The sequence below is a fragment of the Klebsiella sp. CN_Kp073 genome (assembly GCF_040065495.2).
GTDB lineage: Bacteria > Pseudomonadota > Gammaproteobacteria > Enterobacterales > Enterobacteriaceae > Klebsiella > Klebsiella aerogenes.
The window spans coordinates 1-57,671 of sequence record NZ_JBEAIT020000002.1; the positions used below are offsets into that span (position 1 = coordinate 1).

At 46.5% G+C, this 57,671-nt stretch carries 49 protein-coding genes and 10 pseudogenes (1 of these 59 running past the window's edge); 21 read left to right on the forward strand and 38 right to left on the reverse strand.

Going from position 1 to position 57,671, the window contains the following annotated elements; translation table 11 throughout:
• Window positions 1-1,011: a RepB family plasmid replication initiator protein gene (locus ABLV66_RS25430; protein ID WP_348876326.1), complete on the forward strand. Its 1,011-nt coding sequence runs from the start codon at window positions 1-3 to the stop codon at window positions 1,009-1,011.
• A gap of 230 nt (window positions 1,012-1,241) precedes the next feature.
• Here ABLV66_RS25430 and ABLV66_RS25435 read toward each other — a convergent pair whose 3' ends face one another.
• The 9 genes from ABLV66_RS25435 to ABLV66_RS25475 all read right to left on the reverse strand — a co-directional run bounded on the left by ABLV66_RS25435 (window position 1,242) and on the right by ABLV66_RS25475 (window position 10,142).
• Window positions 1,242-2,033, reverse strand: coding sequence for a tyrosine-type recombinase/integrase (locus ABLV66_RS25435; protein ID WP_348876327.1), 792 nt, complete (start codon window positions 2,031-2,033; stop codon window positions 1,242-1,244).
• A 503-nt stretch (window positions 2,034-2,536) separates the two neighbouring features.
• Window positions 2,537-3,658, reverse strand: a complete 1,122-nt coding sequence (locus tag ABLV66_RS25440; protein ID WP_348876328.1) for a hypothetical protein — start codon at window positions 3,656-3,658, stop codon at window positions 2,537-2,539.
• Window positions 3,659-3,671: 13 nt separating this feature from the next.
• Window positions 3,672-6,209, reverse strand: coding sequence for a fimbria/pilus outer membrane usher protein (locus tag ABLV66_RS25445; RefSeq protein ID WP_348876329.1), 2,538 nt, complete (start codon window positions 6,207-6,209; stop codon window positions 3,672-3,674).
• Between the two features lie 14 nt (window positions 6,210-6,223).
• Window positions 6,224-6,967, reverse strand: coding sequence for a fimbrial biogenesis chaperone (locus ABLV66_RS25450; RefSeq protein WP_348876330.1), 744 nt, complete (start codon window positions 6,965-6,967; stop codon window positions 6,224-6,226).
• Window positions 6,946-7,614, reverse strand: coding sequence for a fimbrial biogenesis chaperone (locus ABLV66_RS25455; protein WP_348876331.1), 669 nt, complete (start codon window positions 7,612-7,614; stop codon window positions 6,946-6,948). Before ABLV66_RS25455 ends, ABLV66_RS25450 begins: the two co-directional genes overlap by 22 nt.
• Window positions 7,615-7,616: 2 nt before the next feature.
• Window positions 7,617-8,186, reverse strand: a complete 570-nt coding sequence (locus tag ABLV66_RS25460) for a fimbrial protein (RefSeq protein ID WP_410789516.1) — start codon at window positions 8,184-8,186, stop codon at window positions 7,617-7,619.
• A complete protein-coding gene (locus ABLV66_RS25465) occupies window positions 8,170-8,883 on the reverse strand; it encodes a fimbrial biogenesis chaperone (RefSeq protein ID WP_348876332.1) in 714 nt (237 codons plus the stop codon). Before ABLV66_RS25465 ends, ABLV66_RS25460 begins: the two co-directional genes overlap by 17 nt.
• A gap of 54 nt (window positions 8,884-8,937) precedes the next feature.
• Window positions 8,938-9,477: a fimbrial protein gene (locus ABLV66_RS25470; protein WP_046883877.1), complete on the reverse strand. Its 540-nt coding sequence runs from the start codon at window positions 9,475-9,477 to the stop codon at window positions 8,938-8,940.
• Window positions 9,478-9,566: 89 nt separating this feature from the next.
• Window positions 9,567-10,142, reverse strand: a complete 576-nt coding sequence (locus ABLV66_RS25475; RefSeq protein WP_348876333.1) for a helix-turn-helix transcriptional regulator — start codon at window positions 10,140-10,142, stop codon at window positions 9,567-9,569.
• A gap of 532 nt (window positions 10,143-10,674) precedes the next feature.
• Between ABLV66_RS25475 and ABLV66_RS25480 the strand changes: the two genes are divergently transcribed.
• Both ABLV66_RS25480 and ABLV66_RS25485 read left to right on the forward strand, forming a co-directional pair.
• Window positions 10,675-11,349 carry a winged helix-turn-helix domain-containing protein gene (locus tag ABLV66_RS25480; RefSeq protein ID WP_348876334.1) on the forward strand — a complete coding sequence of 225 codons (675 nt, stop codon included), beginning with the start codon at window positions 10,675-10,677 and terminating at the stop codon, window positions 11,347-11,349.
• Window positions 11,342-11,818 carry a hypothetical protein gene (locus ABLV66_RS25485; protein ID WP_348876335.1) on the forward strand — a complete coding sequence of 159 codons (477 nt, stop codon included), beginning with the start codon at window positions 11,342-11,344 and terminating at the stop codon, window positions 11,816-11,818. Before ABLV66_RS25480 ends, ABLV66_RS25485 begins: the two co-directional genes overlap by 8 nt.
• Before the next feature lie 239 nt (window positions 11,819-12,057).
• Here the strand turns inward: ABLV66_RS25485 and ABLV66_RS25490 are convergent.
• Window positions 12,058-12,177, reverse strand: a pseudogene (locus ABLV66_RS25490) (integrase core domain-containing protein); the annotation flags it as partial.
• A gap of 137 nt (window positions 12,178-12,314) precedes the next feature.
• Window positions 12,315-12,901 (reverse strand): annotated as a pseudogene (locus ABLV66_RS25495) (ArsA-related P-loop ATPase); the annotation flags it as partial.
• On the opposite strand from ABLV66_RS25495, the pseudogene ABLV66_RS25500 reads away from it, so the two are divergent.
• Window positions 12,889-13,565: pseudogene (locus tag ABLV66_RS25500) on the forward strand (fimbrial adhesin EcpD family protein); the annotation flags it as partial. The pseudogenes ABLV66_RS25495 and ABLV66_RS25500 sit on opposite strands and share 13 nt — an antisense overlap.
• Window positions 13,534-14,228, forward strand: a pseudogene (locus ABLV66_RS25505) (fimbria/pilus periplasmic chaperone). The pseudogenes ABLV66_RS25500 and ABLV66_RS25505, both read left to right, overlap by 32 nt.
• 194 nt (window positions 14,229-14,422) lie before the next feature.
• Here the strand turns inward: ABLV66_RS25505 and pqqA are convergent.
• Together pqqA and ABLV66_RS25515 are read right to left on the reverse strand one after the other, a co-directional pair.
• Window positions 14,423-14,500 (reverse strand): pyrroloquinoline quinone precursor peptide PqqA, encoded by a 78-nt coding sequence (pqqA, locus tag ABLV66_RS25510; RefSeq protein ID WP_348876337.1) that lies wholly within the window; start codon window positions 14,498-14,500, stop codon window positions 14,423-14,425.
• Window positions 14,501-14,768: 268 nt separating this feature from the next.
• Entirely contained in the window at window positions 14,769-16,184 is a 1,416-nt protein-coding gene (locus ABLV66_RS25515; RefSeq protein ID WP_348876336.1) for a glucose/sorbosone family PQQ-dependent dehydrogenase, read from the reverse strand.
• Between the two features lie 617 nt (window positions 16,185-16,801).
• On the opposite strand from ABLV66_RS25515, the gene ABLV66_RS25520 reads away from it, so the two are divergent.
• Window positions 16,802-18,199, forward strand: coding sequence for an ISNCY family transposase (locus ABLV66_RS25520; protein WP_348876406.1), 1,398 nt, complete (start codon window positions 16,802-16,804; stop codon window positions 18,197-18,199).
• 259 nt (window positions 18,200-18,458) lie between these two features.
• Here the strand turns inward: ABLV66_RS25520 and ABLV66_RS25525 are convergent, their stop codons facing one another.
• Window positions 18,459-18,773, reverse strand: coding sequence for a DUF4928 family protein (locus tag ABLV66_RS25525; protein WP_348876383.1), 315 nt, complete (start codon window positions 18,771-18,773; stop codon window positions 18,459-18,461).
• Between the two features lie 21 nt (window positions 18,774-18,794).
• Window positions 18,795-19,550 (reverse strand): IclR family transcriptional regulator, encoded by a 756-nt coding sequence (locus ABLV66_RS25530; protein WP_348876384.1) that lies wholly within the window; start codon window positions 19,548-19,550, stop codon window positions 18,795-18,797.
• Between the two features lie 243 nt (window positions 19,551-19,793).
• Here ABLV66_RS25530 and ABLV66_RS25535 point away from each other — a divergent pair, with 243 nt between their 5' ends.
• The 6 genes and pseudogenes from ABLV66_RS25535 to ABLV66_RS25560 form a co-directional block, all read left to right on the forward strand.
• A complete protein-coding gene (locus ABLV66_RS25535; RefSeq protein WP_348876382.1) occupies window positions 19,794-20,693 on the forward strand; it encodes a dihydrodipicolinate synthase family protein in 900 nt (299 codons plus the stop codon).
• Window positions 20,694-20,714: 21 nt separating this feature from the next.
• Entirely contained in the window at window positions 20,715-22,232 is a 1,518-nt protein-coding gene (locus ABLV66_RS25540) for a D-arabinonate dehydratase (protein WP_348876381.1), read from the forward strand.
• Between the two features lie 63 nt (window positions 22,233-22,295).
• A complete protein-coding gene (locus tag ABLV66_RS25545) occupies window positions 22,296-23,606 on the forward strand; it encodes an MFS transporter (RefSeq protein ID WP_348876380.1) in 1,311 nt (436 codons plus the stop codon).
• Window positions 23,607-23,659: 53 nt separating this feature from the next.
• Entirely contained in the window at window positions 23,660-24,562 is a 903-nt protein-coding gene (locus tag ABLV66_RS25550) for a 2-dehydro-3-deoxygalactonokinase (protein WP_348876379.1), read from the forward strand.
• Window positions 24,549-25,181 (forward strand): 2-dehydro-3-deoxy-6-phosphogalactonate aldolase, encoded by a 633-nt coding sequence (locus tag ABLV66_RS25555; RefSeq protein WP_348876378.1) that lies wholly within the window; start codon window positions 24,549-24,551, stop codon window positions 25,179-25,181. The genes ABLV66_RS25550 and ABLV66_RS25555 overlap by 14 nt, the downstream gene beginning before the upstream one ends.
• Window positions 25,182-25,501: 320 nt before the next feature.
• Window positions 25,502-25,696 (forward strand): annotated as a pseudogene (locus ABLV66_RS25560) (RNA-guided endonuclease TnpB family protein); the annotation flags it as partial.
• Window positions 25,697-25,699: 3 nt separating this feature from the next.
• Here the strand turns inward: ABLV66_RS25560 and ABLV66_RS25565 are convergent.
• The 6 genes and pseudogenes from ABLV66_RS25565 to ABLV66_RS25590 all read right to left on the reverse strand — a co-directional run.
• Window positions 25,700-25,849, reverse strand: a pseudogene (locus ABLV66_RS25565) (thioredoxin domain-containing protein); the annotation flags it as partial.
• A 12-nt stretch (window positions 25,850-25,861) separates the two neighbouring features.
• Window positions 25,862-27,151, reverse strand: a complete 1,290-nt coding sequence (gene arsB, locus ABLV66_RS25570; RefSeq protein WP_348876377.1) for an arsenite efflux transporter membrane subunit ArsB — start codon at window positions 27,149-27,151, stop codon at window positions 25,862-25,864.
• Between the two features lie 48 nt (window positions 27,152-27,199).
• A complete protein-coding gene (gene arsA / locus ABLV66_RS25575) occupies window positions 27,200-28,951 on the reverse strand; it encodes an arsenite efflux transporter ATPase subunit ArsA (RefSeq protein ID WP_348876376.1) in 1,752 nt (583 codons plus the stop codon).
• Between the two features lie 17 nt (window positions 28,952-28,968).
• On the reverse strand, window positions 28,969-29,331 hold the full coding sequence (arsD, locus tag ABLV66_RS25580; RefSeq protein ID WP_348876374.1) for an arsenite efflux transporter metallochaperone ArsD: 363 nt from the start codon (window positions 29,329-29,331) through the stop codon (window positions 28,969-28,971).
• Between the two features lie 47 nt (window positions 29,332-29,378).
• Entirely contained in the window at window positions 29,379-29,732 is a 354-nt protein-coding gene (gene arsR / locus ABLV66_RS25585) for an As(III)-sensing metalloregulatory transcriptional repressor ArsR (protein ID WP_348876372.1), read from the reverse strand.
• Window positions 29,733-30,008: 276 nt separating this feature from the next.
• Window positions 30,009-30,176 (reverse strand): annotated as a pseudogene (locus ABLV66_RS25590) (SOS response-associated peptidase); the annotation flags it as partial.
• Window positions 30,177-31,026: 850 nt separating this feature from the next.
• Here ABLV66_RS25590 and ABLV66_RS25595 point away from each other — a divergent pair.
• Together ABLV66_RS25595 and ABLV66_RS25600 are read left to right on the forward strand one after the other, a co-directional pair.
• Window positions 31,027-31,401: pseudogene (locus tag ABLV66_RS25595) on the forward strand (transposase); the annotation flags it as partial.
• A gap of 249 nt (window positions 31,402-31,650) precedes the next feature.
• Complete coding sequence (locus ABLV66_RS25600; RefSeq protein WP_348876407.1) at window positions 31,651-32,898, forward strand: MFS transporter; 1,248 nt, start codon at window positions 31,651-31,653, stop codon at window positions 32,896-32,898.
• Between the two features lie 180 nt (window positions 32,899-33,078).
• Here the strand turns inward: ABLV66_RS25600 and ABLV66_RS25605 are convergent, their stop codons facing one another.
• The 4 genes from ABLV66_RS25605 to ABLV66_RS25620 form a co-directional block, all read right to left on the reverse strand.
• Window positions 33,079-33,681 (reverse strand): tyrosine-type recombinase/integrase, encoded by a 603-nt coding sequence (locus ABLV66_RS25605; protein WP_348876369.1) that lies wholly within the window; start codon window positions 33,679-33,681, stop codon window positions 33,079-33,081.
• Window positions 33,682-33,893: 212 nt separating this feature from the next.
• Window positions 33,894-34,802, reverse strand: a complete 909-nt coding sequence (gene lpxP / locus ABLV66_RS25610; protein ID WP_348876367.1) for a kdo(2)-lipid IV(A) palmitoleoyltransferase — start codon at window positions 34,800-34,802, stop codon at window positions 33,894-33,896.
• Window positions 34,803-35,004: 202 nt separating this feature from the next.
• Window positions 35,005-35,277, reverse strand: a complete 273-nt coding sequence (locus ABLV66_RS25615) for a hypothetical protein (protein WP_170833537.1) — start codon at window positions 35,275-35,277, stop codon at window positions 35,005-35,007.
• 79 nt (window positions 35,278-35,356) lie between these two features.
• On the reverse strand, window positions 35,357-35,593 hold the full coding sequence (locus tag ABLV66_RS25620; protein ID WP_218189857.1) for a YnfU family zinc-binding protein: 237 nt from the start codon (window positions 35,591-35,593) through the stop codon (window positions 35,357-35,359).
• 93 nt (window positions 35,594-35,686) lie between these two features.
• Between ABLV66_RS25620 and ABLV66_RS25625 the strand changes: the two genes are divergently transcribed.
• Window positions 35,687-35,920 (forward strand): YnaE/YdfK family cold shock protein, encoded by a 234-nt coding sequence (locus tag ABLV66_RS25625; protein WP_042893886.1) that lies wholly within the window; start codon window positions 35,687-35,689, stop codon window positions 35,918-35,920.
• Window positions 35,921-35,939: 19 nt separating this feature from the next.
• On the opposite strand, the gene ABLV66_RS25630 is transcribed toward ABLV66_RS25625, so the two are convergent.
• The 3 genes from ABLV66_RS25630 to cspF form a co-directional block, all read right to left on the reverse strand.
• Window positions 35,940-44,522, reverse strand: coding sequence for a glycoside hydrolase family 94 protein (locus tag ABLV66_RS25630; protein ID WP_348876366.1), 8,583 nt, complete (start codon window positions 44,520-44,522; stop codon window positions 35,940-35,942).
• Window positions 44,523-44,677: 155 nt separating this feature from the next.
• A complete protein-coding gene (locus ABLV66_RS25635) occupies window positions 44,678-44,848 on the reverse strand; it encodes a YnfU family zinc-binding protein (RefSeq protein ID WP_306308615.1) in 171 nt (56 codons plus the stop codon).
• Window positions 44,849-44,923: 75 nt separating this feature from the next.
• On the reverse strand, window positions 44,924-45,136 hold the full coding sequence (gene cspF, locus ABLV66_RS25640; RefSeq protein WP_071822061.1) for a cold shock-like protein CspF: 213 nt from the start codon (window positions 45,134-45,136) through the stop codon (window positions 44,924-44,926).
• Window positions 45,137-45,433: 297 nt separating this feature from the next.
• Between cspF and ABLV66_RS25645 the strand changes: the two genes are divergently transcribed.
• From ABLV66_RS25645 to ABLV66_RS25665, 5 genes and pseudogenes are all read left to right on the forward strand, one after another.
• Window positions 45,434-45,652, forward strand: a complete 219-nt coding sequence (locus ABLV66_RS25645) for a cold shock domain-containing protein (protein ID WP_348876365.1) — start codon at window positions 45,434-45,436, stop codon at window positions 45,650-45,652.
• A gap of 267 nt (window positions 45,653-45,919) precedes the next feature.
• Window positions 45,920-46,147, forward strand: a complete 228-nt coding sequence (locus ABLV66_RS25650) for a hypothetical protein (RefSeq protein WP_348876364.1) — start codon at window positions 45,920-45,922, stop codon at window positions 46,145-46,147.
• A 563-nt stretch (window positions 46,148-46,710) separates the two neighbouring features.
• Entirely contained in the window at window positions 46,711-47,115 is a 405-nt protein-coding gene (locus ABLV66_RS25655; RefSeq protein ID WP_348876370.1) for an H-NS family histone-like protein, read from the forward strand.
• A 50-nt stretch (window positions 47,116-47,165) separates the two neighbouring features.
• Window positions 47,166-47,327: pseudogene (locus ABLV66_RS25660) on the forward strand (arsenical resistance protein ArsH); the annotation flags it as partial.
• Window positions 47,328-47,598: 271 nt separating this feature from the next.
• Window positions 47,599-48,846: an MFS transporter gene (locus ABLV66_RS25665; RefSeq protein WP_348876407.1), complete on the forward strand. Its 1,248-nt coding sequence runs from the start codon at window positions 47,599-47,601 to the stop codon at window positions 48,844-48,846.
• A 685-nt stretch (window positions 48,847-49,531) separates the two neighbouring features.
• On the opposite strand, the gene ABLV66_RS25670 is transcribed toward ABLV66_RS25665, so the two are convergent.
• Window positions 49,532-50,074 carry a YjaZ family protein gene (locus ABLV66_RS25670; protein ID WP_348876293.1) on the reverse strand — a complete coding sequence of 181 codons (543 nt, stop codon included), beginning with the start codon at window positions 50,072-50,074 and terminating at the stop codon, window positions 49,532-49,534.
• Between the two features lie 650 nt (window positions 50,075-50,724).
• Here ABLV66_RS25670 and ABLV66_RS25675 point away from each other — a divergent pair.
• Complete coding sequence (locus ABLV66_RS25675; protein ID WP_512174250.1) at window positions 50,725-50,964, forward strand: hypothetical protein; 240 nt, start codon at window positions 50,725-50,727, stop codon at window positions 50,962-50,964.
• A 1,092-nt stretch (window positions 50,965-52,056) separates the two neighbouring features.
• Here ABLV66_RS25675 and ABLV66_RS25680 read toward each other — a convergent pair.
• From ABLV66_RS25680 to traI, 9 genes and pseudogenes are all read right to left on the reverse strand, one after another.
• Window positions 52,057-52,473 carry a helix-turn-helix domain-containing protein gene (locus tag ABLV66_RS25680; protein ID WP_348876296.1) on the reverse strand — a complete coding sequence of 139 codons (417 nt, stop codon included), beginning with the start codon at window positions 52,471-52,473 and terminating at the stop codon, window positions 52,057-52,059.
• A complete protein-coding gene (locus ABLV66_RS25685) occupies window positions 52,470-52,781 on the reverse strand; it encodes a type II toxin-antitoxin system HigB family toxin (RefSeq protein WP_045379379.1) in 312 nt (103 codons plus the stop codon). Before ABLV66_RS25685 ends, ABLV66_RS25680 begins: the two co-directional genes overlap by 4 nt.
• Window positions 52,782-52,978: 197 nt before the next feature.
• A pseudogene (locus ABLV66_RS25690) lies at window positions 52,979-53,295 on the reverse strand (helix-turn-helix domain-containing protein).
• 144 nt (window positions 53,296-53,439) lie between these two features.
• On the reverse strand, window positions 53,440-54,318 hold the full coding sequence (gene repA / locus ABLV66_RS25695; RefSeq protein WP_348876297.1) for a plasmid replication initiator RepA: 879 nt from the start codon (window positions 54,316-54,318) through the stop codon (window positions 53,440-53,442).
• Between the two features lie 205 nt (window positions 54,319-54,523).
• A complete protein-coding gene (locus tag ABLV66_RS25700; protein ID WP_348876298.1) occupies window positions 54,524-55,060 on the reverse strand; it encodes a phospholipase D family nuclease in 537 nt (178 codons plus the stop codon).
• A 3-nt stretch (window positions 55,061-55,063) separates the two neighbouring features.
• The gene (locus tag ABLV66_RS25705) at window positions 55,064-55,852 is read right to left on the reverse strand and encodes a DsbA family protein (protein WP_348876299.1); all 789 of its coding nucleotides are present in this window, start codon (window positions 55,850-55,852) and stop codon (window positions 55,064-55,066) included.
• A gap of 118 nt (window positions 55,853-55,970) precedes the next feature.
• Window positions 55,971-56,546 carry a fertility inhibition protein FinO gene (locus ABLV66_RS25710; RefSeq protein WP_348876300.1) on the reverse strand — a complete coding sequence of 192 codons (576 nt, stop codon included), beginning with the start codon at window positions 56,544-56,546 and terminating at the stop codon, window positions 55,971-55,973.
• Between the two features lie 77 nt (window positions 56,547-56,623).
• On the reverse strand, window positions 56,624-57,346 hold the full coding sequence (gene traX / locus ABLV66_RS25715) for a type-F conjugative transfer system pilin acetylase TraX (protein WP_125995395.1): 723 nt from the start codon (window positions 57,344-57,346) through the stop codon (window positions 56,624-56,626).
• An 80-nt stretch (window positions 57,347-57,426) separates the two neighbouring features.
• Window positions 57,427-57,671 carry the final stretch of a conjugative transfer relaxase/helicase TraI gene (traI, locus tag ABLV66_RS25720; RefSeq protein WP_348876301.1) on the reverse strand. 5,014 nt of this gene lie beyond the right edge of the window, so the window shows 245 of its 5,259 coding nt (coding positions 5,015-5,259); its start codon lies off the right edge, out of view; it ends in the stop codon at window positions 57,427-57,429.

Genomic DNA, 57,671 nt, shown 5'->3' on the forward strand with positions numbered 1-57,671 from the left:
ATGGCTAACGAAAATAATGAGTTACCTCTTAATCTGCAGGAGATAGATAAGACGACTGGCGAAGTTGTTAAGCTGGATGTCAACAGTGCCAGTACGGTACAGCCTGTGGCGCTCATGCGGCTGGGTCTGTTCGTTCCCACGCTTAAATCCACCTCCAGGAGCAAGACTAACCGTAAAAACGTCACAGATGCCACTGAGGAGCTTGTACAGCTCTCGATCGCCAGGAGCGAAGGGTACAACGACGTGAAGATCACAGGATCGCGTCTGGACATGGATACGGATTTTAAAGTCTGGCTCGGGATCATCCGATCGATGTCAGAGTATGGCGTGAAAAAGGACACACTGGAACTCTCATTTGTCGAGTTTGTGAAAATGTGTGGATTCGATTCCCGCCGCTCCAACAGGAAAATGCGTGATCGCATCAGCAATTCGTTATTTAAACTGGCATCGGTCACGCTTAAATTCCAGAGTGAGACAAAGGGCTGGACGACGCACCTGGTACAGTCTGCTTTCTACGATATCAACGAAGATATCGTGGAGATCAAGGCCGAGCCCAAACTGTTTGAGCTGTACCATATGGACCGGCGGGTACTGTTACGCCTTAAAGCCATTGATGCCCTGCAGCGTAAGGAATCTGCTCAGGCGCTGTATACCTATATCGAAAGTCTTCCGCAGAACCCGGCACCCATCTCCATGAAACGAATGCGGGACCGGCTCAATCTGACCTCAAATGTCTATACGCAGAACCATACCGTGCGTAAGGCCATGGAGCAGCTCAGGGATATCGGTTATCTGGATTACACCGAATTCAAACGTGGTCGCTCCACATACTTCAGTGTGCATTACCGCAATCCGAAGCTTATCAGTGGCACGGTGAGGGCGCCGAGGAAGGAAGAGCCGGAGACGGCGCCGGAGCAGAACTACGATGAGGTGATTAAGGCACTGAAAGCGGCGGGAATCGATCCTAAAAAACTGGCCGAAGCCCTCAACAGTTCGAAATCAGAAGATTGACTGCGATATGTAGAATCTTCACTGTAGTGTGTTACATTTCTCTCTCTTGACTGTGACGTGCGTAATACATACCACAGTCAATATCCTCTCCTGAACTAATACCTCCATGCAGCTGTTAAATTTACTGCCATATGCATAAATTCACTATGACATGTAAATATTGACTGTAGCATGCGGCTCCGGACGAAAGACGCCCCCTGAATTGACTGTGGCATGTGAGCATGCATACCTCAGTCAATATTCTTACCGCGGATTAAATCTGTAAATGCTTCCCCCGGATTTAAGACCTGCGGAGGGAGTGAACGCAGGATCTCTGCCGCATCCCGGCCGTCTCCGGTGTACGGTACGGCCAGCGTGGCTGCCACGTCCAGAGCAAACACCCGGGGATACACCTCCATGGAGCGTGGATCCTTATGACCGGCCAGGACCTGGATAACCTTCCTGGGCTGGCGGTGATAGAGCATGTGCATGATATAGCTGTGCCGGAAGGTATGCGGTGTCACCGGTATGGAAAAATATCCCCCGTCTTCTCCAGCCCGTTTCACGGCCTGCTTCAGCCAGTTACGTATAGTTTCATCCGTGACTGCCCACAGTGGCTCCCGCCGGCGGGGACGAGTGGTCACCATCCAGCTCTGCATCTGCCGCACAAAATTCATATCCGTCAGCGGAACCAGCCGCACCTCATCTTTTGGCGGGCGGCCGCGACGGGCCCGTACCTTTACTGACAACACCCAGACAAAAGGTCGAAGACCGTCGAGATCAAATGACTCCGACGTCAGGGTTCTGGCTTCTCCTATATGAATGCCGGTGTTCCACATGGTCGCAAACAACATATGGTGTTGCTGATCGGGTATAAAAAAGAGAAGGGCGCTTACTTCTGGTGTCAGCAGGTAAGCTGGCGTGGCGCCGGTGGAGGTGGCCATCCGGCGTAGTGCCACCGCGGTGGCAAAATCCACCCCTGGTGCGATCGGCAGCAGGGAGACGCGTTCTGGTGAATTCTGCAGGGAAATGATGTTGTTCATCAGCTATTTTTCACGTAGCGCACGCACTGTTTATGAATACAGTTATTCTGGCCTGAATGGTCCGATCCTGCCATCACAATAAATCGCAGCGCGCGGATCCTGCTGTTGTCTTATCCCGCATTATTGCGGGTTAAACCAAACACGTAAAGGATCCTTTTGCTGCTCAAATACTCCATGAAGCCAGTCATAACGTGGGCTGAGGGCTGTTTTACGGTTTTTGGGAGAATTGGGGTAATGCCAGGACAGACAGGATCGAACCAGAAAGGGAAGGGTGTAGATAAGAAGAGGATGCGTTACATGAATTCTGGTCGGTACACCCCGGTAATATTAAATTTTTTATAAAGTGAGTGTTTACAATGGAAATAATAAAAAAGATGTGCGGAGATTATGAAATATGTGGTATGACATTTTCATTTCCGGTGCCTTAAAATGGCACCGGAAACATAAATAATAATAGGGTATAATCTGAATTGTATTTATGCTGGTAATCTAGTTGATAAATATCAACTGAACACAATACTCAGTTCAGTACTGGCGTTTATACCTCCGACAGGAAGATCTGCTCCCCCTGAACAGAGACGCCAGGTTATTGTGTTATTCGCATCAACACCCGGGTCAGTCGAAAGAAGTGTGGCCAGCTTAATTGGAACCTGAGCAAAACTAAGAGAAGAAGGATGAGAAGTACATTCCCCACTTCCAGTCAGCCCCTTACCAATTTCTCCAGTAATATATCCCCCTCCTTCAGTTAAAGCTAATTGTGTAAAATCTCCGTTATAATATCCAGTGTTAGCCCTGAAGGAGGCATTAATGTTAACTGTAACGGGGTCTAACCCTTGTTTACAACTTATAGTAAAAGGGGATGTAACGGAAGCTAACTCAGTGTTTGGTCTGGCATCATAAAGAATTTCGCCAAAATTAATATTTGTCTGCGTATTAACACTACATTGTACACCAATTATTCTGACTGAGATTTCTGATAGTAAAAGTTGGGTTAAGTGGTCTGGTCCTGTATCTGATTCATAGCCTGACATGGGGTTAATGATAGTACGTATTAATGCTGACATATCTCTACTAAGTTTATGTACAGTTGATGACGGTATTTGATTACCTGTTGCGTAGATTATCCAGTCACCGCTAAGATTCATTTCCTTATTTTTACCAAGAACAGGATATACATTAGATAATCTAGTACACCATCCTGTTGCTAACTCCCATGGTGTGCCGTTTTGATCTGTCACTTTAGTCTCAGGATAGCCTAATGTACCTGAAAAAATGTGATTAGATGCACTGGCTGGATCATTTCTGACTGGTCCATAATATAACTGTCCACTTACACGGGCTCTTGGTACGAGATAAACTCCAGTTGTAATATTATAACCAACAAAACCTTCAGGCAGAGTTTCGAATTTTGCTGACTCAACACAAGAACCGCCAGAATATAATGGGCCAAGGCCATAATAATAAGAGTGTGAGGTATTTCCATGTGTACCAGTGACACTCAAATTAAAAGGATATCCGGACCATACAATCCCCTTTCCTGGACCAACTAGGATGGTTACCGCATAACCAGGCAAGTGCGAAAATGCAATTATACTAATTAATAAATACATAAATCTCAATAACATTATTTGATTCCTTTTAGTTGCAGGTCAGTGAAAGACTAATAATATTGCTTTTTATGCTATCTTTTAGATTATAATTAGCCTGGCACGATTGGATTGTATCATTACCCCAGCGAATAATTAATGTTCCGCGCGTTGCAAGCCCGCTAATATATGCCTGGCCTTTATCACCTACAATAAACATAGCATCTTCATCGTTGTTGTCCTTGAGAACTGAAACAGTGGAGCCAAATGGGATATACTTACCGTGCTTATCAAATAAAGTAAAAATAGCCTGGTAACCAGATCTGGTTTTAAACTCTGCACGAATAATAGAGTCCTTAACAGGGTATACATTCACTGTATTTTTATAGATCTCAACATTTTCTGGCAAAGTTGTAGGGTCTAATGATATGCTATTCTTCTGGAAATCAGCAAGATAAGGTACTACCGCGTAACCAGAGGAATCGGTATTGACATTACCATTAATTACTCTTGTATTTATAGCTTCAGGAGCGTGCACCAGCGCAACTGAACTTCCCAGCGCCTGGGAAAGTGTGATACCGCCTGAATGAGCAACAATTCCTCCATTCAAACCAATATTAAGTGAGCGCCATTCAGAGCTTTGACTATAACCTAGACTACCCAATCCCTTGCTTCCCTGATAACTTAAATTGAGACCGCTGATTGAATGATCATTATTACTATTACTCCAGGTCTGCTGCGCTGAATAAGAGAGTCGGCTGTCAAGCATTGTTCCGCTATAGCTGGCCTGTTGCTGAACTCTGCCATGATTATCTTTTGATAACATATAGGTAGCATAAGCGTTGTTGACGCTATCACGGTCAAAAAAATTGAATGGAATTTGAACGTTCATATAAATGCTACGATTTTCCGGCCAGCTATCATTACTTTTAATTCGCTCAATATTGTAACTTACACCAAAATTAATATTATTTAGTGTAATATTATAACTAGCAGAGAGGTTATTATTTACCATGCTACTTCCCCAGTAATCATCCCTGCTGGCTGCCAGAGAGAGCATTCCAAATTTATTGAAGTCCTGAGAAATACGAGTCTGGAAACTACTTCTACGTCTTTTCGATATCCATGGATATTCATCAGAATTAGATGAATACATTTTTTTGTTAAAATCTGTAAAATTATAATAGTTTTTTGTTGAATAACGGTATGCCGTAAGATCTACAGAAGTACCAGTTTCCATAATACTTTTGGAATAACGAAGTCTATATGACTGACCTGATAATGAAGTATTATCTGATACTTCTGATAAGTATGACTGAGTCACATCTGCAGATAGTGCGCCGAAGGTGCCCATGGAGAAACCAGCCCCTAAGACACCAGAGTAATATTTATCAGAAACCAGAACCCCCCCATAAAGAGTAGTATCCATGGGAAGTCCATAAGTTAACGTGCCCTGAATAAAATGAGATGAATCTGCATGGGGGCTATAATTATTATTGTAATCTCCTGCCACTAACTGATATTTATAAGCTCCTTGGCGTAACATATTAGGTAAAGAAGAGTACGCAATCTGCTGCGTTCTTACCCGGCCATCAGCTTCACGTATCATTACCGTAAGATCTGCTCCAATTGCTGTTTGGTATAAATCATTGATTATAAATGGACCCGGAGAAACGTAAGTCTGATAAACAATATTATTATTCTGCAGAACTGTTACTCTGGCATTTGTCTCAGCGTTACCGGATATAACAGGAGCAAAACCTCGCAAACTGTAAGGTTTCATTTGCTCAAGAGAACTAAGCATAATTGCTCTTGCCGGAAATGTATCAAAGACATCTGCAGAAGTGTTTACCTCTCCAATAGATAATTCCGTCTTAAAAGGGATTAGTGTTCTCTTTATGTGAGTTCCATTGAAGTCTGAACTACTGTAACGGTACCCACCTCCTTCATTGCGGTTGTACGTATAATTGCTCCGTAAACGCCATGCTCCAAGATTCAGGCCACCATTAATGCTACTGAAAAGATTTGAACTAGGAGAACTAATTTTGTTCCAGGTTCGGTTTGAGTTAACGTTGTAATTAAGCATAAGACCAGGTATACCGGTATCAAGCAACTCAGGGCTGACAGTTCCTGCAGCGGTAATATCCATTCTGGCCTGAGGTACACGTATCAGAAGTGTCAGATCTTTCAAATCAATATTTACAGTAGCTTTAGGAATTAAAGCTCCTAAGTTAGTGATTTTTTCAGAGTTACTTAGTGCGCGAAAAGTATCGATCGAATCAATATCGACATGAAGTTTTCTTAATAGCTCAGGTGTAACAACCGGCCCGGGCTCGCCAGTATTGAGAACCACAACCTCAATATCCTGATATCCAAATTCATCTCCATTTATGAAAACATTAAGGTTATATATACCAGGAACAATTGCACCTGATTTTTCAAATCGTGATAAATCAACATGCGGAACTGAAACCTGTCCTATAGCAAGTAAACCTGGATCAAAATAATCATCGGCGATAGCATTATTAACGAATAATGATGTTATCGTGATCTTAAATAAAAAAAATTTTTTTTTGCAAGTTTTGTTCATTGTTTTCCACATGCTTATTCTATTTTTAATCGTACAGTTTCAGTTTCCATACTGTACTCGTCGATAAACTTTATGAATATCTCTCGAGGTCTTCCATTCTTCCATTTGAATAAGGTGGATTGCATTGGAGTTGCCATTTTTAACAATTCCTTTCTTTCAATTTCCTTATTATCTAGTATCATTGATGACAGAGTTAGCCAGTATGGAGATGGATTATTTATAAGCACTCCATCTGCTTGCCATGATGCAGTTACTTTATTAATTGCAGATGATATCCCATCATTATCCGGTAATTGATTTCTGATAAAAACTTTGATATTCATTACAACAGTCATCGAAAGTGTTTTAGCCGTTTTGGATCCAGATACAGGGATAGCTTTGAATGACAATAAATAAACAGATTCCGTCATAGAAGGAACCCGTTCTCCGTTAAAACGTAAGTGCAGGGTAAATTCTTCCCCTGGCTCTACTCTCTGAAGTGGAGGGAGAACTATAAATGGGATTTTTATATCAGATGTTGAGTCATCAACAGACCCTGTATCTGTATCAAGTTTACTACCCCAGCTCTGTACAAGTATTGGAAAAGCATTATTATTATACGCTTTAAAATAAACTCCTTTTGTATCTTTATCAGTCATCACTAAACGTGTAAAATTAAAAGATATTCCATTAATATCTTTACCCCATGAAGGCGATATTAAAATAAATGAATATAAAATGAAACATAATGTTTTTTTTAAGTCAAAGAAGATGTGCATTTTTTTTCCAGACTCCCATAATCATTAATACGAATCCATTCTACAACTTTCACATCACTCGAAATCTTAATCTGTTGCGAGCTATACGGTGCTATCATTGCCTCATCAGGGGTCAAAAAAATACGTTTACCATTTGTAGAAAGAAAAACTAATGTGGAAAAGAATGGTGAGTTATTTTTCACATCTAATTTTCCTTTAGATTTATAAAATTCCAAATCACAACTATTTGAATTTGGGTTGCCTATATTGTCTGGTCGATAAAATAATTTAAACCAGTATCTGTTAGCCATAGCGATTCTGTTCTGTAGTAAGGGCTTGTTATCATCACTTGCGATCATGGTTATTGAATAACTAAATACGGATTCTCTATCTTTTGGTAATTCTTTGGTATCTATACCTCTGACTCTAAGAATACTCTTATCATATGGCCTAAGTTTAATTATAGGCGGAGTTATAGTAAAGAAAGGCTGTCCTTTCTCCTCAAAAATCGCACTTGCGAGAAAAGTTGACTCGCTTTCGTTTCTAATTACCACAGTGTGTTTTTCGCTACTTTTGTCATAAATTATTCTTGTGGGAGTAGCTATTATTCCCGCTAAAGATATGACAGGCATTAGATATAAAAATAATAACAAAACATTAAATCTCATTATTAGTAATACCTATAGTTAAATATTATTCTTGCAACCATTTTGCCCGGAGTTACATTTATCGATGAACAGTCAGTGACTGAACCACATGATACTCCTACATAAAAAGGGATAATTGAGTCTTCGGGTATTGCTCCCGTACCTCCTAAGTCTATATAATCACCAGATTTTAGAGACGTATCATAATATTCGGGCACGCTGTTACCTTGATAAAGTATAACGCCAATACCTTTTGCTGAGGAGTCATTACTACTGAATATGAATTTATCACTAGCATTAAAGCCTTCACCATCAATCTGTATAGCAGGACGTAAAATAGTATTTTTCGCAAGAAAACATTTGCTTATATTTACATTAAATTGAGTTGGGTTAAGTAGAATATTTCCCGTTTTGAGTGTGAAATAGTCTGCATCACCAAGGTTAAGCGATGGCTTATCTAGGTCCACATCACAGCTCCCTGGTTTTATAAATCCATGAAAGTTGATGTTAATATTAGTAGCAAAAGATTTTGAAATACTGAGGATGATTAATCCAAATATAACGATTATGACTCCGTCACAAATCCGTTTCATAAACATTTACACCACCAAAATCGTTAATAGTATTCCATGTGACTTTTCCTGAATTTATCTTTGTCACATAAGTAACATCAGAGTAAGGTGAAATCATCGCTGGTAGGTTTTTTTTCAGTAATGATTCTCCTTCTACACTAAGTTTGGAGAAGTTAACGTAAAACGCAGAATTATTTTTTACATTTATACCATTTGGTACTATTTTGAAGGAAACATTCTTCTGTGCCTCTTCTGAGGAACCAGGTAAGTTTTTTGGACGGTAAAATAGCTTTATAATAGTCCCAACCCCAAACTGCGCTGTTCCGCTTATACGATTAATGCCATCTTTTTCATCTTTCTTTATACTTGCTGGTATTGCCCTAGTGTTGAGATAAAATACACTTTCATGTTCTTGTGGTAAGTCATTAATGTGATTGAGTTTTATTCGTAGATTATTTGTTGATTCCGGTTCCAGTCGAAATATTGGTGGTGTAATCGTAAATGGAGTTTCCTCGAATCCATCTACTGTTTTGCTCATACGCGCCTGAACAATATATGTATCCTTAGGAGATGAATTTCTGAGTACGACTGTTGTACTTTCATTGTTTCCTTTGAAAATAACTCGAGTAACATTTAACCCAAAACCATCAGCTAGTGCTGTACAATAAAAAAAAACAAAAATAATAGCAGTAGCGGTAGCAGTAAAAATTTTTTTCATTCTATTCCCTTAGACAGGCACGTATTTACGTGCCTGAAAATAGATTATTTGCTATTAGTTATATGCAAAGCTGAACAGAACTGGTGCGCTGATATGACCAAATTCGATACTGCTATCGGTTCCGGTAGATGCTACACCTGCTTCAAGGGTAATAATTTTACCGGCAAAATCTGCAGGATCTGGAGTAGTTGCAGTTGCAACTTGTAGCTTGTCACCATTTTTCAGATAAGTGGAAGAACCTTTTTGATTCAGCATAATACCGGAATTTGTTCCGGTAGAGTTGAAAATATTCGGGTTACCGCCCAGAGTTTGCCCTGAAATAACCAAGTTAGCAGTATCGCCTGCTGCCAGTGGAGTATCACAGTTATTAATACCAACAGTAAACTGCTTAGTGCTGGCAGCAATAGGAGTTGCAACTGCGGTAAAATCTTTTGGAGAATAGTTACCCAGATCCATAGCAGATGTTGATAAAGACACATCACAAGTCGCAGCAACGACATCTGCAGTGATAGTCATTTGTGCGTTTGAGGCTGCGTGAGCGGCATTGAGCGCAATAGCAGAAAAAACAACAGATGCTAAAATTACCTTTTTCATTTCATATCCTTGATGATATTTATATATAGTTACTACTATCCCATCCCATGTATTGGGTATGTGAATTTATTATGCAGTATTACCGGGTGTTATAATATTGCAATATCCCTTAGTTTGCTGCTTCCGTAATATCTATGAAAGAGTTCATGCGAGTTCATGACTCCCATTTTTCTCATCGCATTTCTTTTATAATAACTGACTCTTTTAACGTCCATTCCAATAAACTCAGATATTTGTTTCGGTTTCCATGCTTTCATCAATAACCTTACTATCTGGTTCTCAAGAGCACTTAGCCGATACGCATAGCTCTGATAGTATTGCTGTGGTTTATTGGTTATCGATGGTGCTAGATTTGTTATCCATGAGGTCTTCCTGTTCTTAATAGGCGTTTCAAATTTTCTCAACTTATCAAAGAAATATGGGAAATGTCTGCTTCTTGTATCACATAGTACTGTTACCTGGATGTCACTAATATTCCTGTAATAATCGGCTAAGTCAAGGATACAGTCTTCGGGGTTAAGTTCAATATACTGTATATTGATACCAATTTCTTCGGCCTTTTTAAATAGCAGGGATTTTAACCCAGCTTTCATGTAGGAGCATTCACTTAAAAAAATTACTCTTTGTGTTATTTCTCTTTTTTTTAATGTTGTTGGTGGATACATTGCTTTTATAGCCCGTGTTATTTTTCAGTAATCTTGATGTTATCTAAACATGATGCTTGTTAATTATCAGGCGTGTTTTACTTTATATTTTATGGCCTGACACTTTGTGTGGTTACAAAAGTTAACAATGGTTTGCGTAAAAATCAAATTAAAAATCATATTATATCATCTATAAAATACAATCTTATAAAATCATTGCAAATCAAAGGGATGCGTATTTTATATGCGTAAATATAATAAAATATAATTACATATAAGTACATATAAAGTGTATTTTCACGAAAAATATTTTGCAATTTACAAACATGTTAAATATCATTGTTATGTTTAAAGGCTGCTATTCTCAGTATTGAAAGTAATTAATTGATAATCATAATCATTATCATTTTATACTAATTTTAATTGGCTAACTATGACCGTTCATTCATATATTATTAACAGAAACATTTTGTTTAATTCTAAAGAGTGTTATTTATTCTCTACAGAAAGTGGTAATCGCGAGATCATAGGTAGTAATCCCTCAGGGTTGTTGTTGTATCTGATTAAAAATCAAGGTAGCACAGTTACACTTGATGAAATCAGTGATTACTTTATGGGAAAAGGACGAGTGGTCAATGCTACTACAGCTATACAATATATTAGTAAGTTAAGGAAGACGCTACGATCTCTTGAAGAAACTGGTTCTGTGATTGAAACAATAAAAGGGGGGGGGTATTATATTCCTAGCCATATTGATATCTCTGAATATAATTCAAATGATAGTGTTGTAAGCAATTCTGATATAAACACATATCAAGAGTCTTTTGATGAAGGAATTTCTGAAATACCAATTGCTCATCAAGGGTTTAAATTGAATGGGAAGTTTACTAGTATAATTCCTATGGTGTTTTTATTTATTTTTTCTTTCTTGATTTTTGTTATATGGAATTCATATTTTTTTACTCACCTTGGAGATGTTGAGTATAGAATTAAAAAAGTTAATGAAGGATGTTCTATCTCAATTGATCATGATTATCCGGAAGAGGGAAGTTATGCTGAAAATATTTTAATTAAAGATTTAAGTCGCTATTGTAATAAATATAAATTTGCTTATTTGACGTATTTCGATTATTCAAATAACTATTCTATTATATTTTGTAAAGATCCTATTTACAAAAGTGCGGATCGTGATATTTGCTCTTCTCTGTCGAGGTTAGGGAATGATTAAGTTATTTTATTCTAAAACTATATTTTGTTTGTTTTTTTTAATTACTACCAGTGCTCTCTTTTGTTTTTACAAGTTTCATTCTGGTGAAAAAACTTTCAATCTTGCATGTTCTGCTAAAGGAATTTTATCTGTTAATGATTATACTTTAACCTATGTTAGTTCATACAGATTTAAAAAAAATGGGAAAGGTGCTACTGCATTAACAGGTAAATTAGAGGGGAAAGATGGTGTAGTAGACAAAGTTGGATTACAAATCTATTTTGATTATAGCATAGATTCAGGTCTTTTGATGTTAAAAACTATTAACATAGTCAAGCAAGTGGAAAATACAGCTTCTGATGAGGTTATTAAAAAAGTTTTCCCTTCTATTTATTATAGATTAAATAGTATACATAATGTTGCCATTTTTAAAATGGGTAGCGGGTATAGATTTGATTTTAATACATACCCTATATTGTATTGCTATTGAAATAAAATCTATATTCTTAATCTGATTTTGTTATTATCGGTATCGATAGTACACTGATACCGTTTTATGATCTTATATTTAATGAACAGTAATGTTTTGTAGTTAGACTGGTTTATATTTAATGTGTTTTGATTAAGTGGATAAATTAACCTCATACAATTTCAGTGCAGAACTAATTAAGGGTTTTTTTCTGGATACGTCGGATTATTCTAGCTTACACTAAATCATTTAATGATGATATGTGGCCTCTCATGATTGTATTTTCTGCGCCAGTTGTCGAATTTGTTCTGTATTGGATTAAGTGATAGAACCCAGTGAATGTTCAGGCATTTGTCCCGCAGGCTCCCGTTGAATGACTTGTACATGTGTTATTTGTCTGTTTATCGGGTGGGATGACTGTATCGTGACACCGGGCTCATATACCTAATTATCCATATGTCGGTAGCCCTGATACACTGGCAGGAAGATTTGCCAGTGCCTTCTGCTCCCGTTGTCATATAGCAGTGGTCAATGCGTCATGCTCTGCTTCGACTGTAGGTAGAATACCATTAATCACCAGGTACTTTTTTTCAGGCCATTCGCAGCCAATTCTTCATCTGGGTGGGCGACTTCCTGTAATGTTGATTTTTGCAGTCGTGCAATCAGAACCAGACGTGTACGTTCAGGATCGGATAACGCCTCTACCGCATGAGCATACTGCTCACGCTGCTTTTCCTGCCTGGCCATTGGACTAAGACCGGAAGCGCCATCTGGATTGCTTTCAATAAAACTACTCTAGGCATCATAAAGCTGGAGAAGTTGAATCGTGCGGCCCTTCGGAGCTGTATCAACTATGATGTGATCGAAGCGTGTCAACAGAGAGGCGTCTTTCAATAAACCTGTGAACTCATCAAACACAGAGATTTCCATGGTACAGGCTCCTGAAAGCTGCTCACTGATACTGTTAACAACGTCATAAGGCAAAAGACCTTTGATGAGATTAACGATTCTGCCGCGGTATTGCTGCGGGTCAATCTATAGAGCTGAAAGGTAATGCACTGCAGTCACAGGGTGTATAGTGTTACCGATTGTCTGACCGAATATATGTCTTTTTCTCCAGTAACTTTTTCAAGCAGATGGTGCGTTGGGTATAAGCGACATTAACACTAAAGATCTGTTTAACTTCTGTTTTTATAACACCACTTTGCCGGAATCCGGCTGGTATGAATTCTCGACATCCAATAGCCTGATTATCAAACCGCGTGATTTCAGCATCAGCATTATCGCCGATTAGTACACTTCGGTGCCGACGCGTGAGGGATACGTCGGCAGCGGCGAATCGGCGCTGGATTTCGGCTACATCGTCACCACCAGTGGCAAAACTGCCGCCGATGAGGTGTTGATTAAAGTGACCGGCCCGTCACAGGCGATTAGCGGGCGCTCGTATTGCCTGTTCAGCTCGGCGGACGGTACCGCGCAGGTGCCGTTTCCGGCGTTGCTCTCTTTCATTACCCAAAGCGGGGCGACGAAAAGTTACGACGCCGGCTGCGATGATAGCTGTCATGATATGACCGATGCGCTATGGCTGACCACGCCGTGGACTGATATTTCCGGCGATGTGGGGCGGATGGATAAAACAACGGTGCGCTTCTCGATTGCAATGGACGATCCTATCTCGCTGCGCACCATCACCGACAACGGCTGGTTTGGCGAAGTCAGCGCTTCAGGAGAGATTCATGTCCAGGCGACGTGGCGTCACATTAATTAAGCTGGCGCTGCGAGCCTGTGGCTGCTGGCCGCGCCGCTGGCGCTGGCGATTTCCGTCGGTAATCTAACCTTTTCGCTGGCCTCTGACGCTGAGTTTGTGGCGAAAAGGGTTATCAACAACAATAAAAGCGCGCGGCTATGTCGGGTGTCGGTGGTGGGTATCGACCGGCCCGGCGGCCATGAGGTTCGTGCCTGCCCGGCGGACGGCGAACTGCTGTTCGCCCCGTGCCAGCTGACGCTGCAGGCGGGCGAAAGCGAATGTTTTAAGTTCTATTATCACGGGCCGAAGGATAACCGCGAACGCTACTATCGGGTCTCGTTTCGCGAAATTCCCACCCGCAACCAGGTGATGCACGCCTCGGCGGGCGGGCAGATCAGTATGGAGCCGGTAGTGGTGATGGATACCATTCTGGTGGTACGCCCGCGGCAGGTTCAGTTCAAATGGGCGTTCGATAAAGCGTTGGGAAGCGTCAGCAATACCGGCAATACCTGGTTTAAGTTGTTGATCAAACCGGGATGCGACACCATGGAAGAGGAGGGTGACGCCTGGTATCTGCGCCCCGGCGATGTCGTTCGCCAGCCGTCGCTACGTAAGCCCGGCAACCACTACATTATCTATAACGAGAGATTTATTAAAATCAGCAACGATTGTCCTGTTAAATAACCTGGTTTTATTTCCAATAAAGAACTAAAAATACTAAAATATGAAGTGAATAGTCAGAGCTAGAATAGTCGTTAAAGAGTATCTCCATTAAAGAGAAAGGTGTGTAATCATTATTGTGTTTTAACCTCTACAAAGAAATATGTAATCAGATAATCTGAGAAAGAAGTGCCCGCGGAAAGCGGGCTAATGGGTAATTAACGATTGGAAATATACAACGTCACTTCCAGACCAAGACGCATGTCAATAAAATGTGGTTTAGTCCAGGTAGTCATAGCGGTACTCCTGTTGTGTGAGTGTGTGCACAAATTAATAAAGAATTTCGTTTAATTCAGACAATTTTCCTTTCAGTTAAATAATCCAGATTGTTTTTTTACGGCTCATCAACCTCACTATCCGCAGAAGTTATCTGCTGATGCAAGGCGGTAATATTGTGATGTTTATTTATCAGCAATAATAGCTAATATTTTTAATGCTATGTTTAGTATTCTTTATAAGATAAACGATATCAGGAGAACCTCAATGCCCGGCGGATATATATTATTACTTACCAATATATTCGAAGACGATGATTGAGCCCGGGTTACTTAGGTTATGAGTAGGATGGTTGGACTCATCCATCACATTACCAAAGTTATCTGTAGCTACATAAATTTTGCGAGTATCTGGGCTTACAACGACCATACGGTAGCGGTTAGTGGTGTGGAAATATTTAGCCACGTCGCCTTGAACATTTTTCTTGTCTGCGTTAAGTAGTACGCGATAGAGCGCGCCATTTTTCATTGAGCTGACGATGATAGAATTACGCCAGCTTTTAATCACTCCATTCACAGGGTAGTAAGCTACGCTTGAAGGTGCGATAGTTGGCCAACAAATGTATGCAGAATCCTCACCGCAGTTAGCATCGTTATAAGAGTAGCCGTCTTTCACAGTGAAAAATGTTTTAATTGGTGCTTTAAAGTCGGAGGCTTTCCAGTCAGTCTCTTTATGTATCGGAACACCTGCAGGAATATGGTTTGGGTCCCATTTTAGCGATGGGCAGTTTTCTGCTTTTGAATAGTTAGCATATACATACGCTTGATCATCCTGAAAGCCTGCTACGTGCGGCCAACCGTAGTTTCCTCCGGCTTCTAGGATGTTGAGTTCATCGTCAGAAGATGGGCCTTGTTCAGAGGCGTATAGAGTATCTCCGATAAAGACTAGGCCTTGCGGGTTACGATGCCCGTATGTGTATAAATGGCTTTTAATTCCGTGAATGATTGGGTTATCTTCTGGAATCGATCCGTCAGTATTAAGGCGCAGCACTTTACCAGCATAAGCTGCATAATTTTTATTTTTTAGCTCATCCTTAGTAGGAATACGCTGAGCATCAATAGGTTTACAGAAATTAGCTCCTTGGTTGTGTCCTTGCTCGCCGATAGTATAAAAGAGTTTACCATCCGGCCCAAAGCGTAGGCGCCCTCCGTTGTGGTCATTCCCCGCAGGGAAACCTGTCAGAATTTCTTTTTCATTACCTAGTTTTTGAGTTTTTGGGTCATATTCCAGTCGAACAATTTTTGCGTGTTCTATATTACCATTTATATAGGTATATGCTGTGTAAATATAATTATCGCCACCTGATTTCATAAAGTTAGGCGATAATGCTAAGCCAAGAACGCCTTCATGTTGTGGGCCAGTATGCACGTTGCTCAGCGTAATCGCTACTTTTTTCTCACCAGTCTCTGGATTGATACGAACTATAGAGGCAGCCTTACGTTCAGTCACCCACAAATAACCATCGGGGCCCCATACCATATCCCAAGGTGCATCTAGATTGCTCGCCAAAACATGTGCGGTGAACGGTTCGTTGGCTTGTATTTCAAGCTGTTGTGTTGATGTTGTTGCGGCATAACTCACGCTATGCAGAGTAAGTAACAACACCACCGTCTGGCTGAATTGCTTAGTTTTAATATTTAACATATAGCAGACTCCATACCGAAGAAAAAGCCTCAGATCTATCTACGACTATTTTGATAGAATAACTATTATTGGTGGATGACAGTTTGTCAAATTGTTATTAACAGCTGATTTATAACTCTGGTAGTATGCAAAAAGATGTTGTATCTAATGTTTAGGGTGAAAGTATGAAAACATAGTAATGCCTTATGGTTATACATTCCTCTTTATAAGTGGTTTGTCGGTTTCGATTTATGGCTTAAAGAACACTTTTTTATCAGTTTGTAATTGTATAAGCTACTGATTAATAGCTGAAAAAATACAAAATTAAAGAGTGGTCATGAGTTAACCGATAAAGAGTTGGGAAGGGTTTATATAACTTTTGAACATCTACTGGCTGGACTGATAATGTGAAAGTTGTATGATTTGGGTCCGCTTTGAGTCTGGGGATTTGTGATAAGAGCGAAACGTTATCTAACGCAAATAATCATTATAATTGGAGTATAACAACAATTTAACATAAGATAGATTATGCGCACCAATGTTGTAGTAGCTAAATTGAGATGTCCGTCTCTGACCAAATAGACATGTCCGCGCTACAGTCTCACCACAGCGATCACTGCTTTCAAAGGATGAGACTCATGACGGCATACGGAACGGAGTTTTTCTCAATGAACGATGTAAACCGACTCAGGATCCTTCAGGATGTTATCGACCGCCGTCTTACCACACGTCTTGCAGCAAACCGGCTTGAGATATCTGACAGACACTGCCGACGGTTGCTGGAGCGCTATCGTGAACATGGGCCGCTTTCACTTGTTAACCGTCGTCGTGGCCAGCCTGGCAACCGGCAACTCATGCCGGGCCTCGCTGAACGAGCACTACGAATTATCCGCGAACGCTACGCTGATTTTGGCCCGACTTTAGCCTGTGAGAAGCTCGCCGAGGTTCATGGGCTGTATCTGGCCAAAGAGACAGTACGCAAGCTGATGACACAGGCTGGTTTATGGCTCCCCCGCAAGTTACGGCCGCCTCGTGTGCATCAGCCACGACCGCGTCGGGCCTGCACCGGAGAACTCATCCAGATTGATGGCTGTGAGCATCGCTGGTTCGAGGATCGTGGTCCGGCCTGCACGTTACTCGTTTACGTTGATGATGCGACCAGCCGGCTGATGCAGCTTCTGTTCGTCAGTTCTGAGTCCACTTTCACCTATTTTGAAGCCACCCGGGGCTATCTGGAGCGTTACGGTAAGCCTCTGGCATTCTACAGCGACAAGGCCAGTGTCTTCAGGATCAACAATAAGCAGGCCATCGGCGGAGATGGCCAGACTCAGTTTGGCCGTGCTATGAACGAGCTGAATATCACCGGTATCTGTGCCAATACCAGTTCTGCCAAGGGCCGTGTTGAGCGGGCCCACCTTACGTTGCAGGATCGCCTCGTCAAGGAGCTGCGGCTCCGCGGTATCAGTACACCCGAGGCTGCAAACGCCTTTGCCGAAGAGTTCATGGCTGACTACAACCACCGGTTTGCGAAGCCGCCACGTCACGATTTCGATGTTCACCGTCCGCTCGAGAATAATGAAAATCTGGCAGCAACATTCACCTGGCGTGAACAACGTAAGGTCTCAAAAAACCTGACATTACAGTATGATAAAAAGCTCTATCTGCTTGAAGATAATGAAGAAAACCGACGTTTTCAGGGGAAGTACATTGATGTCTGGCAGTATCCGGACGGTACCATCGAACTCCGGGCTAACGGTACTTCCCTGCCCTTCATAACCTACGACCGGCTGGGAGAACTGGACCAGGGCGCCATCGTTGACAACAAGCGCCTGGGACGTGCTCTGGAGATGATAAAGCTGGTTCAGGACAAACGGGACAACACCCGCTCGCAGGCCCTGCCATCACTGGACGGCCAGACCTCACGCAGAAAGAAACAGCCCGGAAAGAAATCACAAAGAAGCCTGAACCAGGACGACATGCTGGAAGCTCTGCAGCAACTCCAGACAAGAAGCCAGGAAATCTTTGGCAAAAGCTGAAACATAACCCACATGCGGACATTTTAATTTAGCCAGAAAGTGGACCTTTAAAAACAGCCTGGACAAAGGCTGTAACTGCAATATGCTAATGTCACTTTTGGGGCTGCGGATGTTTTCCTGGACTGTTATGTTGTGATCTTCAGATGCTGTCGGTTCTTCACCGGACTCATTACACCTAATAGCCCAACACATTGAATATTCAATGATAAAATAAGGGTAAAGCCAGTGGGCACCATGTACTCTCTCAACAGAAAAAACACTATGATATTATTTTAATAATCCATTTTGGCTCTTCAATCATTAATGACTTATCACTTTCGATTTTTTGAATACGTTCATTATATGTACGAATCAGCCTTGCAATGCTTTCCCTAATTTTATCACCATCGTATACCGCAATCTCTTCAATGTTTGTTCCAATAAAATTCTCCGCGGACTGAACTGAAATCAGAACAATCATGCTAACGTTTTCTGCCATTTGCTTAGCCGCTTGGACCTTGCTCTCGAGTGTCAATATTCCGTCGGAAACTGCTTGCAATTTAGCTATATGAATATTCATTTGTACAGAAGTCATCAGCGCTATGTGAACTTATCTTCATACCAGTTTTGCGGCCAGCGTCTGACAAGCCTCACGAACCAGTTGCGAATACAGCGGAATACGGTCTTTTGGCATCTGCAAATCGACGCCACTAATGCTCACCGCCGCAATAACTTCGTTTTTGTGATTAAACACCGGTGCGGCAATACAGAAAATGCCGGGAGAATCTTCCGCATTATCGTAAGCCCAACCCTGTTCGCGGATTTTGGCAAGCTCCTGCATTAATATCGTCTTGCTGGTGATGGTGGTATCGGTGTAACGCTCCAGCTTTTCATTTGGTAACAGTTCGTCAATTTTTTCCTTCGGGAGCCAGGCGCATAGCGCTTTACCCACTCCGGAACTGTGCAGTGGTAGCTTCTTTCCGACCCATGAACGTATGCCAATCGCCTGGGTATTTTCGAGTTTCAGCACATAAATAGGCGCAACTTCATCCAGGATACCGAGATGGCAGGTGAGATCAGTCTGATCGCGCAGCTTTTCCAGTACCGACTGTGCCACATTACGGATATCAAACTGTTCCAGCGACCGGTTGCCCCACTCGTAGAGTTTGAGGCCAAGGAAAAAACGCCCATTTTCCAGACGTAGCAGATGATGATCGACCAGCGCATTCAGCAGAGACGATGTACTGCTTTTCGGCAGTCTTAAATCCTGCTGGATTTGGCTGAATGTAGCCCCCGGCGAATTGAAAAGGTAATTACAGATTTTCACTGTCTTATCGAGCGCCGGAACGGGGGTTGTGATGTCCTGATTCATGAGCAGATTAATCTTGTTATTCATACACTCACATCAGTATACCCGAATCTCTCTAGGCAGAATGCAGGATTTTTGCTCAATATTCTGCCGTGAAAAAAGCCCGGCAGTGGCAAACATAACCTGGACTCTGGTCACAATTGTTCACTTCTTCGACAAAAAACGTTGACGAACTAGAAGAATATTTGTTTTATTAAATTCCACATACTGAACATTGGTTCCACATACAGAACAAAAGGAGATGTGATGTCAGAGAAATTTCGTGGTATTTTTCCCCCCGTCCCTACCATAGTTAATGCACAGGGTGAGTTTGATGCCGAGGGCATGGCACGCCTGATCGAGCATGTTATCGCAAGCGGTGCCAACGGCATGCTGATTTTGGGTAGCGGTGGCGAGTTCCCGCATCTCTCCACCACAGACCGTAAGCGTATTGCCGAATTCTGCCTGCAGCAGGTTAACCAGCGTGTGCCTGTGCTGATTGGCATCGCCTGTGCGGGCACGAAAGAAACCATCGAAGTAGGCCTGCACGCCCAGCAACACGGCGCAGATGGCCTGCTTGTGGTCAATCCTTACTACGCCAAATTAAGCGAAGAAGCTCGCTTTACCCACTATAAACGGGTTGCCGAAGCCCTCGACACGCCGGTGTTTCTCTACAACTTTCCGGAACTGACCGGGCAGGATATAGGCATCGAGGTCATTACCCGGCTGGCACTAGAAGTGCCAAATATAGTCGGAATTAAAGACACCATTGACAATATTAGCCACACCCGGGAAATCATTAACCGCGTCCATGTGTTCCGTCCTGATTTTATTATTTTTAGCGGATATGATGAATATATGCTGGATACACTGCTACTGGGCGGCCATGGCGGTATTCCGGCAACCTTTAACTTCGCCCCGCAAATCACGCGCGGCATTTACGAGGCCTTTTTGGCGAAAGACATGAATGCCGCGCAGGCTTTCCAACAACAACTGGCGAAATTGTCGCCACTCTATGCTCTGGAGCAGCCGTTTTTTGGAGTTATCAAAACCGCCATCAAACTCAGCGGGCTGGATATATCCGCTGCCGTTATCCCTCCAGCATTACCCCTCAATGACGAAAAAACGGCACAAGTTAAAAATATTCTCGCCCGTATCAGTCAGTAATTTAGCAAGAGAGCAATGACAATGAATATCAACCCTGTACTAAAGCTTAATCCAAAAGATGATGTAGTAATTGCCCGGCAAGCCGTGCCGCTGGGAACTTGGCTGGCAGAAGAACATGTGGAGGTTCTGAGCGATATTCCCGCCGGGCATAAGATTGCTATCCGCGATATTCAGCCTGGTGACGCGGTAAAACGCTACGGCCAGATTATCGGTTTTGCCACCCAGCTCATCCGCCTAGGCGAGCATATTCACATGCACAATCTCAGCATGGGTGATTTTGAACGCGACTACGCCTGGGGCGAAGATTGCCAGCCGCTCACCCTCGCGCAACATCAGGATACCTTTATGGGGATCCGTCGCGCGGACGGTCGTATCGCCACACGTAACTATATTGGTGTGCTGAGCTCGGTGAACTGTAGCGCCACCGTGGTTCGCGCCATTGAAGACCATTTCCGCCAGCACGGTCTGGGTGATTACCCGAATGTTGATGGTGTTGTCGCGCTACCGCAAAGCTTCGGATGCGCCATTGGTTCGAAAAGCGAATCCATGGAAGTGATGCGCCGTACCATGGCCGGCTATGCCACACACGCCAACTTTGCGGGGGTGCTGATAATTGGTTTGGGCTGCGAATCCAGCCAGATTCAGGACATGATGAACGCGCACGGGCTGAGCGATGGCCCTATGCTGCATACCTTCACGATTCAGGAGTCCGGCGGCACCCGGCAGACTATCGAAAAAGGCATCGCCCTGATTAATAGCATGTTGCCGCAGGCAAATCAGGTGACACGCGAACCCATTCCGGCCTCTGAAATCATCCTCGCGCTGGAGTGCGGCGGCTCTGATAGCTATTCCGGAATTTCCGCTAACCCAGCGCTCGGCTATGCGGTTGATAAACTTGTGGCACAAGGCGGTACAGCAATCCTTTCTGAAACCTCAGAAATCTACGGTGCCGAACATTTACTGACGCGCCGCGCCGTCACTCGCGAGGTGGGCGAAAAACTGATCGCGCGCATCCATTGGTGGGAAGATTATTGCCGCCGTACCGGCAGTGAAATGAACAATAACCCTTCTGCAGGGAATAAAGTCGGCGGGCTGACCACCGTTCTGGAAAAATCGCTGGGCGGGATTGCCAAAGCAGGAACAACCAATCTCACCGCCGTGTATGAGTATGCGGAACCCGTTACCGCCAAGGGCTTCGTGTTTATGGACACCCCAGGCTACGACCCGATTGCGGTCACAGGGCAGATAGCTGGCGGGGCGAACCTGCTCTGTTTCACCACCGGGCGCGGTTCAGCATTTGGCTCCAAACCCACGCCGAGCCTGAAACTGGCCACCAACAACGCACTCTGGGCGCGGCAGCAAGAAGATATGGACATTAACTGCGGCACTATCGTGGAAGGAGAAGAGACTATTGCCGAAGTGGGCGAAAGGCTCTATCAGATGATCCTTGAGATGGCATCCGGCAAAAAAACTAAAAGCGAAGAGTTTGGATACGGCAGCCAGGAATTCGTGCCCTGGACTATCGGCTCCATTATGTAATTAACATCTAATAATAATACCTCGTACCGCCATACCCATTATTGGGCATGGCAAGGAGTCCCTATGTCTATTGTTAACGTTAATACCGAAGAAGAAAAATTAAAAGCCACAACCGTTCGATGGCGAATATTTATCGTGATGCTTATTCTGGGCGCGATAAACTACATTGACCGTACCTCGTTATCGATTGCCATGCCGCATATCACGAATGAATTTGGTATTACCGACACGCGCGTGGTAGGGGTGATTCATAGCGCCTTTTTTTGGGCCTATGCGCTAATGCAAATTCCCAGTGGGGTGATTGCCGATAAATTTAAAGCCCGCAACATTATCGCGCTGGCGACCATTTTATGGGGTGCCTGCCAGGCGATTGCCGCACTGTGCCACTCTATCTTTACTCTTTCCATTTCGCGCCTGGGGCTGGGGATCACCGAATCCCCGATTATGCCCGCAGGTGCGAAACTGATGGGGACATGGCTGACGCCAACAGAGCGCGGTCGTGGCTCCATGCTGCTGGACGGCGGCGCGCCGCTGGGCACGGCAATGGGTGCTGTGATCATCGCCGGATTGATCGCTTTCTTTGATTCCTGGCGCATGGCCTTTGTAGTGGCAGGCATTGGTACAATTGTGGTGGGGATTGTTGCATGGTGGTATATCCGCACGTATCCGTCTGAACACCCGTCAATTAACCAGGCTGAACTGGAACATATCACTGCTGCAAACGGGTCTTCCACACAGGCGAAAAAATACCGTCTGGCAGATATCAAACCCTATTTAAAACAGCGTAACGTTCTTGCTCTTATTGGCGGCTGGGTATGCTATAGCTTTGTATTCTACGGGCTGATGACATGGCTCCCGCTATATTTCCAGGCTACCTATGGTTTTGACATTAAATCTATGGGGGGCGCGATGGCCATTATTTTCCTGCTTTGTTTCGTGGGCCAGTTAACCGGTGGCTACATCATGGATAAATGGCGTGCAAGAGGTGGGAAAACCAGCCGCGTCATGCACACCATGCTCGCCATTTCCGCAATTACCGCCGGTGTTGGCATTTTCCTGTGTGCACAAAGCTCAACGCCGGGCGTTGCCATTACCTTGCTAACTATCGCCCTGTTCCCGCTGCGCTGGGCCAGTGTGTACTGGTCGATTCCGGGCCTGCTGGGTGCGCAATCCGTGGCGGGCACCATCTGCGGCACTATGAATTTCACCAGTAACCTCTTCGCCGCTATCCTGCCGATTTTTATCGGGTTCCTGGTGCAGGCCACCGGTAACTACTACGCCGCCATGATGTTCTTCGCCCTGGCAGCTGTGGGTTACCTCATCTGTTCGTTGTGCATCAACTTCGACAAGAAAATGGAAATTAGCGAGCAGTAATTCTTCTCACTGGAGCTTGGTAACAGGCTCCTTTTCACCATCAGGAACGTCGTATGTTCAGTGCTGATAATTATATTGCTGTCGACTGGGGATCGAGTAACTTACGCCTGTGGGTCTGGCAGGACGGTGAATGCGTCTGGCAATACGCCAGCGCTCAAGGGGTGATGCGGCAAAAGCCTGGTGGGTTCAGTGATCTTTGGCAAACTCTGTTAGCCACCTGCCCGGTTCCGCTCGCTGCAAGTACGCAGGTCATCATGAGCGGTATGATCGGCAGCAATATGGGCTGGGTGAACGCACCTTATCTGACCTGCCCGACAGCCATCGCGTCTCTGGCCGACCATTTGACCGTTGTGGAAGAGGTTAGGCCCTTCCCGGTCTTTATCGTTCCAGGATTGCAGCTACCTGGGCCGGATACGTTTAACGTTATGCGCGGTGAGGAGACACAGCTTTACGGCGCACTGGGCGATGAACACTGGTATGTCTTTCCCGGCACTCACAGCAAATGGGTGAGCGTAGAAAATGGCATAGTACGTGATTTTCAAACCATCATGACCGGTGAATTATTCCATCTTCTGTCAACGCAATCCGTACTGCGGTTGCCGCACACTCCCCAACAGGAATGCGATGCTCTGTTTTTGCAGGGCGCACAGTGGGGGGCTCAGGAGACCTGCCTGTCACGGGGAGCATTTTTGCTGCGTTCACGCATGCTGTGCAACGCACTTGACCCCACCTGTCTGCACAGCGCGTTGTCAGGCTTTTTGATCGGTCATGAAATCGCCCGTATGCAGAATCATTACCATATTACACCAAAGGATACACTTGTGATCATCGGCAGCGACAGCCTGCTGGTACGCTATCAAACGCTTTTTCATCAATTCGGGCTCACCTGCCGTGTGGTCAAGGGTGATGCCGCCTTTCTTGCTGGTATTAGGAGCATTTTGCATGAACACGACTAATGACCTTCCGCTGGTTGCCATTCTGCGGGGCGTGACGCCTGATGAAGTTCTGGCGCACATTGAGGCCATCGCCCGGGCGGGTTTTACTACCGTTGAAATCCCGCTGAACTCCCCGGACTGGCAACAGAGCATTGCCCTAGCGGTAAAACACTATGGCGGGAAGATGCGCGTGGGTGCTGGTACGGTGACCGATGTGAGCAACATCCCCATATTGGCTGCGCTGGGATGTCAGTTTATTTTGACACCCAATACCGACCCGGCGGTGATCACTGCAGCACGCGCTTACGGCATGGAGGTTTGCGTTGGTTGCCAGACGGCGAGCGAAGCCTTTAGCGCATTGCGTTCGGGGGCATCATCACTCAAAATTTTCCCAGCGGGAGAGGTGGGGGCCGGGTATATTCGCGCCTTGCGAGCGGTATTACCCGCTGATGCCGTCCTTTATGCTGTTGGCGGGATCACGACCGATAATCTGGTGCACTACCTGCGAGCGGGATGTGAAGGAGTGGGATTAGGTAGCGACCTGTATTGTGCCGGGCAACCGGTGGCGAAAACGCACAAGCAGGCACAGGCCTTTATGTTGAGCTGGCAGACCGCACAGCGTCCACCAGCCCTAAGTTAACCCATGCCACACGCCAATGACGGGAGATGCGTGTTACTCGAATAACACGGCTAGTTTGCTTAACTTAGCAGCCTGACGACTGAAAATTGAAAAAACCGCTATCAGCCTCCCTTTCGTTGCCATTCGTGGGGGTTTCGGACCAATGGAACGAAAACCTACGTTAAAGAGTTAATGGTTCGTTTAGATACGATAACATGTGCCTGCAGTGCTGGACGCAAGCATAGGCGGTCATAAAAAGAATGGATCAGACTTTAGGCGTGCGCTTTATTTATGGTGACAACAGGATGTTCAATAAGACTCACTCCCCCACAAACAGAAGGAAAGTCCTTGGTGGTGCGATAAAAATACCGAAAATCTCGCCGATTGAAGCGCGTTTACATTGTGAAATTACAGGAATGCCGAAAAATATCACGTTGAGTCGCAGCGCAACCGGGAAATACTATGCGTCGTTATTCTGTGACGACGGGATGGAAGCGCCGGCGAAGCCCGAACTGATATCAAACGTGGCAGGGCTGGTTATCCGCAATGAGTTTGACCAGCTCATCGCATGAAGGTGGAGTCTCAAGGTAAAGAATAACGGTCGGCTCGATACCGCTGTTGCGGATCATCTCCAGCGTATTACGCGACGTGCCGCAGGCTGGGTTGTGATAAATTGTGATGTTGCTCATATCAGTATCTCATTACAAAGTGAAAGAGAGACGTAGCGCCAGCGCGGCCAGCGTTACAAACAGCACAGGCAGAGTCATGATGATCCCGGTGCGGAAATAGTATCCCCAGGTGATGGTCATGTTCTTCTGTGAAAGGACATGCAGCCAGAGCAGCGTTGCCAGGCTACCAATCGGTGTAATTTTTGGCCCCAGATCGCAGCCAATCACGTTGGCATAAATCATCGCCTCTTTGATAACGCCTGTTGCGGTGCTGCCATCAATAGAGAGAGCGCCAACCAGCACGGTAGGCATATTGTTCATGATGGAGGACAGGAAAGCCGTCAGGAAGCCGGTACCAAACGTCGCGGTCCAAAGCCCTTTATCTGCCAGCACGTTCAGCACACTGGAGAGATATTCTGTTAGACCGGCATTACGCAGGCCATAGACCACCAGATACATTCCCAAAGAGAAGATGACGATCTGCCATGGCGCACCGCGAAGCACTTTGCCAGTGTTAATGGCATGACCTCGCTTAGCCACCGCAAACAGAATGACAGCCCCTACAGCAGCAATCGCGCTGACCGGGATACCCAACGGCTCAAGGACGAAAAAGCCAACCAGAAGAAGGATCAACACTATCCAGCCGGTTCTGAAGGTTGCCAGATCTTTAATCGCTTTTGCCGGTGCTTTCAGGAGAGGCAGGTCGTAAGTCGGCGGAATATCTTTGCGGAAGAACAGATGCAACATCACCAGCGTGGCGATAATGGCGGCGATATCCACCGGCACCATTACCGACGCATACTCAGTGAAACCCAGCCCAAAGAAGTCTGCAGAAACGATGTTAACCAGGTTGGACACGATAAGCGGCAGACTGGCCGTATCGGCAATAAACCCGGCGGCCAAGACAAATGCCAGTGTCGTGCCTTTGCTAAACCCTAATGCCAATAGCATTGCGATGACTATCGGCGTCAGAATAAGTGCCGCACCATCGTTGGCAAACAGTGCCGCCACCGCTGCACCGAGCAAGACGATATAGGTGAACAGCAAACGTCCACGACCATTACCCCAACGTGAAACGTGCAGCGCCGCCCATTCAAAAAAGCCGGATTCCTCGAGCAACAGGCTGATAATAATCACGGCAATAAAGGTCGCCGTCGCATTCCAGACGATATTCCACACAACAGGAATATCACCAAAATGGACTACGCCAGAGATCAGCGCCAGTACTGCGCCCAGTGTCGCACTCCAGCCGATCCCTAACCCCTTCGGTTGCCAGATAACCAAAACGATGGTCAGGACAAAAATAGCGCCTGCCAGTAACATAAATCCTCCAGACAGGACGGTTCTGCCGCCCTGTGTATACAAAAAAAATTAAACGACCAGCTCTCTGAGTTTCTCGATGCCAGTGGGCTCTGCAGCCATTACCGGTACTAACGCTATGCGGCTTGCATGCTGGTTTTTCACAACCTCGACTTGAGGAAGCTCTTGTCGGGCTCGCTGGCAAAGTAGTGGTGAATGTGTCTGTGCAATCGAAAGGCTGTTATTGATAATCCAGCCCCAGGGATGAATCCCCGCACGCTCAAGATCGGACTGCAGGTTTGCCGCTTCCAGTACAGGTGTGGTTTCAGGCAGAGTGACCAGCAGGACTTTGGTACGTTCCGGGTCCTGAAGCTGCATCATCGGAGTGGTAAAATGACCTTTATCCCCCATCGTCCTGGCTATCTCACGGTGATAAGCCCCGGTAGCATCAAGCAGTAATAGCGTATGCCCGGTAGGTGCCGTATCCATGACCACAAACCGTTTACCTGCTTCACGGATTGCACGTGAAAACGCCTGGAATACTGCAATCTCTTCTGTGCAAGGAGAACGTAAATCCTCTTCGAGCAGCCGTTTCCCTGCCTCATCCAGATCCCTGCCTTTCGTCTCAAGAACATGCTGACGATAGCGTTCAGTTTCATCGTGAGGGTTGATTCGGCTGACCTGCAGATTTTTGAGGCTGCCATTGAGCGTTGTACTCAGGTGCGCGGCAGGATCTGAGGTAGTGAGATGCACATCAAAACCCATGTCCGCAAGTCGGACGGCGATAGCAGCAGCCATCGTGGTTTTACCTACGCCACCTTTGCCCATCAGCATAATCAAACCGTGTTCACTGCGGGCGATATCATCAACCATGGCAGACAGCGACATATTCTCTGGCTTGTTCTGTATGCTTTGTTCAGGAAGCGATGCTATCTCAGCGTGTTCGTTGAGCAGGCCTTTCAATGCGGAGACACCAACCATGTTCAGAGGTTGAAGGAATAGTGTATCTGTCGGCAAGCCAGATAACCCAGCAGGAAGATTTGCCAGCGCTTCTTGTTCCCGTTGCCATATTGCAGCGGCCAGGGCGTCATGTTCAGCTTCGGCTTTAGGTAGCACACCATTAATAACCAGGTACTGTTTTTTCAGGCCAATTGCGGCGAGTTCTTCATGGGTGCGGGCGACTTCCTGCAGCGTAGATTTTTGCAGTCGTGCAACCAGAACCAGGCGGGTACTTTCAGGATCGGATAACGCCTCTACCGCATGAGCATACTGCTCACGCTGCTTTTCCAGCCCGGCCATTGGGCCAAGACAGGAAGCACCATCTGGATTACTTTCAATGAAGCTACTCCAGGCACCGGGAAGCTGGAGAAGGCGAATCGTGTGGCCAGTCGGCGCTGTATCAAAAATGATGTGATCGAAGCGGGTCAGCAGAGAAGTGTCGGTCAGTAAGCCAGTAAACTCGTCGAACGCAGCAATCTCTGTCGTACAAGCTCCTGAAAGCTGTTCACTGATGCTGTTAACAACGTCACCAGGCAAAAGACCTTTAATAGGGTCAACGATTCTGGCGCGGTATTGCTGGGCGGCGTCCTGCGGGTCAATCTCCAGAGCTGAAAGACCAGGCACAGCAGTCACGGGCTGGATAGTGTTACCGATAGTCTGATCGAATACTTGACCGACGTTAGAAGCCGGGTCGGTACTGACAAGCAGAACACGCTTTCCCTGTTCAGCCAGACGTATAGCTGTTGCGCAGGAAATCGAAGTTTTGCCTACACCTCCCTTACCGGTGAAAAACAGGTAAGACGGGATATTCTGTAAGAATTTCATATGTCCTCCTGAGATACTCAACAACAGAAAGTTTTACCACCACAGCAACTGGTGGAAGCTAAACCCACCTTTTCCAGCGGTATACCAAACCAGCGAGCCAGTTCAGCGCGTTTTGGGTATCGCCCGGCCATCACCGTTTCACCATCGAGTAACAGCAGTGGAAGCCCTTCAGCTCCAGAAGCTTCAAGGAAAGCTTTCGCTTTCTCATTCTGAACGAAGCTCATAGGCTGCTGCGCCAGGTTATAACGTTCGATCGGGACCCCACGCCCTTTCAGCCATTGCACATCAGCAGAAAAATCGACCAAAACCTGATCGACATCTGAACCACAAACGCCGGTACTGCAGCACATCGCCTGATCAAACACCGTTAACGTTTTCATCTTTAACACCTCACATTCGTAAAAACATATATGTACAGGCAAATTTTTTAGATACAAACAGCCTTACCGCTGCCAGAGCAGTTGGCTGATGCCAGCTTACGGGCGATGGCCTGTACGTCGTCCTGTTGGCTTAACCAGGCCTGCTCAATCACCTGGGCAGCCCAGGAAGGAATATGCGGAGATAAGCGGTAATGAACCCATTTTCCCTGCTTGCGATCTAGCAATAGGCCACTTTCCCGAAGCATTGCCAGATGGCGGGAGATCTTGGGCTGTGACTGTTCTAGCGCAGTGCAAAGGTCGCACACACACAGCTCTCCCATCTCTCTGAGCAGCAGTACGATCCCTAGACGGGTTTCATCGGACAGATTCTTAAAGAGTTGTAGGGATGCGATTTTTGGCATTATGTGCTCCTGTTATGAATGAATATTGTCTCTCTTTCGAAATAACAAGTCAAAAATATATATTTTTTTTCATATGTAACACTAGGCATCACTATGCGGCTTTACAATGCCATGGCGTGGTGTCGTTGCGTTAGCGGGGTAGGCAACAAAAAGTCATTTGAGGCTGAAACATTGTTTAATGCGGGCTTTCATTTCACTACGATAAATAATATCAATTATAACAATGAGTTATTTCCTTAACGTACGTTTTCGTTCCATTGGTCCTCAGACCCCGATCAAGGTGTAGCTGTCGTCACATTCGCTCAGCAATAAAACCTGGGTGCCTGGCGCTACGTTGAAGCGACCAATAGGTTCGGGGTCGTAGGCAATATCTCGTTCGGATTCATTGGAAATCAGTGATAGATAATCTTCGCGGGTCATCGACAGGGAAAAAAGTCCGCACATACTCACCACCTCTGGACAGACAGAAAGTATAGATGTTTCGTCGAGTTATGCGTTATCTAAATCCAGAGCCCTTTTGTGTCTCACATACAGCAGCAGACGGACTACCAGATTCATATTTATTCGTACAGTCGCTCTGATCTCTAATAAATAGAACAAAAGTCGTCAGTATTATCGATACAATAAGGCTAGGTTAAAAGCATCCTTAATTTTCCTTTCTTTTTATAACCCTGAATATAAAAGAAAAAGAGGGGGGCAGCGCTAGATCCATTAAGTAAAATAAACCGGCTATCATTACCGGCAACGCCAGAATGAGGCCAAAAATTAATGTAATAATGATTTCATAGATATATCATTTCATAAAAAATATAATCATGTTGAACGTCTCTCCAGAAAGCTATGTTGAGATATAGTTATATGTGGATGTTATTATCAGTAAATAAAATAATACAGAAAATAATTTAATTTTCTCTAATTAATACTGGGAAGTCTCTCCCAAATATATTAGTACTGACCTGATACGATGGCCATTTTTATTATTCTTTTGTCTAAAATTACCAGGTTAACAAAGACCGACGAGAATCTTCCCCTATGCCGCGTCAGCAGCTGTTGAATGGAGTACCGTAGGCTAATGGCGCCGTAGCCCGGCGAAGCCTGTTTCCATACCGAAAGATTCTGCCTATCCATCCCTTCCCTTGTATCTAACAGTTTGTGGTGATTAGCAACCAACACTGAAGCATAGTGAGCCGCTCCCTTCCCTTAAGGTCAGAAGAGTAGGTACCGCTGAACCTTGTTTAGCAGCACATGGCCCTCCGCTTCACCTTTCACACCAGTACATCAGGTTGAATGGTAATCGGTTGGTCCCCAGCTGGGGATGCATATGCTGGTCGTGCTTCGCAGCCATAACTTTGCGTCAGCTGAGCAGGCTGCTGCATTTCTGGGCGTGGTGCCGATCGAGAAACGCTCAGACACATCGGTCCGGAGCCGACCCCGGATGTCGAAAATTGGTCCACCTCAGTTGAGAGCGAAGCTTTACATGTCTGCGCTGTGCGGAAAAATCTCCAATAAGCGAATGCGTAATATTTACGATGAGATGTGCCTGCGGGGTAAACCTAAAATGGTGGCCATTAGCGCGCTGATGCGGAAACTGGTGCACTGGTGTTATGGCGTCCTGAAGACCGGAACCGTTTTTAATGACGAAAGTCTGAAACAAGTACTGTCAACCTGACTGTACCAGGCTGGCATTAAACTCAAGGTAACGCTCACTGCAATAAGTGTTGCGTCCATCAGTTGAACTCACAGCGAAGAACGGACATTCAACTTCAAAAATACTCTCCTTTTTTTATGCTAAAGTAATGTATCGATTTCACGTAGGTTACCGTTTCCGATGTAAAGATTTTCTCTTTTAACAGTGCTTATTTTCCGCGTTGCCGTGGGCTGCGTGGGCTTCTGTTATTTAAGATGAGAATCTTTCTGTATGAACACGTTACTGTTTGCGCTTATTGGTGCGCTTCGCAGCCATCACTGGCTTCGTTTCCTTGGGGTTGCCTATATCCTGTCATCGCTGGGCAATGGATTTACTCAGGTCATTATTTTCGGTCAGCTTTTACACTGGCATGCTTCTCCTGCGACACTTACCATCGTGTACATATTGTCGATGCTGCCCAGCTTTATTGGCAGCATCTGGGGCGAGAGACTGTGTAAGAAGACATCACCACTTCGAATCCTGATTTTTACCGAGATATCTGGTCTGCTTGCGCTTGTTTTTCCCTTGTATGGTTCGCTGTATCATAACGTGCCGGCGCTACTGGTCGTGCAGTGTATTGAAGCGCTACTCAGCGGCATAAGTTACCCGGCGCTGACGTTGTTGTTCAAACGTGGATTGCGCCACGATGAACTCCCAGCTGCAACGGCTATGGAAACCATCATTTTTGCCTCACAGGTATTGTTGGGGACCGGACTGGGTGTTCTTCTGTTTGACCGGATTGCTGCGCAGTATCTGCTTGCCATTGATGCCCTTAGTTTTACGGCATCTACGATTCTGCTTATGATGTCTGCTGCTGCTTTTTGCGGAGCAGAACGTTGGCCAACTGAGGCTACGCCGGTCAGACAGAAATCCCTCTGGTGCGTCATTTCACCCTTGCAAAAAAGAAGCATTTTGTTGTTACCTGCGCTTGCCGCTGTGGGATCTCCCGCGATGGCGCTTTTACCTGCACTGGCACAAGAAATAAGACCTGAAGATTCTGCCGGGCTGGCCTTGCCGCTACTATTTGCACGAAGTCTTGGACAGCTTTGCGGGCCGATGATGCTGGATGCCAGTAAATTGCAGCAGTATGCCGCTAATAACAGGTTGTTGCTGACCTGTCTGAGTTTATTTATTGGAAGCTATTTTCTATTACCGCTATCTGCCGGATATCCATACACCGGACTGGTTCTTATCTTCAGTGCGCATATGGCATCGAATATTGTATTTGCTTTGGGTACGTTTGGTATTTTGAGGAACTTCCCGCAGACACAGGTTGCAAAAGCCAGTGCGATGTCATGGCGTGTGCAGGTAATGACCGCCACTGTTTTCACCGGTATAACCAGTACAGTGGCGCAATACTTCGGCGCATTTTATGCACTTTATTGTATGTCGCTGTTCAGTCTCGGAGCTGTCGGAGTTTTGCTCTGGTTAAACAGAGCGAGGGCACTAAATAAAGTGAACCTGCGCCTTCGAGAGTAAAGGGAGTTGCTGCTCATTATATAAGCTAGCTAACCGGGTTGGCATACTTGCTATGGGCGGTGCATCTTGCAGTACGTAACTAATATACTCAACCTGTCTGTCGACCATTGGTTGGCAGATTTTTATCGCAAAACGACTGCTTTTGGCACAGGGCTGCTGTTGCAGCCCTGACAACCGTCCTTAAACTTCAATTGATTCAGAGATCTCTAACGCATCATCGACTTCAATGCCCAGATAACGGACTATGCTTTCCAGTTTCTTATGGCCTAACAGAAGTTGGATCACCCGGAGATTCTTGGTTTTCTTGTATATCAGGTAAGGTTTCGTTCTTCTCATGGAATGAGTGCTATAAAGCGAAGCTTCGAGACCAAGCTTTTCTACCCATTCATGAAAAATTCGGCTGTATTGCCGGGTTGATATGTGCCGGTTAGTTCCGACCCTAGACCGGAACAAGTAGTCTTTACTGTGCAAATTGCAAAGCTTTATCAATGCAGCAACAGATTCTCTTGTCCCTTTGGTTATCTCAAATTGAACAGGACTACCGGTTTTTTGTTGCAACACCGTTGCTCTGCTTGAAACAGAACTACCATATGCAACATCAGATACTTTGAGTTTGACCAGATCACAGCCTCGTAGCTTACTGTCCAAGGCCATATTGAACAGAGCTAAATCACGTGTTTTACCTTCCTGTTCAAGCCGGATTCGAATCCCCCAGACATGAGATATCTGAAGTGGTCTTTTTTGGCCGATGATACGGTCTTTGTTCCACGGTGATGTGTTCATGCTCAAATCTCCTGCAATGTTAGAGACCTGAGTATGGTTGTCCCTCATGAGCGAAAAACGGACCTTCAAATCCGAACAGATTCAATTGATTAACCTTAGTTGTCAGTTACGCCATCGTTAACATGAAGCCGATCGAATAATCCCCTGTCCCATTTTTTACAAATACGCAGTGGCAAGAAAGACAGATTCTGGCTCATGACAAGTAGAGTGGTTCATTTGTATAAAGAGACTTCGCCTTCAGGACGCGTTTTGAACCTGCGATGCATCCACAGGTATTGCTCAGGGGCACGGAGAATTTCACGCTCGATGATCTTGTTCATATAAGCCGCTGCGGCGATTTTGTCTTCCCCTGGATAGCCTGACAACGGATTGCTGATATACATGTGATAACCTTTTTTATCGCTACGTCGAATCATGCTAAGTGTGATCAAGTGTGCACCAGCGAGTTTTGACAGAGCATACGTTCCGTTCGTCGTGGCTGCTTTTTTTACCGAGAAAAAAGGTGCAAAAACGCTTCCCTTAGCCCCATAATCCTGGTCTGGTGCAAACCAAACGGCTTCACCTGCTTTTAGCGCATGAACAAAACCGGATAAATTACGTCGATTAATCATCGCCTTATTTGAACGCATACGCCCTTTTGTCTGTACCCATTCCATTAATGGATTATTGTGTGGACGATACGTTGCCATCATAGGATGGCATAACCCCATTACTCTTCCACACAATTCAAGGGACATAAAATGTATCCCGACAACCATTACCCCTCTGGTCGCACCGGTCAGGTTTTCAAGCCCTTCGACATCAAACCATTTTTTGACTCTCGCATCGCTCCAGAACCAGGCCATTCCTGTTTCCATCAGACCCAGCCCGAGAGAAACAAAGTTTTTATTGACCATCTGGCTACGGGCAAACGGTGTCATCTCGGGAAAGCACAGTTCGATATTTCTAATCGCAATTCCTTCCCGGCGTTTCAGAAAGGGTCTGGATATTTTTCCAAGGCCAGAGCCCAGAGTATGTAAAACCGGGTAAGGAAGTTGAACGAGAAGCCACAGCAGACCCAAACCAGACCAGGTAAGCCAGTGGCGAGGATGAAGTAAATTATGAGTAAAAGTCTGTGCCATAAATTTCCTTAATGCTAATGAAGGTTATAACGCAAAAGGAAAACAATGAAGCAATTCGTCTTTAGCGATACATTCTGTTTTAGACAATTTAAAGTCATCTAAATTCAGAAAAAAATAACTTTGCAATGACTGGTAAAGAATTTAAAGAGTCAGGAATGAATTGTAAGCCAGCAAAGTTATTCTGTTATAAATCCATGTTTTATCATTGATACTCAAGAAATTGTCTTCTTGATTCATCATCATCAAGGTACTCAAAAGAAAGAAGCCGAATTTTGGTAAGTTTATAAAACCACTCACAATCGTTTCGTTGAATAATTTCGCCTGGTTTGAAACATATCCCGGATGCCACCCGAATAATCGCATATTTACCATTACTAAACCTGACCCGGTGAATACAGAAAGGTTGGCCAGCCTGTCCGTGACAGCTGTTCGACATGATATGCCCTTCAATAAAAACAGATTTTTTAGATTTCATTATCATACCCTCGACAACAGCAGTACAGGAGGAATGTTGTCATTTTCCGACATCACTGACGTTAAGTGGCAGAAGCTGATCAGCCGCCGATACACCAGCATTCTGAAGGTCTGAACAACAGTCCGCAGGCAGGGCACTCAAGAACCGCATCTTTTCTTAGTTTACCTGCTTTCTGATCGGCTCTGTGTGCACATACCGGGCAGGCAACATGAACCGGTCTTTCTTTAAAATACCTGAGCCCATTTGTATAAGACATAAATAATTCTCTGAGGAATAGAGTAATTATTATACGCTTTAATATAAAAATAACTGGCATAAGTTATGTTAAGTTGTGTCTGAATCAGGATATCAGATATTGAAAATTGAACGTCTTATTTATGATACACTACCCTTCCGTGAGAAATTTAAGATGAAATCAGAAGACACCCTTGACTGGTATCCGGCACAACTACCGCCTGTGAAAATTATTCTTGGCGAAGCCGTGCTGGCTGTGGGTAAACAGGGCCGACCGATTAATACCCGCACCTTGCTGGAATACCTTCAGGTCATGCAGGCCAAACAAAAAAGGCGGGATGACAAAATCGCCATGCAGACTGCGATTGATGTTCTCAGGGATAATCAGCGCATTAACGGCAGACGTTAATGCACCTCCGGGATCAGTGTCAGTTCTGAATGATCTCAACCGTATGGTTTTGTCCATCATCCTTCAGCGGTATTCTGTCATCAGGGAGGAGAACACCATCCAGCGTCACGCAATATTCTGCATCGCCACGTGAAACACTAATCTGATAATGGCTTTCACCATATTGATATGCCATAGAAAAAGACGACCACTCATCCGGTAACCGGGCATGAACACTAAACTCAGTGCCGGAACGTTTTATCCCCAGTAATTCCTCGGTAAGTAAACGCCAGGCCCAGCCTGCGGAACCGGTATACCAGCTCCACCCTGCACGACCGGTATGAGGAGCGACGCTGTAGACATCAGCACTCATGACATAAGGCTCAGCTTTATAAATCCCGACAGAGTCCGCATTCAGGGTATGATTTATAGGGTTGAGCATTGACCAGAGTTGCCAGGCTCGTCCGGCATTCCCCATTCGGGCAAAGGCCATCACTGCCCAGATGGCGCCATGCGTATACTGCCCTCCGTTTTCCCGCACGCCTGGCAGGTACCCCTGTATGTAGCCCGGATTTGGACCGTGTCCGTCGAAAGGAGGCGTTAACAGTTTGATCAGCCCTCCTTCGTTATCCACAAGGTGCTTATCCAGCGCCTGCATGGCCTTTGCGCACCGTCCCGGGCTCGCGGCGCCGGACAATACAGACCAGCTCTGCGCAATCGCATCAATCCGGCAGTCCTGTGAGCTTTTCGATCCCAGGGGAGTACCATCGTCAAAATACCCGCGCCGGTACCATTCCCCATCCCAGGCGTGGGCTTCGAGATTGCTTTGCAGGCTCAGGGCCTGTGAACGGCACATCGCGGCGACGCTTTCATCCAGCCTGCGCTCCGCAAGCGCTGCAAACCTCTGCAAAATGTCGTACAGGAAGAAGCCCAGCCAGACGCTTTCACCTTTGCCTTCGATACCCACCCGGTTCATCCCGTCATTCCAGTCACCAGCCCCCATCAGTGGCAGGCCATGCTCCCCGAAGCGAAGTCCATAGTGAATAGCTTTGACGCAGTGTAACCAGAGTGTCTCTTCGGTGCCGCTGATGACCGGCGTGTCATAGACAGACTCTTCACCAGGCTGAAGCGGGCGTCCCTCCAGATAAGGAATGCGTATTTCCAGTGCATCCATATCCCCCGTCGTTTCAACATAGTGGCAAACAGCAAGCGGCAGCCAAAGATAGTCATCGGAACAGCGGGTACGCACACCGTTGCCGTGTGGAGGGTGCCACCAGTGCTGCACATCCCCCTCGATAAACTGCCGTGATGCACAGAGTATTATCTGTTCACGCATCCGGTCCGGAGCAGCGTGGCTCAGAGCCAGCGTATCCTGCAGCTGATCGCGAAAACCAAATGCACCGCCAGACTGATAGTAGCCACTCCGGGCCATAAGACGGCAGGCGACCGTCTGATACAACAGCCAGCCATTAACCAGTAAATTTACTGACATGTCGGGGGTGTTAACTACGATTTTATCGAGCACATTGTGCCAGTGATTATGAATCCGGTTCAGCTCCTGGCGGACCGTATCCTCGTTCATGTAGCGGGCCAGCGTCTCCTGAGCACAAACATCATTCTCCTCTGCGCCGAGGATAAAAATAAACGTCCTCTGGTCCCCGTCAATTAATGTAACCGCCGATTGCACCGCTCCGCAGGGATCCAGACCGGCCCCCGTCTTACCAGAAAGCTTTTGCAGTTTCATGGCCGACGGAGCGTGAAGGGAACCATTACGGCCAATAAACTCCCGGCGGTCCCCTGTCAGAGAACAGTCATTACCGCTGACGGCAAAAAATGCAGTTCGGCCGGCACCATTATCACCATAAAAGTTATTCGCAAGCACCCCGCAACCTCCGGGCGTTCTGGCCACATGTGTCACAATGTGAGGGGCTGAGCGCGTTCGTGTTTCTCCGAGCGTCCACTCTACATAGCCTGTGACGGAAAGTTGACGTGTCCGTCCCGAAGAGTTACTGAGCGTCAGGAGCACCAGTTTAACCGGATCTTCCTCAGCAACCAGGACCGTCAGCTCGCTGTCTATACCACTCTCACGATGGGCAAAAACGCTGTAGCCAAAACCATGGCGGGTCAGGTAGTCACCGTTTCCGCGAACAGGTAAAGCCGTCGGCGACCAGCACTCCCCGCTCTCTTCATCGCGCAGGTAAAATGCCTCGCCGCTGCGATCGCTCACCGGATCGTTCTCCCACGGCGTCAACCGGTATTCATGGGCATTCTCATACCAGGTATAGGCTTGCCCTGCCTCTGAGATCACACTGCCAAAACGAGAATTTGCCAGTATGTTCGACCAGGGAGCCGGTGTAAGCGCATTTTCCCGAAGGACGATCTGATACTCCCGCCCATCCTGAGAAAATCCACCGTACCCATTGAAATGGCATAACTGACTGGTATCAGGGCTCCAGTCCGTATGTTGATTACGCTCGCGCACAGCACGCGGAATGAATGCCCTTGCCGGCGATTTCAGGGTATGAATACGCTGGTTAAGCTGCTCATTAATACCCCCTGCACGGTCATCAAGATAAAGACAGGCCACGCTCATCAAAAGCAACTTATCCTCAGCGGAGAGATGCTCACCGTTGCGGACAAAAAGCCCGCCCTTTTTATCCAGCAAACTGGCTTCAGACCCGGCATAAATTAACTCCATAATCTGATTTTGTAATCCCTGCTGGTAGCCGCCGGGGCTGTTATTCAGGATAACTAAATCAACATCCAGCCCTTTCTGTCTCCAGTAACGGTGTGCCTGAATCAGTGTGGTCACTGAGGGGATACTTTCCTCGCTGGTTATACTCAGCAGCACTATCGGCAGATCCCCTGAAATTGCCCAGCCCCACAGTCCGGACTGGCCACGCCGGTTGCGGCCGATCGCCTGGCCTTCGGCGCGCAGCTCCTGGACAGGGTAAAGCACAGCGCTGGCGAGACTATTGAACAACGTGGCATCATCTTCACTGGCGTTCATCTGGCGCAATACCACCAGACTGTGAGACCAGGCCAGTTCAAAGACGCGATCGGCGATAGGGTAATCGCGATATTTCTCCAGCAACGCCAGGCTCTGCTGACGGGTCTCGCTGATGCCATAAATGATATCAATCGTAACCGGCTGCCCCGGCTGCAGAATAATGGCGTTGCGAATTGCCAGTATCGGATCCAGCACCGAGCCCGACGTGTTGCCTAGCATCCCTCCCGTCTCTATTGCCTGGGCATTCGCAGGGTTTCTGCCACGTCCAATAAACCTTGCCCTGTCCGTTTCAAACGACACGTTATGTCGGTTATCGCCGTGCACCACCATCATGTGAAACAGGCAAGGGCCCGGTTCATCCGGTGAGCGCGGGCGCCGGTGGCAAAGAATAGCGTCACGCTCAGGAGCCAGCTCAGTCTGAATAAACAAATTGCTGAATGCCGGGTGTGCCAGATCGCTGGCATCAGGTGCCAGTACCACTTCAGCATAGGTTGTCAGCTCCAGAGAGCGAGGCTTGCGACCACGATGAATCAGTGTGAGCCGTCGCAATTCAACATCATCCTCCGGAGAGATCACCACCTGAGTTTTGACGCTGAGTCCCCCGAAGCTGCGTCTGAATTCTGCCCCCGCATCGGTGAACAACACTTCCTCGTCTTGTCCGCTGGTGTAGCCTGTTGGTTGCCAGGTATTGCTCCACACATCTCCCGTCTGGGTATCGCGGATGTAGCAGAATGCTCCCCAATTATCACGGGTGGTATCACTGCGCCAGCGCGTTAGTGCAATATCATTCCAGCGACTATAACCGCCGCCGCCCGCGGTCAACATCAGATGATAATGGCCGTTGGACAGCAGTTGAATATCCGGGGCGGGGGTATCCACGCTATAGAAAATACGGGGTTCATAGCGAACGGGTTTGACCATGCCCTCATGAGATTCAAAATGACGGCGCGGACTGTACAGATCGACCGCATCCGGCACGCGCTCCTGTAACAGCAGACTCGCTGACCGGAATACCGTGCTGGACATAAAGCGTTCAGTCATGGGGGTGTCAAGCAGCACATGAGCCAGCGCCTGAAATGCCATACCCTGGTGATGCGCCATCCAGGACTGTACCACCGCATAGAGCTGACCGGTTGCAAGACGTGAGGGGGTATAGTCCAGCGCTTCATAAAAACCGTATTCTCCGCGTGCACCATTTTTTTGCAGCCTGAACAGGTTCTCACAGGCTTTCTGCGGGGAAACCATCAGCGCCAGCAGCGTGGCGTAAGGAGCAACCACCATGTCATCGGCAAGCCCCCTGCGCAGACCGAGCCCCGGTACGCCAAATGCCTGATATTGATAATTATGCTGAACATCAAAAGCATGATAGCCCGACTCTGAAACACCCCATGGTACCCCGCGTTCTTTCCCCCAGTGAATCTGGCGTATAACCGCCGACTGACTCATTTCATCGAGCAGGCTGCCGGGCCAGGTGGGCATCACCAGATTCGGCATCAGATATTCAAACATGGATCCGCTCCATGACATCAGGGCAGTTTCATTATCAATCGTGGTAAACAATCGACCCAGCGCGTACCAGCTTTTAAGAGGCAGCTGATTAGTCGCAATGGCAAGAAAACTGGTCAGGCGGATTTCAGACGGCAGGAGATCGTAGTGGCTCTTGTCAGGCATATTGGTGTCACAGTTATAACCGACGCTGAGCAGACTGGTTGCTTCACTGTACAGAAAGGCGAAATCCATCCGGGCATGCTCATCCAGCCGCTGTTCCAGCTCGGTGATAATATTGAGTCGCATTCGGGCCTGCTCCGCCACTGACGCCGGAGGCGTTCCTGTACCGGTTAATGTCGGACGGGCAAGCTCGCTCAGCGTCGGCAGCGTCTGTTCATTCCAGGATGCAGGCAACCAGCCAAGCAACAGAGACCACTCATGGCAAAGCTGAACCAGTTGATGCTCCAGATGTCCAGCCCAGCGCATCTGAAGAGGAGATCCCTGATGACATGCGCTGGTCAGATGGTTGCACTGGGTGCGCATGCTTTTCAGTTCGCTGAAAAGCGCCTGCGGAGAGAGCGACACCGCGTTCAGGCAATGCTTGCGCAGCAGTCTCAGGCTGTCTGGTGGGTTCTTACCCCACTGTTTTTCCAGAATATCCAGCGTATCGTTCAGTCCTGCCAGTATCTGTTGGCTGCTTAAAACAGGCTGATGACGCATGGCGGACAGGCCTGCACGCAGGGTCAATAAATGCCCGGCCATATTGCCGCTGTCGACGCTGGAGATATAGCGTGGACTGAGGGGGACCAGCGTACGGGTGTCATACCAGTTGTAGAGATGGCCCCGGTAATGATCCATTTTATCCAGCGTGTCGAGCGTGAGCGATACGCGCCGGAGCACCTCTCCGCCGGGCAGGTAGCCAAAGTCCCATGCCGTCAGGTTAGCCATAAGAGAAAGGCCAATATTGGTAGGAGAAGTTCGGTGTGCCACCGTCGGTTGTGGTATTTCCTGATAATTATCAGGCGGAAGCCAGTTCTCTTTTGCTGTGGCAAAGGTTTCAAAAAAAGCCCAGATTTCACGGCTTGTCTGGCGTAACAGCTGTTTTTGTTCCTGATTAGGCGAAAAAACCTTACGCACGGGCTGGCGACTCAGCCAGCTCATCAGCAGCGGTGCCACACACCATACCAAACCGATCGGCAACGCAATCCCCAGCAGCTGTGGGGCAAATTGTCCGGTCAGTATTATCAGCGCCACGCCAACGGCAACATTCAGCCACATCGCCTGATAAAAACGTGCAACAGAGGAGCCGGCCTGACTGCTGTCCTGGCTGTGGCTGACCCACTGGCTGAGATGACGCCTGCTTATCCCCAGTCGCCATAGCGTCACGGCGATCGCTTTCAGCGAATATCCGGCTTCGTGCGGCAGTATCGCAAAATTAAGGCTGATACCTGACAGACGCTTTAGCGCGCCCGCCCCCACCAGTAACAGATGCGGCTTCACGCGGCGGCGCAGAGGTTTATGCAGAAGGTCATGGCTAATGCAGAGGATGGCTGGCAACAACCATATCAGCAACAGTATGCCCAGCCAGTAAACCGGATTGGGTACCCAAAGCAGAGTGAAGAACAGCAATACCAGTAAGGAGGGGGCGACCAGACTGCGACGTAGATTATCGAGTAATTTCCAGTAAGAAAGCGCGGTCAGCGGATTCCTGACCCGGGTTCCATCGGCTTTTCTGACGCGTGGTTTTAGCCAGTTAAGCAGTTGCCAGTCACCCCGGATCCAGCGTGAACGTCGTGCAACATCCGACAGATAATTATTAGGGTACTGTTCGTACAGTAACACCTCGCTCAGCAGACCCGAACGTGCATAGCATCCTTCAAGCAGATCGTGGCTGAGTACCAGATTTTCCGGGCAGATGTTGGTAGTGGCCTGCATAAAAATATCAACATCGTAAATCCCTTTGCCCACAAACGAGCCTTCCCCAAAGAGATCCTGATAAATATCCGAAGACATCATCGAATAAGGGTTATTGCCCGGTACGCTGCTGCGCAGGGCTGCGTAACGCCCCTGACCGTTGCGTGGTATCTCCTCCGCAAGACCGGGCTGTAAAATACCGAATCCTTTGACAACCCTCTGGCGTACCGGATCATACTCAGGCGTATTCAGCGGATGCGCCATCGTCGCGACGAGTTTGTGTGCCGTATCGCGCGGGAGCACCGTATCGCTGTCCAGGGTAATGACGTATTTTATGTGACCCGGTAAAAGGTGGGCCGGCATGTCTGCAACGCTGACGAATTGCGTTCCCGGATGGCGCAACCAGCTGTTCAGCAACGCCAGTTTTCCCCGCTTGCGTTCGTAGCCCATCCACACTCCTTCCGAGGGGTTCCATTCAGGCTGACGATGTAACAGATAAAAACGTGGTCGGCCGGAGGGGTAGCGCCGATTCAGCGCCTGCGTATCAGCGATAGCCTGTCTGAGCAGCGCGTGACTTTCCGGCGAGGGTTCATTTTCAGAATCTGCAAAATCAGTGAGCAGCGCGAACCTGAGATTTTCGTTTTCATTCCCCAACCAGCAAACTTCAAGACTGGTGAGGAGCTGGCTGAAACTTTCGTGGCTGGTCAACATGCAGGGAATGACTAACATAGTGGCACTGTCAGCGGGAATACCGGCTGAAAAATCCATCCCCGGCAAGGGGCGAGGAACGCGAAAACGGGTGGTTGCGTCACTGAGTAAATCACTCATTAACTGAGTTAAAGCGATAACCAGAGGTAATATCACCGCGATTAACAACCAACCTGCTCCCTGCATGGCAGTTTCGTGCAATATTGCCGCGGTCGCTGCGGTTGTCAACAACGCCAGGCTGCCAAGCCATGACAGCAGGGTTATTCTGTTGAAACTGTGCCGCAAGCGTATGAGTCTTGAGGTGTCTGCCAGAAGATGTATATCCAGTGCCTGTCGACCTTCGCCGGCGAGATAATAACCAATATGATGTTCCGGTGTATTGGGGGCTTTTTCCTCTGAAAGCGCCAGCACCCTGTCAGCAACCTCAGGCTCGCTGAGCCCACTGTCTCTGGCCAGGACCTCAACTACGTGCCGGTAATGATCCCGGGTATTGAAGTGCATCCGGGGATAGATACCGGCAGGATCATTTCTTAATGCCTGTTCGACGACGCTTATCGTTTCGGCGAAATCAGCCCAGTCCGTTTCACCCAGTAATCGCAGACCTGCGATGCTGTTACTGACAGACAGCTGGCTGGCGGCAAGCTGTTGATTGAAGTTATTTATGAGAATGCCAGTGGTGACTCCCTGTTCCCGAAGGCACTGATCAACCCAGGTAAGAGGTAACGACAGCGCGTTGCCGTGCCCCTGCAGACGCCGCACCAGTTCTGCGACAAACGCGCTGGATAACGGAGGACGGGAGCGCGCCAAATCGGCAACCACCATAATTAAATCACCAGGCGCACTCTCTGCACATTCGAAAATCCTGGTTATCCACGTATCTGCCAGGTTTCTGTCCTGTTGCGCTTTTATCACTTCCATACTGATACGACGAAGATTTTCAATCAGCGCCAGGCGCAGCATTCCCGGTAATGCCCAGATTTCACCTAGTGTCAGCGGAGTCACCTGTTGATAGGCAGCGAGATAGCTGGTCAGACTGGTGGCATCCCAGCGGCCATCACCGTGAGCAATGGCCTCTGATGCGATATGATAAATTCTTGGGCAATTCAGCGGCGACATCAGCGACGGGAGACCTTTACCAAAACTTTTCGGCAAGTGCTGGCGGACGGTACGGATTTGTTCCTCAATCAGATAATAATTGTCCAGCAACCACTCCCCGGCGGGCATGATACTGGTCTTTTTACCTGCATTAAGCTCATAGCAGTTTTCGGTGATAACGGCCTCATTGTCGCCAAGCCGTTTCAGAAGATAATAGGGATGTTTATCCGGTGATACTTTATGGGTCCGTGCCAGCTTCTGACCATAGCGTTCCATCTGGGCAGTCGAAAAGAGTTCTGACCGCGGAGTGCCTTCGCTTGCAGGATCGTTCGCCGAAAACGTTAGGTTTTCGGCAGCATTCATCGGAATACGGGAGCGGTTAAACCACGCTCTGGGGTTCATTTTCATAGCATTGCTCTGATGCGACATTAGCGCGCAGGAGCAGTTGCGAAATCAATTCAGAAACGTTCTCTCAGGATGTGCGTCAGGCATCAGGGATTTAACAGCTGCCGGAATCTAACATAAGTATAGGACATGAGCTCTGTTCTGCGGTTTTGGTCGAGCTAGCGTCGGGAGATAAACAGAGCCTTACATCCGGGGCAAAGCATGGTCTGGTTGAGCCGGATTTTTGACAACGGTTGTGCTGATTTTAAGCCACAAACAGGACAGGCAGCAGTGGCAGTAGACGCACTGCTGAAGAGTTTCATTGCGTAATTGATAACAGACATAACCATTAACCTTTCAATGAATGAGATTCACTGTACCACATGTGGTTAAGTTTTGATCTGTTTATTTTATCACGCTGAAAATCAGGAAAGATAAATGTTTGCAGCCACAGGCCCCCTGAGACCGTTTATCCGGCAAAATTCTATGCGGCTTCCTGGGATGAGTAATTCTGATTCGCGAAAGTTAACGGCTGAAATGTGAAGCAGAACGTCTTTTCGGCCATCAGATGGGATGATGAGGCCTTTACCACTAAGAATGTCAAAGCTTTTGACAATTCCTGTCATTTTATGGGACAAGTCAATTCCTTACTGAAAACACGTAAAGACTATACATTGAAAATGGCATTCAGCCATTTTTATTTTTCCTACAGGACCTCTGGACGGCTAAAAGATAATTTGCTTATATCGATTCCATGTGCCTTAATGAATCCCATCAGTTCGATGTACGAATGAAATTTTGAAGTTTTCCGGGCAGTTCTCATTACCAGGCGCTATCGTTGATATCTCCTCTTTTGAGTCCATACGTTTAATCTTATACGTTTGCTATTAATGCTATTAATGCTATTAATGCTATTATGTTTAATGGGAGTCAGTATGACCTCTAGAATTACAGGCCTGGTAAAATGGTTTAACGAAGACAAAGGTTTTGGCTTCATCTCTCCTCTTGATGGCAGCAAAGATATCTTTGTCCATTTGTCTGCACTTAATGGCGACAACTTTAAAACTTTATTTGAAGGACAGAAAGTTGAATTCGCCATTCAGATCGGAGACAAAGGTCCTATTGCTGCAAACGTAATGCTTTGCGATAAATAAATCAATGTGGATCTGCGATAACGATGAAGGATTATTCCTGAGTAGACAGGTCCATAACTTAAATCAGAGAAAAATCGTTTATTCTTAATATCTGAACAGCATATTTTTCAAAATTATGAGTATGCTAACCGATGTGATGAAGTACAGTACTACTGCATAAAAAGTCTAAAAGCACAAGCTAACCACATGTTAAATAAGAAGTGTGTATGGCTTTGACCTTAATGGCATCTGCCAGTTAATATCCATGAGAGAACAGGGTAATAGAATATGATTAAAGTCCTTGTTTTCTTTAATGCTGAATCCTGTAAAGTCATGACCGTTCTGGAAGGTATATCCTCTATCAGGCAGGAATATCCAAACGGTGAAGAAACATATCTTCGGATTATGTCTGCAGGTTTTCCTTCCTTAACTGGCGATCATGGTATTGTTTACGTGGCTACTGACAGGGAGTTAACGTCACAGGAGATACTTGATGCGGCCAGGAAATATTTATAGCATTTTTGTCATGCTCTCTGCTCCACGTTTAATTGCATGCTTACCCTATTTATCAGAATCGAACAAAAAATGAGTTAAAAGCATTTATGGCCTGCTAACAGCAGGCTTTTTTTTACATTACACTTTTTTAGAAACGCCTCTATAAAGAGAGAGTAATTCGCTACCCTCTGACAAAATGCAGGTGTCTCTCCCCTGCGTGCCATCTTGCCATTTGTGAAAAACCTTGCTAAGTGGCGGCGCTGTCTCTCCTCATTTTAAATCTCATCAGGTGTGACTGAAGCAATAAGTTATGAGGGTATAAAAAGGCTCTCCGGATGACTCCTGGCATCATAGTTTTAAGTACCTTCAAAAATGCATGGACATTTCGTAGGAGTTGTAATTTAGTCCTTGCACATTCCTCTTAATTTTGTCTTGCGATAAGAGATTTATATCAGTAGTCTAAACCTCGTTAATAACAATATGTACCAATCGGATTAAAATGCTCAGTAAGAAAAATCGGGTTGATGAGCAACCGTCGACATTGGTATTTGCTGAACAACGAAAAAACTTTAAAAGGTCTCTTTATGTCAGATGCTCTTACACAGTTAAACAATATCCGTACCTTACGTTCTCAGACTCGTGAAATGTCATTAGATGTACTGGAAGATGTTCTGGAAAAGTTTAAAATTATTCTTATAGAACGACGAGAAGAAGAGACATTACGTCTTGCAAATGAAAGTCAGCGCCGCGATAAACTGGAAACACTTCGTCAGATGATGCTTGATGAGGGTATCGACCCATCCGAACTTATGGCTGCTATTGGCTCTCCGGGTAAGGTTAAAAAGGCGCGCTCCCCACGCCCCGCGAAGTATCGATATACTGACGAAACTGGAGAGTCAAAAACATGGTCAGGTCAGGGGCGAATGCCGAAGCGGATCTCAAAGCTGATTGCTGAAGGTGGGGAATTAAAAGATTTTGAAATCAGTTAAAAAGAGCTGGGTTATACCCAGTTCTTTTTTATAGGCCGCAAGTTGCCTTAGAGAATAGTCGAGAAACATTTAGTTCCGTCGATGTAGCCGAGAAGCTGTTTAAAATCACAGTGCTGCTTAAGGGACAAATCGTTTATCTTGCAGATCGTTACAGCGAGCAAAAAAAGAGCCATCAGGAGCTTTCATCCCGAGTCAATCAGGACAATATATAATGTATGTTCTTCGTGAATCCATACTGCATGAGCTTAACAACGTCTGCTATTGGTACGGAGCGGACCGACCAGCTTGTTGTCAGGTCCGCTTTGAGCGAAGAACGGACATTCAACTTCAAAAATACTCTCCGTTTTTTTATGCTAAAGTATTGTATCGATTTCACGTAGAGTACCGTTTCCGATGTAAAGATTTTCTCTTTTAACAGTGCTTATTTTCCGCGTTGCCGTGGGCTGCGTGGGCTTCTGTTATTTAAGATGAGAATCTTTCTGTATGAACACGTTACTGTTTGCGCTTATTGGTGCGCTTCGCAGCCATCACTGGCTTCGTTTCCTTGGGGTTGCCTATATCCTGTCATCGCTGGGCAATGGATTTACTCAGGTCATTATTTTCGGTCAGCTTTTACACTGGCATGCTTCTCCTGCGACACTTACCATCGTGTACATATTGTCGATGCTGCCCAGCTTTATTGGCAGCATCTGGGGCGAGAGACTGTGTAAGAAGACATCACCACTTCGAATCCTGATTTTTACCGAGATATCTGGTCTGCTTGCGCTTGTTTTTCCCTTGTATGGTTCGCTGTATCATAACGTGCCGGCGCTACTGGTCGTGCAGTGTATTGAAGCGCTACTCAGCGGCATAAGTTACCCGGCGCTGACGTTGTTGTTCAAACGTGGATTGCGCCACGATGAACTCCCAGCTGCAACGGCTATGGAAACCATCATTTTTGCCTCACAGGTATTGTTGGGGACCGGACTGGGTGTTCTTCTGTTTGACCGGATTGCTGCGCAGTATCTGCTTGCCATTGATGCCCTTAGTTTTACGGCATCTACGATTCTGCTTATGATGTCTGCTGCTGCTTTTTGCGGAGCAGAACGTTGGCCAACTGAGGCTACGCCGGTCAGACAGAAATCCCTCTGGTGCGTCATTTCACCCTTGCAAAAAAGAAGCATTTTGTTGTTACCTGCGCTTGCCGCTGTGGGATCTCCCGCGATGGCGCTTTTACCTGCACTGGCACAAGAAATAAGACCTGAAGATTCTGCCGGGCTGGCCTTGCCGCTACTATTTGCACGAAGTCTTGGACAGCTTTGCGGGCCGATGATGCTGGATGCCAGTAAATTGCAGCAGTATGCCGCTAATAACAGGTTGTTGCTGACCTGTCTGAGTTTATTTATTGGAAGCTATTTTCTATTACCGCTATCTGCCGGATATCCATACACCGGACTGGTTCTTATCTTCAGTGCGCATATGGCATCGAATATTGTATTTGCTTTGGGTACGTTTGGTATTTTGAGGAACTTCCCGCAGACACAGGTTGCAAAAGCCAGTGCGATGTCATGGCGTGTGCAGGTAATGACCGCCACTGTTTTCACCGGTATAACCAGTACAGTGGCGCAATACTTCGGCGCATTTTATGCACTTTATTGTATGTCGCTGTTCAGTCTCGGAGCTGTCGGAGTTTTGCTCTGGTTAAACAGAGCGAGGGCACTAAATAAAGTGAACCTGCGCCTTCGAGAGTAAAGGGAGTTGCTGCTCATTATATAAGCTAGCTAACCGGGTTGGCATAGTTGCTATGGGCGGTGCATCTTGCAGTACGTAACTAATATAATCAACCTGTCTGTCGACCATTGGTTGGCAGATTTTTATCGCAAAACGACTGCTTTTGGCACAGAGCGGACATTTCATCTTTGCCCTGCCCCGGACATCTGAACTTAGCTTTGACAGATGGTGTAATAGCTAAATTGAGATGTCCGTCTCGGGGATGCGGATGTTTTCCTGGACTGTTATGTTGTGATCCACAGATGCTGTCGGTACTTCACCGGACTCATTGTATCTAATGATAGTTTGCTACCGGTTATGTATATCAACAAGGCCTTAAAATGAGGAGTATTTTACAAGTACATGACGACAGTGATCTACTAATCAGAAGTCAAAAGCTTATTGTCATTTAAGGACGTCCTTCAGTGCAAGGCAGCGTAGCGCAAATGTAGCTTTTAGCTACACTCCAGACAAGTTGGTTGCAATACTGTTTATAGCTAGCTATAGTTACAAGTAAGGAAGACTATCAGCTTCCTTAAAGGATGCAGCAGACTGAAGCAATTCAGACATCCCGCAACCATGAGAATGGTCTAGGCCAAGTCCGGTAATGGCGCTTCTGAATACCAGGTTAGTTATCCTGGCGAAACCCACCTTAAGGTGGGTTTTGTTATTTTGGAGGGAATGGAAGTGGTTTACCATTTAACAAGTTATTCGCGATAGTGAAAAAACTCACCTTTTTACCTCGTGGTCTCTCACTCACCGGATAGGCACTGGTGATATGGAGGCGCATTTTTTTCTTTTCTTTGAAAGCGCTAAATACCACAAAATAAAACTCTTTTTCACCTCCACCGAGCTCGATCTCTACTACAGCATAACTCCCATATCCTGCATGTATGACCTTACAACTTCCCAAGTTTGCAACTATCCAGCGTAAATGTTGCCTGGCTAGTTCATAGCGTCTCTCACAAAATGGACGCTTATCTTTGGGCGCGAAATACATCAATGATGCTTTTTGTTCTTCCGTCTGGTGAGCATAGTCTTTGCTGAAGCAGTGAAACGAGTAGGTTACAAAGAATCTATACACTTTATCAGGCTTGCCTTCCACTGAATGTGTATAAGTCACCTCATGGGCATCGAGAAACGATAGATCCCTCAACACGCCGTCAGGGTGTTCAAAGGCTTTCCATTTCTGAACTTCTTCAGTCTTCAATGTAACTAATTCCCGTTGTAATTCTATTTAGCCAGCAGATGCTAGCACAAACTTACGCACGAATTGAAAAATTAGAGGGTGTAGTCCCTTAAAATTGCACGAACCATTTGCCTGCGTAGCCGACAAGCCTGAACTATATGAAAAATTCGGTTTTAAAAATGTTTATTAGATCTTATTTAAGGGCATTGACGGAAGAACAGTTCGCCGATCAGGCAAAGTTTAAGAGGAACAAGTTTTTTTTAGGTCGACAAATCCAGATAAAATTCTGGACCCATTGCAGCGAAGGTGTTCAATAAGTTGTTTGTTTTTTTTAAAGTTGTATATTTCTTATCGATCCCCTAAAGAAATATCACTCAGGCGAATGTGTATGGCTGATGTTGAGAAATATGTTGTCAAGTTTGGTATTGGTCAGCATGGGCAGTTTAGAAAAGGAGTTGCCACCCTTAAAGCGGGAACTCTATTGAGTCCACAAACCGTCCCCGTTTCCAGGGACAAACCTGGGGGGACTTACCTTTGCGCTGAATGAACAACACCAGTCTGAGGGCCACACGTCGTACTGGCACACGTATGATGACGGGTATTATATGGTCGTGAGTTTTCATTGGCATTACTCGCCAGACATCGGGCATACTTACAGAGAGAATGTCTTGTTGACAAAGGATAAAAAGGATTTTTACGCTCATTGCGCTCAGTATATATCCTATTTCAGCATTGAGGAGAAAGGCAATGGGGATCAGTATTTATGTTATACCTTTGATATCAGAACCGCTGGCAGGATTGAAGGCACGTCAGGACGCTTCTTCAGCGGTGAGCCCGGTGACGAGAAGCTCAATATTGATGACCTTACGCCTTATGAATTTGGCGATACCCCGGTGCCAGAGATGGAATAATAAAACCTAATTCATTTACTGAAAAACGTCAGTGACTTGACCGACATTAATAAATGGGGTAATGGGATGGGCATATTATTTAAATATGTCACAAATACCATAACGCCCCATTTCTAGGAGAAAATGTTCTCTGTAATTTTTAGGGCTTCATTAGAGTTTCCCTCATAAGAAACTCGTAACTCGATGGAATCTGATGCCTTACGCAACGCAACTTCAATATCCATGTTATGAATGCCGCGTCAGCGGCATGGAGGCGCCAGCAGTTGTTGAATGGAGTACCGTAGGATAATGGCGCCGAGGCCCGGCGTAGCCGGCTCCGGTTTGATAGATTCTGCCAATCGCTATCCCCCTCCTGTTAAGCCATACCCACGTATAACGCTTTTGGAGCTGCTGTACGCGGTCGGAGTGAGCTCGTCGAGGGCTTAACCCGAAGACGGGCTGTATCTCCGCGCTAGCGCCGTTCAGGCGCTTACGAGCGTGTATTCAGGAACTCACCGCAGCTCCCCCCAGCGATGAAAAGAGTAGTTACAACACCCATCATTAAAAGCGATGTCTTTCCCCGGCCTACGGCCGGGGGCGGCGGCGCTTTTCAGTGGTGGGCTGGGCTAAGCTGTTGCCGCTGTGCACGGGACGCAATGGTGGTTTGGGAGGGGCTGTATGTTTCAGTAACTACTGAGAGCATTCAGGTGGGGAACGTAATTAATACATATGAATGTTGTAACTACTCTTATCCCCGGTACTGCGTATGAACAGGTAATCTTTTTAAAAGAATGTAGTTACAGGTAGTTTAAAAGAATACTTGCAGCCTGGCTGGGCTGCGGTTAGCAGCTAACTTATCAGGTCTCTTGCAGTTAAGCGGGGATAATAAATACGCATTAAACAGGAAGACGCAATCAGATATGTGTTGGATGCAACATCCCCTTCCAGTCCCTTAAGGCTTCATGTTTCTTCACCCTATAGCCTCGACATGACTGTATACCGGTGAGCAAGTTAACGAAAAACAGGCTCCACTTTGAGAGTCCACTCTGCCGGGTAAACTATATGCCTGAATTACCGGTGGACATCCTTTCGGAATGACCAGTTATCAATGTCTTAAAGAAACCATTCAGCTTTAACACCAAAACGTGCGGAAAGCGCCTTAATATGAGCAATTGTCAATGAGCGTTGCCCGGACAAGATCTGACTTACCAGCGACTTTGACCCAATCTCCTCTTTCAGGTCAGAGTATGACAGTTTATGTTGATCGATAATCGTACGCAGCAATGCTACACCAACTGGCATTTCAGCAATGGAATTGTTGAAATCGGCAAAAGATTCACAGTTGTCCTCATACTCAGAAATTTTACTGGAAAGGAAATCAATCAGCGGGTTTTCATCATCATTTTCAATTAGATAATCCACCAGTGCCAGAGCATCACGGTAATCAGTTTCGGTGGCACTGCCCCCCAGAAAAGGTACTGCGGCTACCAGTTCTTTAGTTGCTTCGATAGCTTTCGTTGTAGCAATCATTCTTTGTTCTCCCTGTAATAGCGGGTCAATTTATCGTACTCAGCATGAGTGGTAATATGCTTTACGTAAAATCGCTTATTTACAAAATTAATATAAGCAATTACACGTAAATTATTGCCACCGACATCCAGAACCCACCATTTGTTTCTGTACTTAAAGTTATCAAGGCTCGGAAACACTGACCTCAGTTCAACTGGTGAAGCGAAATCCTTTTCTCGCACAAGACGATACAAAGCTTTAAGCGCTACGGCATCATTTGGAAACCGTCTCGTAGCTTCTTCAAAAGGTTCTTTAGATATGACATGCATTGCGCGTCCAGTTCTTAAGTTTGCATTTTGTAAACACTCTAACAAACCACACTTTTGTTCACAAGATGTAAACGATAAAAATTACTCCTGATTCGAGTGATCGTGACTTCACTCAAGCCTGAACGCGGGGGCAACCAAAAGAAAGAGCTATAACTGATACGACGAGCACCTCGCCCACCCTACTGGCGTTCCTGGCACTATTCCTTTTTAAATTTCTTATTTCTTATGCGCTTTCGGGTTAACGTGGACTCATATCGGCGGAAATCGTCCAGACTCTCAACTTTTGGTTTGAACAGTGATTCCAGCTCATCCGTCCGCCCAAGGACCATGGCTACACGAACAATATTCTCAAAACCGGTATTTTTCCCTGACTCCAGGTTGGATAGCGTGGTCACACCAATACCCGCCCGCTTTGCCAGCTCGGTCTGAGTCATCTGTTGGTTGATTCTTTGCGTAACTGGTCGCACAGAAGTGAGACTATCTCATCTGGTTTCGTTAGTGATAAATCCAGCATATTGTGTTTTATCTCTTATAAACCAACATAAGCCACATTATAATGGAATTATACCGCATGCACTCACAACGGTAAAAAAGTGGTAGTAGAGCGGGTTAAAGTGGAAGTGATGCTCAGGTAATAAGCTTCGGCTGACAGGAATACTTATCGAGTTAATTGTCCCTGTGATCGTACTGAAAGGCTACGTGCCAGCAACATCCTTTCCTTAACCCGGTTTTTTATTTCACTACGCAACGTGGAGAGGTCTGATACAAACAAGCCCTTCGCTATCTCCTGTGTAAGCTCCTTTCTGACACGTTCAGAAATCTCACGGAAAGTAAGTTGAGCCTCTTTACGGCCTTTATGCCTTTTCTCACCATATGCCTTACGCGTAAGCCTGTATTCTTTGAATCGTTTGCGAAATGCTTGCCAGGCAATGGTAATCAGTTCACAAAGATTTATACGGGGCTTTCCCCGCACCATACGCTGCAGATTCAGGTACTGAGCGCGACTTTTGCGAACGGATTCAAGTGTCTCTGGCGAAATCTCCAGTGCCTCGTACAGACGTGGGGTAAAAGTAATATCCGTCGGTAGATAACAACCTATCTCAGGATCATACTCCGTCCGGTAAGTTATCAACCCTAGTTCTTCCGCAAGATAACGCAAAGCGCGTGTAGCGCGGCATATCGACAAGGTCCCATTGCAGGATTCAGTGAGTAAACCACATTCAGAGGCAAGTGTCGTCATAGTTACATTAACCCTGTTTGCCAGTGGATCATAATGGAAACAGAGTCCCTGAAGTAATGCGTCAATAGCGCGTCGCCTCAGTACGGGTGGTTTTCTTTTGCGGATACCATTAGCTCTGGTTGCTGCTACCAAAACGGAAAAGATAAAGGTATCCGTAAACCCCGACACTTTGGACATCAGTTTTTTATTAAACGGTAGCGTACGCTTGGGTGTCTGTGTTCCCTTCTTACAAGGTACGGTAAAAACCGGGAAAGGGTTATGAACCTGTACATAGTTTGAGCGGAGAACCTTAACCATTCGCCAGTCCTCCCTTGCCAGACACCACGTGCTCAATAATCAACCAATACTCTTGTAATACCTTCTCCATGGGGGTAGTCTCCATATGTTGTGTTCATAAACAACAGCATGCAACCCCGCTTATTTTTCCTGGTAGAAAAGTGGTAAGCGGGGTTTTTTATTTGCATGTTTAATCATTTAAAATTATTCGACGATGAAAAGTCAGTCAGTATTCGGGCACCCAGAAGGTTCCAGTGTCCCATCTGGACTGCCAGTGCTGTAGATAGGTATCGGCCAGCGATGGATAATCCCTGATAACCAGAACATTTTCGGAGTTACTGCGAGCCGCCGCCCTGCTGAAGTTGAACGAGCCTGTTTCGACGTTACGGCCATCAGTAATGATGACTTTGTCATGCATGATTTTGAACTGGCTGATGGTACGTACCGGGATGCCGGCATTCACCAGCAGATTCATTGCCGCCACACCGGCACTGCCTTTTGTACTGTTCGCTTTCCAGTCAAGAACAGCCTTCACATCCACCCCACGCTGTTTTGCCTGAATCAGCGCGCGCGTGACCTCCGGCGATGTAAAGCTGTACCCCATCAGACGAATACTTTCCTGTGCGGTATCGATAGTATTCAGCACCAGCTGCAGCGCAGAACCCTCGGGTGAAAATCCTGCCTGTACCGTTGGCTGAGCGACTGCACCACCTGAAACCATTAAACAGACCGCCAGGAATCCAGACAGTGTTGAACGTTTCATTCTTTATTTCCCCTGCGCTTTATTAATCGCCTGCTGGATATTTTCAGCCTCAGTCATTCCAGCGAAAACTGTCGTATTATCTTCTGTTGCCCCCTTAGCGGGCATGATGACAATGCCTGGTGTTCCGGTTAAACCAATAGTGGTGGCAATATCATTGATATCGGTCAGCGTGGAATTAATTTCATCAATCGTGTTTTTACTGAATTTTATATTTTCTGAATATTTCCCGATAGCATCCTGGGTTAGTTTTCCTTCATTAAGCCCGGAGCTATAAATGCCATTGTGATATTTGAGGTAAGCCTTCTCGCCTTTTTCTTTCCAGACCTGCAACCCGGTTTTTGCTGCCAGTAAAGATTCTGGCCAGCGACTGCCAAACACCGGCCACTCCATGAAGTAGTAGCGCACGTTCGTGTTAGCTTTCATGACCTTCTCCAGCTCAGGCGCCAGCCGACTGCACCAGATACACTGATAATCAAAGAACTCGACCACCATGACAGAACCACCTTGTGCTCCCCAGGAGGGGATACGCTTATCCGCCATTATCCGGGCCTGTTGTGCAATAGCGGCCGATTTTAATTCCCGAGCCTGTTTTTCCTGCTGTTTCTGCTGTAACGACTCACTCATCCGGATAAGAATATCCGGATGGGCACGCATATAATCTGCAGCTATTTCGCCAATCCGCTTTTCCTGCCCGGGAGTAAATTCAGAACTTGTGTCGCTCGCAAATGACGGTAAGGAATTAAATAACATGGCGGTAATAAGCGGAGCTGCTAAAACAGTTTTAAGCTTCATAAATATCCTTTTCAATGACAAGGTTTAACGTGCAGATATTATCACTCTGCCCGCGTATTCAATTACGCGGGCAGAGTTAAAAAGGGAATACAGATTAAATAAAAGGAATTAATACGATTTAAATGATTTCATTCTGAATTCTGGCCTGTTGCTGTCGCTGTTTTTCCAGACGTAGCTGAGCATACTTTTCTTCATCCGGGGTCACGACACTCACCGGGTTACCGTGTAAGTCAACGCGTTCAGCACCGGCGATCATCGATGACAGATAGCGTTCAGACCGCGTAATACTTTTCAGGCATTTAATAACCTGTTTATGGGACAACGGTATTCCCCGTGTGGCCATATCATCAAAAAAGGCCTCCCGGATGCCGGTGGCCAGCAGGCGGGGTGCGTCTCCCTCAAACAGCGCAGGCCACCACACCTTCAGCGTATCGGTCGCATCCTGCAGCGCCGGCAGGCGAAGGTAACGAACCGGACGGACGGCCTTTTCTGGGATCACCGGCGCAGGGTCGGGAGGTGCCACCGGTTCCATTTTCCGGGCCAGTTTCTCTTTCTTCACTTTCCAGGCCGGCGGCGTGGTCACATTCACCACCTGCTTACGGCGGACAACACGGACTGTATCAGCGCCAGTTTCCTGTGTTTTCGCACCCGGTTTACGCTTCAGGCTGAGGGTGGGGCGTTTATCTTCCGTCATAGGTTAAGGTATTCCTGCAGTTAAGGCTGAACGTATAAGATATGCCAGGTTGCCTGTCGGATCATCCTTCTGTCCCGTCACCCGGCCAGAATACCGAGCACCGCAAGGTGAATGGTGTAAAACAGGACAAAAAAATGCGCTGGCCAGAATCGCTTTACCTGTTTCCCGATATCCGAGCAGACGCCCACGACCAGAAGGGCAATCGCCAGCCCCGCCACGGCCTGCCCGGCATCATGGATATTCATCAGCAACACCATGACCGCCCAGAGTAAAGCATAGCCCGTTCTTTCCACCGGCTCTGTGGCACGACAAAGCCGGTAACTGTTGATCAGCATGAATACCCCCGCCAGACCGTAGCTGTCAGTGGAGAGCGGCAACCAGGCCACCACTATCGCGATCGCCAGCAGCATATCGTTACGGCTTCTCAGGCTGAACCAGCGCATCGCCTGTCCGGTAACGGCGAACGTAAAGAGGATATTCCCCATATACCAGGGATACCCCACCAGAATAAATGACCCCTGCGCTATCAGTGCCCAGCACCAGAGCTGGTTCAGCTGTGACTGGCGAACGGCAGCGTGCCGGGCCAGGTTCATTCCCCAGACAAGCCCGAACAGCGGAAAGCAACCGCGGCCCAGCAGTCTCATGACTTCATTGTTTCCTGCCAGCAGAAGACCGGTATGGTCAATCACCATCAGTACCAGAGCGACGGTTTTAATCATATCCGTCTGTCCGGGAGTCCAGGTCAACAGGCGTTGCAGCCAGCTGTCCGTCATGCTGAGAAAGGTACCCTGTGCTCTCATATCCTGTTCCTTTTTAGCGCTCCGGCAGGTTTCCCGATTTTAATCGGGCAGCATGCCGGAGCAGACAAGCCGCAGGCGCGTCAGTCGCCCCCGGGTGTTTTTTCCCGGGTCAGATCCCGGACCATATCCCGTTCAATTTGCTGCAATCTGTCCTGCTGCTGATTATCGGCCACCACTTTCTGAACAGCCTCATTTCTGAGACGGTTTTCCGGTTCATCCGGAAGCTGGAATCGTTCATGCTGCCCCTTCTGTCGATCCAGACCGCGAACCACATCCGTGATAATGTCCTTGATCTGCTCACCCACTTCGTCCTGTTTACGCTTTT

What these genes read in the sequence shown, in the direction of transcription:
- ABLV66_RS25430 (WP_348876326.1), top strand. Translation starts at nt 1, where the DNA reads ATGGCTAACGAAAATAATGAGTTACCTCTTAATCTGCAGGAGATAGAT.
- ABLV66_RS25435 (WP_348876327.1), bottom strand. Translation starts at nt 2,033, where the DNA reads ATGAACAACATCATTTCCCTGCAGAATTCACCAGAACGCGTCTCCCTG.
- ABLV66_RS25440 (WP_348876328.1), bottom strand. Translation starts at nt 3,658, where the DNA reads ATGTTATTGAGATTTATGTATTTATTAATTAGTATAATTGCATTTTCG.
- ABLV66_RS25445 (WP_348876329.1), bottom strand. Translation starts at nt 6,209, where the DNA reads ATGAACAAAACTTGCAAAAAAAAATTTTTTTTATTTAAGATCACGATA.
- ABLV66_RS25450 (WP_348876330.1), bottom strand. Translation starts at nt 6,967, where the DNA reads ATGCACATCTTCTTTGACTTAAAAAAAACATTATGTTTCATTTTATAT.
- ABLV66_RS25455 (WP_348876331.1), bottom strand. Translation starts at nt 7,614, where the DNA reads ATGAGATTTAATGTTTTGTTATTATTTTTATATCTAATGCCTGTCATA.
- ABLV66_RS25460 (WP_410789516.1), bottom strand. Translation starts at nt 8,186, where the DNA reads ATGAAACGGATTTGTGACGGAGTCATAATCGTTATATTTGGATTAATC.
- ABLV66_RS25465 (WP_348876332.1), bottom strand. Translation starts at nt 8,883, where the DNA reads ATGAAAAAAATTTTTACTGCTACCGCTACTGCTATTATTTTTGTTTTT.
- ABLV66_RS25470 (WP_046883877.1), bottom strand. Translation starts at nt 9,477, where the DNA reads ATGAAAAAGGTAATTTTAGCATCTGTTGTTTTTTCTGCTATTGCGCTC.
- ABLV66_RS25475 (WP_348876333.1), bottom strand. Translation starts at nt 10,142, where the DNA reads ATGTATCCACCAACAACATTAAAAAAAAGAGAAATAACACAAAGAGTA.
- ABLV66_RS25485 (WP_348876335.1), top strand. Translation starts at nt 11,342, where the DNA reads ATGATTAAGTTATTTTATTCTAAAACTATATTTTGTTTGTTTTTTTTA.
- pqqA (WP_348876337.1), bottom strand. Translation starts at nt 14,500, where the DNA reads ATGACTACCTGGACTAAACCACATTTTATTGACATGCGTCTTGGTCTG.
- ABLV66_RS25515 (WP_348876336.1), bottom strand. Translation starts at nt 16,184, where the DNA reads ATGTTAAATATTAAAACTAAGCAATTCAGCCAGACGGTGGTGTTGTTA.
- ABLV66_RS25520 (WP_348876406.1), top strand. Translation starts at nt 16,802, where the DNA reads ATGACGGCATACGGAACGGAGTTTTTCTCAATGAACGATGTAAACCGA.
- ABLV66_RS25525 (WP_348876383.1), bottom strand. Translation starts at nt 18,773, where the DNA reads ATGACTTCTGTACAAATGAATATTCATATAGCTAAATTGCAAGCAGTT.
- ABLV66_RS25530 (WP_348876384.1), bottom strand. Translation starts at nt 19,550, where the DNA reads ATGAATCAGGACATCACAACCCCCGTTCCGGCGCTCGATAAGACAGTG.
- ABLV66_RS25535 (WP_348876382.1), top strand. Translation starts at nt 19,794, where the DNA reads ATGTCAGAGAAATTTCGTGGTATTTTTCCCCCCGTCCCTACCATAGTT.
- ABLV66_RS25540 (WP_348876381.1), top strand. Translation starts at nt 20,715, where the DNA reads ATGAATATCAACCCTGTACTAAAGCTTAATCCAAAAGATGATGTAGTA.
- ABLV66_RS25545 (WP_348876380.1), top strand. Translation starts at nt 22,296, where the DNA reads ATGTCTATTGTTAACGTTAATACCGAAGAAGAAAAATTAAAAGCCACA.
- ABLV66_RS25550 (WP_348876379.1), top strand. Translation starts at nt 23,660, where the DNA reads ATGTTCAGTGCTGATAATTATATTGCTGTCGACTGGGGATCGAGTAAC.
- ABLV66_RS25555 (WP_348876378.1), top strand. Translation starts at nt 24,549, where the DNA reads ATGAACACGACTAATGACCTTCCGCTGGTTGCCATTCTGCGGGGCGTG.
- arsB (WP_348876377.1), bottom strand. Translation starts at nt 27,151, where the DNA reads ATGTTACTGGCAGGCGCTATTTTTGTCCTGACCATCGTTTTGGTTATC.
- arsA (WP_348876376.1), bottom strand. Translation starts at nt 28,951, where the DNA reads ATGAAATTCTTACAGAATATCCCGTCTTACCTGTTTTTCACCGGTAAG.
- arsD (WP_348876374.1), bottom strand. Translation starts at nt 29,331, where the DNA reads ATGAAAACGTTAACGGTGTTTGATCAGGCGATGTGCTGCAGTACCGGC.
- arsR (WP_348876372.1), bottom strand. Translation starts at nt 29,732, where the DNA reads ATGCCAAAAATCGCATCCCTACAACTCTTTAAGAATCTGTCCGATGAA.
- ABLV66_RS25600 (WP_348876407.1), top strand. Translation starts at nt 31,651, where the DNA reads ATGAACACGTTACTGTTTGCGCTTATTGGTGCGCTTCGCAGCCATCAC.
- ABLV66_RS25605 (WP_348876369.1), bottom strand. Translation starts at nt 33,681, where the DNA reads ATGAACACATCACCGTGGAACAAAGACCGTATCATCGGCCAAAAAAGA.
- lpxP (WP_348876367.1), bottom strand. Translation starts at nt 34,802, where the DNA reads ATGGCACAGACTTTTACTCATAATTTACTTCATCCTCGCCACTGGCTT.
- ABLV66_RS25615 (WP_170833537.1), bottom strand. Translation starts at nt 35,277, where the DNA reads ATGAAATCTAAAAAATCTGTTTTTATTGAAGGGCATATCATGTCGAAC.
- ABLV66_RS25620 (WP_218189857.1), bottom strand. Translation starts at nt 35,593, where the DNA reads ATGCCAGTTATTTTTATATTAAAGCGTATAATAATTACTCTATTCCTC.
- ABLV66_RS25625 (WP_042893886.1), top strand. Translation starts at nt 35,687, where the DNA reads ATGAAATCAGAAGACACCCTTGACTGGTATCCGGCACAACTACCGCCT.
- ABLV66_RS25630 (WP_348876366.1), bottom strand. Translation starts at nt 44,522, where the DNA reads ATGAAAATGAACCCCAGAGCGTGGTTTAACCGCTCCCGTATTCCGATG.
- ABLV66_RS25635 (WP_306308615.1), bottom strand. Translation starts at nt 44,848, where the DNA reads ATGGTTATGTCTGTTATCAATTACGCAATGAAACTCTTCAGCAGTGCG.
- ABLV66_RS25645 (WP_348876365.1), top strand. Translation starts at nt 45,434, where the DNA reads ATGACCTCTAGAATTACAGGCCTGGTAAAATGGTTTAACGAAGACAAA.
- ABLV66_RS25650 (WP_348876364.1), top strand. Translation starts at nt 45,920, where the DNA reads ATGATTAAAGTCCTTGTTTTCTTTAATGCTGAATCCTGTAAAGTCATG.
- ABLV66_RS25655 (WP_348876370.1), top strand. Translation starts at nt 46,711, where the DNA reads ATGTCAGATGCTCTTACACAGTTAAACAATATCCGTACCTTACGTTCT.
- ABLV66_RS25665 (WP_348876407.1), top strand. Translation starts at nt 47,599, where the DNA reads ATGAACACGTTACTGTTTGCGCTTATTGGTGCGCTTCGCAGCCATCAC.
- ABLV66_RS25680 (WP_348876296.1), bottom strand. Translation starts at nt 52,473, where the DNA reads ATGATTGCTACAACGAAAGCTATCGAAGCAACTAAAGAACTGGTAGCC.
- ABLV66_RS25685 (WP_045379379.1), bottom strand. Translation starts at nt 52,781, where the DNA reads ATGCATGTCATATCTAAAGAACCTTTTGAAGAAGCTACGAGACGGTTT.
- repA (WP_348876297.1), bottom strand. Translation starts at nt 54,318, where the DNA reads ATGGTTAAGGTTCTCCGCTCAAACTATGTACAGGTTCATAACCCTTTC.
- ABLV66_RS25700 (WP_348876298.1), bottom strand. Translation starts at nt 55,060, where the DNA reads ATGAAACGTTCAACACTGTCTGGATTCCTGGCGGTCTGTTTAATGGTT.
- ABLV66_RS25705 (WP_348876299.1), bottom strand. Translation starts at nt 55,852, where the DNA reads ATGAAGCTTAAAACTGTTTTAGCAGCTCCGCTTATTACCGCCATGTTA.
- ABLV66_RS25710 (WP_348876300.1), bottom strand. Translation starts at nt 56,546, where the DNA reads ATGACGGAAGATAAACGCCCCACCCTCAGCCTGAAGCGTAAACCGGGT.
- traX (WP_125995395.1), bottom strand. Translation starts at nt 57,346, where the DNA reads ATGAGAGCACAGGGTACCTTTCTCAGCATGACGGACAGCTGGCTGCAA.